This window comes from Pantoea sp. Fr+CA_20, from assembly GCF_024520835.1.
GTDB classification, from domain to species: domain Bacteria; phylum Pseudomonadota; class Gammaproteobacteria; order Enterobacterales; family Enterobacteriaceae; genus Pantoea; species Pantoea allii.
On the sequence record NZ_JALNPN010000028.1, the window covers coordinates 1 to 43,680 of the forward strand.

At 52.4% G+C, this 43,680-nt stretch carries 38 protein-coding genes and 1 tRNA gene; 17 read left to right on the forward strand and 22 right to left on the reverse strand.

Annotation, left to right across the window (positions count from 1 at the left end; all coding sequences use genetic code 11):
• Window positions 1-422 precede the first annotated feature (422 nt).
• From NR177_RS21840 to msrP, 14 genes are all read right to left on the reverse strand, one after another.
• The gene (locus tag NR177_RS21840) at window positions 423-1,181 is read right to left on the reverse strand and encodes an amino acid ABC transporter ATP-binding protein (RefSeq protein WP_063877447.1); all 759 of its coding nucleotides are present in this window, start codon (window positions 1,179-1,181) and stop codon (window positions 423-425) included.
• 7 nt (window positions 1,182-1,188) lie between these two features.
• Window positions 1,189-2,289 carry an amino acid ABC transporter permease gene (locus NR177_RS21845; RefSeq protein WP_109716809.1) on the reverse strand — a complete coding sequence of 367 codons (1,101 nt, stop codon included), beginning with the start codon at window positions 2,287-2,289 and terminating at the stop codon, window positions 1,189-1,191.
• Between the two features lie 15 nt (window positions 2,290-2,304).
• A complete protein-coding gene (locus tag NR177_RS21850; RefSeq protein WP_063877445.1) occupies window positions 2,305-3,483 on the reverse strand; it encodes an amino acid ABC transporter permease in 1,179 nt (392 codons plus the stop codon).
• A gap of 69 nt (window positions 3,484-3,552) precedes the next feature.
• On the reverse strand, window positions 3,553-4,578 hold the full coding sequence (locus tag NR177_RS21855) for an amino acid ABC transporter substrate-binding protein (RefSeq protein WP_063877444.1): 1,026 nt from the start codon (window positions 4,576-4,578) through the stop codon (window positions 3,553-3,555).
• Window positions 4,579-5,122: 544 nt separating this feature from the next.
• Complete coding sequence (gene fis / locus NR177_RS21860; protein WP_003855228.1) at window positions 5,123-5,419, reverse strand: DNA-binding transcriptional regulator Fis; 297 nt, start codon at window positions 5,417-5,419, stop codon at window positions 5,123-5,125.
• Between the two features lie 23 nt (window positions 5,420-5,442).
• Window positions 5,443-6,408, reverse strand: a complete 966-nt coding sequence (gene dusB / locus NR177_RS21865; protein WP_063877443.1) for a tRNA dihydrouridine synthase DusB — start codon at window positions 6,406-6,408, stop codon at window positions 5,443-5,445.
• 411 nt (window positions 6,409-6,819) lie between these two features.
• Window positions 6,820-7,704, reverse strand: a complete 885-nt coding sequence (gene prmA, locus NR177_RS21870; RefSeq protein WP_256853620.1) for a 50S ribosomal protein L11 methyltransferase — start codon at window positions 7,702-7,704, stop codon at window positions 6,820-6,822.
• 15 nt (window positions 7,705-7,719) lie between these two features.
• Complete coding sequence (panF, locus tag NR177_RS21875; RefSeq protein ID WP_063877441.1) at window positions 7,720-9,165, reverse strand: sodium/pantothenate symporter; 1,446 nt, start codon at window positions 9,163-9,165, stop codon at window positions 7,720-7,722.
• Window positions 9,155-9,397, reverse strand: a complete 243-nt coding sequence (locus NR177_RS21880; RefSeq protein ID WP_063877440.1) for a YhdT family protein — start codon at window positions 9,395-9,397, stop codon at window positions 9,155-9,157. The genes panF and NR177_RS21880 overlap by 11 nt, the downstream gene beginning before the upstream one ends.
• Window positions 9,398-9,469: 72 nt before the next feature.
• A complete protein-coding gene (gene accC, locus NR177_RS21885) occupies window positions 9,470-10,819 on the reverse strand; it encodes an acetyl-CoA carboxylase biotin carboxylase subunit (RefSeq protein WP_096011268.1) in 1,350 nt (449 codons plus the stop codon).
• A gap of 11 nt (window positions 10,820-10,830) precedes the next feature.
• Window positions 10,831-11,295, reverse strand: a complete 465-nt coding sequence (gene accB, locus NR177_RS21890; protein ID WP_096011267.1) for an acetyl-CoA carboxylase biotin carboxyl carrier protein — start codon at window positions 11,293-11,295, stop codon at window positions 10,831-10,833.
• Window positions 11,296-11,320: 25 nt separating this feature from the next.
• Entirely contained in the window at window positions 11,321-11,773 is a 453-nt protein-coding gene (aroQ, locus tag NR177_RS21895; protein WP_145394820.1) for a type II 3-dehydroquinate dehydratase, read from the reverse strand.
• A gap of 221 nt (window positions 11,774-11,994) precedes the next feature.
• A complete protein-coding gene (gene msrQ / locus NR177_RS21900) occupies window positions 11,995-12,597 on the reverse strand; it encodes a protein-methionine-sulfoxide reductase heme-binding subunit MsrQ (protein ID WP_063877437.1) in 603 nt (200 codons plus the stop codon).
• Window positions 12,598-13,602, reverse strand: a complete 1,005-nt coding sequence (gene msrP / locus NR177_RS21905; RefSeq protein WP_096011265.1) for a protein-methionine-sulfoxide reductase catalytic subunit MsrP — start codon at window positions 13,600-13,602, stop codon at window positions 12,598-12,600.
• 284 nt (window positions 13,603-13,886) lie between these two features.
• On the opposite strand from msrP, the gene csrD reads away from it, so the two are divergent.
• The 8 genes from csrD (at window position 13,887) to tldD (ending at window position 26,379) form a co-directional block, all read left to right on the forward strand.
• A complete protein-coding gene (gene csrD / locus NR177_RS21910; protein WP_256853621.1) occupies window positions 13,887-15,836 on the forward strand; it encodes an RNase E specificity factor CsrD in 1,950 nt (649 codons plus the stop codon).
• Between the two features lie 309 nt (window positions 15,837-16,145).
• Window positions 16,146-17,189: a rod shape-determining protein MreB gene (gene mreB, locus NR177_RS21915; RefSeq protein ID WP_003855260.1), complete on the forward strand. Its 1,044-nt coding sequence runs from the start codon at window positions 16,146-16,148 to the stop codon at window positions 17,187-17,189.
• Window positions 17,190-17,336: 147 nt separating this feature from the next.
• Complete coding sequence (gene mreC / locus NR177_RS21920) at window positions 17,337-18,359, forward strand: rod shape-determining protein MreC (RefSeq protein ID WP_063877434.1); 1,023 nt, start codon at window positions 17,337-17,339, stop codon at window positions 18,357-18,359.
• A complete protein-coding gene (gene mreD, locus NR177_RS21925) occupies window positions 18,356-18,844 on the forward strand; it encodes a rod shape-determining protein MreD (protein ID WP_006120976.1) in 489 nt (162 codons plus the stop codon). The genes mreC and mreD overlap by 4 nt, the downstream gene beginning before the upstream one ends.
• An 8-nt stretch (window positions 18,845-18,852) precedes the next feature.
• Complete coding sequence (locus NR177_RS21930; RefSeq protein ID WP_218996228.1) at window positions 18,853-19,434, forward strand: nucleoside triphosphate pyrophosphatase; 582 nt, start codon at window positions 18,853-18,855, stop codon at window positions 19,432-19,434.
• Window position 19,435: 1 nt separating this feature from the next.
• Window positions 19,436-20,905, forward strand: a complete 1,470-nt coding sequence (rng, locus tag NR177_RS21935; RefSeq protein ID WP_063877432.1) for a ribonuclease G — start codon at window positions 19,436-19,438, stop codon at window positions 20,903-20,905.
• A gap of 132 nt (window positions 20,906-21,037) precedes the next feature.
• The gene (yhdP, locus tag NR177_RS21940; RefSeq protein WP_256853622.1) at window positions 21,038-24,868 is read left to right on the forward strand and encodes an AsmA2 domain-containing protein YhdP; all 3,831 of its coding nucleotides are present in this window, start codon (window positions 21,038-21,040) and stop codon (window positions 24,866-24,868) included.
• Between the two features lie 65 nt (window positions 24,869-24,933).
• On the forward strand, window positions 24,934-26,379 hold the full coding sequence (gene tldD, locus NR177_RS21945; protein WP_096011260.1) for a metalloprotease TldD: 1,446 nt from the start codon (window positions 24,934-24,936) through the stop codon (window positions 26,377-26,379).
• Window positions 26,380-26,411: 32 nt separating this feature from the next.
• Here tldD and aaeR read toward each other — a convergent pair whose 3' ends face one another.
• The gene (gene aaeR / locus NR177_RS21950) at window positions 26,412-27,329 is read right to left on the reverse strand and encodes an HTH-type transcriptional activator AaeR (protein ID WP_063877429.1); all 918 of its coding nucleotides are present in this window, start codon (window positions 27,327-27,329) and stop codon (window positions 26,412-26,414) included.
• Window positions 27,330-27,559: 230 nt separating this feature from the next.
• Here aaeR and aaeX point away from each other — a divergent pair, with 230 nt between their 5' ends.
• The 6 genes from aaeX to NR177_RS21980 all read left to right on the forward strand — a co-directional run bounded on the left by aaeX (window position 27,560) and on the right by NR177_RS21980 (window position 33,702).
• Window positions 27,560-27,763 carry a p-hydroxybenzoic acid efflux pump operon protein AaeX gene (aaeX, locus tag NR177_RS21955; RefSeq protein WP_006120970.1) on the forward strand — a complete coding sequence of 68 codons (204 nt, stop codon included), beginning with the start codon at window positions 27,560-27,562 and terminating at the stop codon, window positions 27,761-27,763.
• A gap of 7 nt (window positions 27,764-27,770) precedes the next feature.
• Complete coding sequence (gene aaeA / locus NR177_RS21960) at window positions 27,771-28,703, forward strand: p-hydroxybenzoic acid efflux pump subunit AaeA (RefSeq protein WP_145394823.1); 933 nt, start codon at window positions 27,771-27,773, stop codon at window positions 28,701-28,703.
• Between the two features lie 9 nt (window positions 28,704-28,712).
• Window positions 28,713-30,665 (forward strand): p-hydroxybenzoic acid efflux pump subunit AaeB, encoded by a 1,953-nt coding sequence (gene aaeB, locus NR177_RS21965; protein WP_256853623.1) that lies wholly within the window; start codon window positions 28,713-28,715, stop codon window positions 30,663-30,665.
• Window positions 30,666-30,777: 112 nt separating this feature from the next.
• Complete coding sequence (locus NR177_RS21970) at window positions 30,778-32,232, forward strand: NAD-dependent succinate-semialdehyde dehydrogenase (protein ID WP_063877427.1); 1,455 nt, start codon at window positions 30,778-30,780, stop codon at window positions 32,230-32,232.
• Between the two features lie 55 nt (window positions 32,233-32,287).
• Entirely contained in the window at window positions 32,288-32,557 is a 270-nt protein-coding gene (locus tag NR177_RS21975) for a barstar family protein (RefSeq protein WP_096011258.1), read from the forward strand.
• A gap of 188 nt (window positions 32,558-32,745) precedes the next feature.
• Window positions 32,746-33,702: an Rpn family recombination-promoting nuclease/putative transposase gene (locus NR177_RS21980; RefSeq protein ID WP_256853624.1), complete on the forward strand. Its 957-nt coding sequence runs from the start codon at window positions 32,746-32,748 to the stop codon at window positions 33,700-33,702.
• A gap of 245 nt (window positions 33,703-33,947) precedes the next feature.
• On the opposite strand, the gene yhcN (NR177_RS21985) is transcribed toward NR177_RS21980, so the two are convergent.
• The 4 genes from yhcN (NR177_RS21985) to argR all read right to left on the reverse strand — a co-directional run bounded on the left by yhcN (NR177_RS21985) (window position 33,948) and on the right by argR (window position 35,880).
• The gene (gene yhcN, locus NR177_RS21985; RefSeq protein ID WP_063877424.1) at window positions 33,948-34,211 is read right to left on the reverse strand and encodes a peroxide/acid stress response protein YhcN; all 264 of its coding nucleotides are present in this window, start codon (window positions 34,209-34,211) and stop codon (window positions 33,948-33,950) included.
• Window positions 34,212-34,304: 93 nt separating this feature from the next.
• Entirely contained in the window at window positions 34,305-34,577 is a 273-nt protein-coding gene (locus NR177_RS21990) for a YdgH/BhsA/McbA-like domain containing protein (RefSeq protein WP_256853625.1), read from the reverse strand.
• A gap of 75 nt (window positions 34,578-34,652) precedes the next feature.
• Window positions 34,653-34,916 (reverse strand): peroxide/acid stress response protein YhcN, encoded by a 264-nt coding sequence (gene yhcN, locus NR177_RS21995; protein ID WP_063877422.1) that lies wholly within the window; start codon window positions 34,914-34,916, stop codon window positions 34,653-34,655.
• Between the two features lie 493 nt (window positions 34,917-35,409).
• A complete protein-coding gene (argR, locus tag NR177_RS22000) occupies window positions 35,410-35,880 on the reverse strand; it encodes a transcriptional regulator ArgR (RefSeq protein ID WP_013027416.1) in 471 nt (156 codons plus the stop codon).
• Between the two features lie 552 nt (window positions 35,881-36,432).
• Between argR and mdh the strand changes: the two genes are divergently transcribed.
• Complete coding sequence (gene mdh, locus NR177_RS22005) at window positions 36,433-37,371, forward strand: malate dehydrogenase (RefSeq protein WP_145394825.1); 939 nt, start codon at window positions 36,433-36,435, stop codon at window positions 37,369-37,371.
• Window positions 37,372-37,421: 50 nt separating this feature from the next.
• On the opposite strand, the gene mscM is transcribed toward mdh, so the two are convergent.
• From mscM to rsgA, 3 genes are all read right to left on the reverse strand, one after another.
• On the reverse strand, window positions 37,422-40,757 hold the full coding sequence (mscM, locus tag NR177_RS22010) for a miniconductance mechanosensitive channel MscM (protein WP_256853626.1): 3,336 nt from the start codon (window positions 40,755-40,757) through the stop codon (window positions 37,422-37,424).
• A 5-nt stretch (window positions 40,758-40,762) separates the two neighbouring features.
• Window positions 40,763-41,659, reverse strand: coding sequence for an archaetidylserine decarboxylase (gene asd, locus NR177_RS22015; protein WP_256853627.1), 897 nt, complete (start codon window positions 41,657-41,659; stop codon window positions 40,763-40,765).
• 92 nt (window positions 41,660-41,751) lie between these two features.
• Window positions 41,752-42,801 carry a small ribosomal subunit biogenesis GTPase RsgA gene (gene rsgA / locus NR177_RS22020; protein ID WP_063877419.1) on the reverse strand — a complete coding sequence of 350 codons (1,050 nt, stop codon included), beginning with the start codon at window positions 42,799-42,801 and terminating at the stop codon, window positions 41,752-41,754.
• A gap of 100 nt (window positions 42,802-42,901) precedes the next feature.
• Between rsgA and orn the strand changes: the two genes are divergently transcribed.
• Both orn and NR177_RS22030 read left to right on the forward strand, forming a co-directional pair.
• Window positions 42,902-43,450: an oligoribonuclease gene (gene orn / locus NR177_RS22025; RefSeq protein WP_063881043.1), complete on the forward strand. Its 549-nt coding sequence runs from the start codon at window positions 42,902-42,904 to the stop codon at window positions 43,448-43,450.
• Between the two features lie 153 nt (window positions 43,451-43,603).
• Window positions 43,604-43,679 (forward strand) — tRNA-Gly (locus tag NR177_RS22030).
• Window position 43,680: the final 1 nt, after the last annotated feature.

Sequence of the window (43,680 nt, forward strand, 5' to 3'; positions counted from 1 at the left end):
AGAAGTGAAACGCCGTAGCGCCGATGGTAGTGTGGGGTCTCCCCATGCGAGAGTAGGGAACTGCCAGGCATCAAACAGAAAAGCCCTGAACGAAAGTTCAGGGCTTTTTTACGTCTGTTATTCGGTAAAAAGTCTCTGTTAAACGTATATGGGTCACCACAAACACTGTTGATGCACTTAAAACAGCCGGGTGGCTCTCTCCTGACCTGTAAAAGGGCCAATAAAAGCTATGTAACCGGCCAGAAGAAGGACTGCTGGCGCAATGAAGTACGATTGCGGACAGGCAACTCTGGCAGTTGAAGCGTTGTGTAATCAGCGTTAGCGAAGTGAGAATATACGGGGAATCGACGCGCTGTATGCAGTTGTCAGGCGCGGCAGAACAGCACCTCCGTATGACGGAGGTGCTGAGAGATGAAGCAGGGTCAGTGAATAACCTGAGACAGGAAAGCGCGGGTGCGCTCTGACCGGGGATTCGCAAAAAACTCCTGCGGCGGCGCAACTTCTACGATCTCACCGCGATCCATAAAGATCACTCTGTCGGCCACCGTACGCGCAAAGCCCATTTCATGCGTCACACATAACATCGTCATACCGTCTTCTGCCAGCCCAATCATCGTATCGAGTACTTCTTTCACCATCTCTGGATCCAGGGCAGATGTCGGCTCGTCAAACAACATGATCTTGGGTTTCATACATAACGAACGTGCGATAGCGACACGCTGCTGCTGTCCCCCAGACAGTTGACCTGGGAACTTATGCGCATGCTCTTCAATACGCACCCGCTTCAGGTAATGCATAGCAAGCTCTTCAGCCTCTTTTTTGGCAATCTTACGAACCCACATCGGTGCCAGCGTACAGTTTTGTAAAACGGTAAGATGAGGGAAAAGATTGAAGTGTTGAAACACCATACCGACCTCAGTACGAACTCGCTCGATATTGCGCACATCCTCATTCAAATGAATACCATCTACAACAATACGGCCCTTCTGATGCTCTTCAAGATGATTGATGCAGCGAATCGTGGTGGATTTACCTGAACCAGAGGGACCACACAACACGATACGTTCACGAGGTTTCACCTGCAGATTAATATCTTTCAGCACGTGAAATTGCCCGTACCACTTGTTCACATTTTCAAGCGAAATCATCGCATTGGTTGAATCAGTTATTATTTGTGTCATAGAAACCTCAGTGCGATTTGCGCCCGGTGTGAAAACGTTTTTCCAGATACTGGCTGTAACGCGACATGCTAAAACAGAAAATCCAGTAGACCAGCGCGGCAAAGACATAGCCTTCAGTAGACATGCCTAACCAGGCGGGATCGACGGTAGCCTGTTGCACGCTACTAAACAGATCGAACAAACCAATAATGATCACCAGGCTGGTATCTTTGAATAACGCAATAATGGTATTCACCAGTCCCGGAATAGTCAGCTTTAATGCCTGCGGCAGGATGACCAGCATCTGGGTCTTCCAGTATCCCAACGCCAATGATTCAGCGGCTTCAAACTGCCCTTTTGGTAACGCCTGTAACCCACCACGTACTACTTCGGCCACATAGGCCGACTGGAACAAAATGACGCCAACCAATGCGCGCACCAGTTTGTCGATGGTCGTCCCTTCTGCCATAAACAGCGGCAACATAACCGATGACATAAACAGCACCGTTATCAGCGGCACGCCACGCCAGAACTCAATAAAAATCACTGATAGCGTTCGTACTACCGGCATCCGGGAGCGTCGCCCCAGCGCCAGCAAAATACCCAGAGGTAATGCCCCCGCGATACCAACAGACGCGATGATTAACGTCAGCGTGAGCCCACCCCATTGACGGGTTTCGACCCGGTCGAGTCCTAAGAAGCCGCCATACAACAGAAACCAGACAACGAGGGGATAACATACTGCCCAGGCGGCAATATAGCGCCCACGGTAAGGCAGACGTTTAACAAACATCGGAACGAGAGACGCGAGCCCAATGATCAGCGCCAGATTGATGCGCCAGCGCAGTTCATGAGGATAGAGCCCATACATAAACTGACCGAAGCGGGCATGAATGAAGACCCAACATGCGCCCTCTTTGGTGCAGTCAGCCCGTGTTGTGCCAAACCAGTTCGCATCAAAGATCAGCCAGTTCAGAGCAGGTGGAATCACATGCCAGATAAGCCAGATACAGAACAGGGTCAATAAGGTATTAAACCAACCTGAAAACAGGTTCTTGCGTGCCCATCGCCATGCCCGATTCAACGGCGAGGAGGCTATCAGCGGTGTTTCATGTGCAGTAACAGACATAATTATCCCGTTCTCTTAACGCTCAACCAGCGCGATTTTGCGGTTGTAGAAGTTCATCAACATTGAAATCAGCAGGCTGATAATCAGGTAAACGCTCATGGTGATAGCAATGGTCTCAATGGCTTGTCCGGTCTGATTAAGGACCGTGCCGGCAAACAACGACACCATATCGGGATAACCAATTGCAGCAGCCAGTGAAGAGTTCTTCACAATATTCAGATACTGGCTGGTAAGGGGCGGAATAATTACACGCATGGCCTGCGGGATAATGACCTGACGCAGCGTAACGGGATTCGGCAGCCCCAGCGAGCGGGCCGCTTCATGCTGCCCATAGGGCACGGCCTGGATACCTGAGCGAATCACTTCCGCAATAAAAGAGGAGGTATAGATCGACAGCGCCAACGTAAGGGCGGCCAGTTCAGGAATCATGACAAAGCCGCCCCTGAAGTTGAAACCGCGTAACTCAGGTATATCCCAGTGCATCGCTGCGCCAAAGCCCAGATGTGCAATAAAAGGGAACACCAATAACATCGCAATGGCGGCAGGCCAGGTGCGACGTAATTGACCGGTTTTAAGCTGATGCTGACGATTAAAACGGAACAGGCCGTAAATCGCTACAACAGCCAGTGCAAGGGCAATAACAAAAGGCCAGCTGCCCGGCGCATAGGTCGGCCAGGGTACGTAAAGACCGCGGTTACTGACAAAGGCGAGATCAAAAGCGTTAAGCGCCTGACGTGGACCGGGCAGATTACGTAATACCGCAAAGTACCAAAAGAAAATCTGCAGCAAAGGGGGAATATTGCGGAAGGTTTCAATGTAGATATTGGCGATTTTACGCAGTAACCAGTTATCGGAAAGACGCGCCAGACCAATAAAAAAACCCAGTATTGAAGCAAAAACAATACAGAGTGCCGACACCAGTAACGTGTTAGTCAGGCCCACCAAAAAGACGCGTGCGTATGTGTCACCTTCAGTGTAATCAATAAGATGCTGCACAATGCCGAAACCAGCATTGCGTTCCAGAAAACCAAAGCCGGAAGTAATACCGCGATTAGCGAGATTGATAACGGTGTTGTGGATGAGATAGCCCACCACAGCAAGTACGGTAATGATCGCAACTATCTGGTAAAGCCAGGCTCGAACCGTGGGATTACCGAACGAAAAATCCCTTTTCACGGTTGGGCGTTGTGACATGTTTAAACCTCAGTAACGAAAGCTTTGCTGGGGCACCGTAGAAAACGGTGCCCGACGGGTGAGGCGTGATTAACGTACCGGTGGTGCGTACTGAATGCCGCCTTTGTTCCAGAGCGCATTCTGACCACGGGCAATTTTCAGCGGGCTGTCTTTACCGACGTTACGATCAAAACTTTCCTGATAGTTACCAACCTGTTTAATGATGTTGTAAGCCCATTTGTTATCCAGCTTCAAATCTTTGCCAAAGTCGCCTTCAGCGCCCAGCAGGTGCGCCATATCAGGTGTGGTAGGTTTAGCCGTCATCTCATCAACGTTTTTAGAGCTGATGCCCATCTCTTCTGCGTTCAGCATGGCGAAAAGCGACCATTTAACGATGGTGAACCAGTCATCATCACCGCGACGCACAACCGGGCCCAGTGGCTCTTTAGAGATCACTTCAGGTAAGACGATGAAGTCATCTGGTTTACCTAATTTAATGCGCAGAGCGTACAGCTGAGACTGGTCAGATGCCAGGGTATCGCAGCGGCCACTATCCAGTGCTTTGGCGGATTCATCCGAGCGGTCAAAGGTGACCGGCGTGTACTGCATTTTGTTGGCTTTGAAGAAGTCAGCCACATTCAGCTCGGTATCAGTACCAGCCTGGATACAGACGGTCGCACCATCCAGCTCTTTCGCACTCTTCAGGCCGGCTTTCTTATGGGTCAGGAAGCCAATGCCATCGTAGTAGTTAACGCCGGTAAACATGAAGCCCATGCCGCCGTCACGTGATGAAGTCCAGGTGGTGTTACGAGAAAGAATATCGACTTCCCCTGACTGCAAAGCGGTAAAACGTTCTTTTGCGGTCAGCGGGGTATATTTCACTTTTGTTGCGTCACCAAACACGGCGGCGGCGGCTGCACGACAGATATCCACATCAAGGCCGGTAAATTTGCCGCTGGCATCTGCATAAGAGAAACCCGGCAGGCCATCGCTGATACCACATTGAACGAACCCTTTCTTTTTAATCGCATCAAGTGTGGTACCTGCATGAGCCTGCTGTGCAACGGCAAGCAGAGAAGCCGCAGCAACCAGAGTAGAGAGCATCATCTTTTTCATAAAGCATCCTGTGTGGCATGTCGTGTTGTGTTGTTATGTATTGCGCACTTTGATGTGCGTTCCTGTCTGTGGCGATCGGCCATCCACGACTTTGCAAAGCCAGTGCCAGGTTTGCATAATCCTGAAGTCACCTGAAAGATCGGGTAATAATCTGAATCATCTGGAGGGCTGCAATAATATGACGCACCAAAAGGAAGCATTTCGAGTCGAAGGGATCACATTTAGTGCAAATTGTTTCACTATTTAGCAACATTGTGAGCTGCATGGCAGGTGGTGGCTGTAAGCGATTGAGGTGTTGCGTAAAATGTTAATCAGGCTCACAAAAGGCTGTTATGACAGGGTTGAAAGGCAGGCGATCAGAAAATGATGAGCGTGTAGCGGGAGACAGTTTAAAAAGGACGGCCTGTAAAAATCACGCTGGCGACTGCAACTACAGTTACCATATTTGACGCAACTGTTTCACAGGATTTAAAACAATTTGCGCGTTAGCGCACAAATAAAAACGCCAGCCCTGAGGCTGGCGAGATTAACGGTCTGAACTGAATCAGTTCATGCCGTATTTTTTCAGTTTCTTACGCAGCGTACCGCGGTTGATACCCATCATCAGGGCAGCACGGGTCTGGTTGCCACGGGTATACTGCATCACCATGTCCAACAGAGGCTGCTCGACTTCAGCCAAAACCAGCTCATACAGGTCACTCACATCCTGACCATTCAGTTGAGCAAAATAGTTCTTCAGTGCCTGTTTAACCGAATCACGCAAAGGTTTTTGAGTTACCTGATCCTGTGAGTTAACGGTAGAAACGGTCAGTACGTCAGAATTTACGCGTTGTTCGAACATAGTTCTTTCAGCTCTTTATTTCGTTACGCAAGATTTTCGAAGTATGCCTCCAACGCCTCCAGCTGTTCGCTGGCATCCTCAATGGCGTTGAATGTGCGCCGAAACTGGTCATTTGGGGCATGTTCCTGGAGATACCAGGAGACGTGCTTTCGCGCTATACGGTATCCCTTGCCTGAACCGTAAAAGTCGTGCAGCTCACGTATATGCGAAACAAGCAAACGCTTGACCTCTGCCAGTGGCAGCGGGGCAAGCAGCTCCCCAGTGTCCAGATAATGCTGGATTTCCCGGAAGATCCACGGTCTTCCCTGAGCAGCGCGTCCTATCATCAGAGCATCGGCTCCGGTGTAGTCGAGCACTGCTCTGGCTTTATGCGGGTCAGTTATGTCTCCATTCGCGATAATCGGAATAGAAACACTCTGCTTAACTGTCCGAATACTGTCGTATTCAGCGTCTCCGTTGAACAGGCAGGCACGAGTGCGGCCATGTATCGTCAAAGCCTGAATGCCACAGCGTTCAGCCAATTGGGCAATCGCGACACAGTTTCTGTTTTCTGGATCCCATCCGGTACGAATTTTTAAAGTTACCGGAACATCAACGGCATTCACCACGGCAGAGAGAATAGACTCCACTACTGTGGGATACTGCAATAAGGCGGAACCCGCCATTTTGCGGTTCACCTTTTTTGCCGGGCAACCCATATTAATATCAATAACCTGTGCACCAGCATCGACATTAATACGCGCAGCCTGGGCCATCTCACTGGGATCGCACCCTGCAATCTGGACGGCACGAATGCCGGGTTCATCACTGTGCACCATGCGTAAACGAGATTTGTCACTGGCCCAGACTTCGGGATTCGATGACAACATCTCAGAAACCGCCATTCCTGCACCCATCTCGTGACAAAGCGTTCTGAAAGGCCTGTCAGTAATACCGGCCATCGGCGCTGCAATCAGTCGATTTCTCAGTTGGAGGTTTCCAATGCGCATGAAGTCGTAATGCCATACTGTATCTGCAAGGCGGCGTATATTACGCATTTTTTTAGGAAGATGAAAGGCCAAACTTTGAACAATTCACAAGAAAACGGCTTTCGCCCTCATCTTATCGCGGACATATGAATTAATTTATCTATAAATCAGTAGCTTAAACATTTGTGTTTATTTTGTGAACAAAGGTTTTTCCGACGAAGATTCGGCATTTGCCAGATAAAAAACGTCACATACCGTGATTAACGATACAAGCAACGGCTTAAGCGACGGCAAAAGCTGTGCTGCTGAGTGTTACAGCCTTCGGTGCTGTCGGTAACGGCTGTAAGCGAAACGCGGAACCGACGGCACAGACATTCAGGCAGTCCTGTCGAACTGGCAGGACTGCTTCTGTGACGGGCAACGTCTTAAAGACTAGGCGGTTTTGACGCCCGTAATACGACACCACTCTTCCTTGACCGCAACAGGATCGAGTGCAAAGTGCGCCACGTAGGCTTCACAGACGCTCTCGGCCTGGCTCTCCAGCACGCCGGATAGACCAAGATGCCCGCCCGATTTAGGCAGCACGCTGATAAGCGGTGCCAACTCACGTAGCGGCCCGGCAAGGATATTGGCCACCACAACATCGGCCTGAAGGTTTTCCGGCTGCTGGTGTGGCAGGAACAGCGTTAAACGATCGGCAACGCCATTACGCTCTGCATTGTCACGGCTGGCCTGGATCGCCTGAGGATCGATATCAATACCGATCGCCTGCGCCGCGCCGAGCTTAAGCGCCGCGATCGCAAGTATTCCTGAACCGCAGCCAAAATCGATCACGGTTTTACCGGCCAGATCCAGACCATCGAGCCAGGTCAGGCAAAGCGAGGTGGTAGGGTGAGTACCGGTACCGAAAGCAAGTCCGGGATCGAGCATTACATTGACGGCATCCGGATCGGGCACATCGCGCCAGCTCGGGCAGATCCACAGGCGCTCACCAAAACGCATAGGATGGAAGTTTGCCATCCACTCACGTTCCCAGTCTTTGTCCTCGATCTGTTCGATCTTGTGACGGAAATTCTCACCAAGAAGAGGATACTGAGAAAGTTCAGCAATTACGCCCTCCATGTCGCTTTCCGCGTCGAATAACCCGATAACGTCGGTATCGCCCCACAGGCGCGTTTCGCCCGGCATAGGTTCATAGACCGGTGTATCGTGCGTATCCTGGAAGGTGACAGATACGGCACCTGTTTCCATTAACGCATCGCTTAGTTCTTCAGCGTTTGCGCCAGAACTGTTAATTTTGATTTGAATCCACGGCATAACGTCTCTCTTAATTCAGTGTTGTGGTGCGCTGACCGCATGCGGTAAACGCCCAAACAGGTTGCCGACCAGGAACGCCAGCAGACTTAACAATAATGAAGGCACAATGGGATGAAAACCCCACAGTTGCAGACCCAGGGTCGCCAGAACGGCATAGCAGCCTCCGCCCACCACCATGCCGCTGAGCGCACCGACCGCATTGGCGCGCGCCCAATATAAACCCAGAACCAGTGGCCAGAGGAAAACCGCTTCCAGACCGCCAAAAGCCAGCAGGTTGAGCCAGATAATCATGTCTGGCGGATGCCAGGCGACGAAAAGCAGTATGATCCCGAGCAAAAAGGTCACCGTTCCCGATAAAATCCGCAGGCGTGGCTCATTATCACTTTGCTGCGGGGCGATGCGCAGATACAGGTCTTTGACCAGCGTAGCGGAGGCCTGCAACAGCTGGGCGTTGATGGTGGACATAATCGCCGCCATCGGTGCCGCTAAAAACAGCCCTGCAGCCAGAGGCGGTAACACGGTGATCATCAGTGTGGGGATAACGCTGTCCGGCACGGTCAGATTCGGTAATATCGCCCGACCGAGTGCGCCAGCCAGGTGCATCCCCAGCATCAGGAGCACAACGACAATGGTGCCAAGAATAATGGCCCGATGCAGCGCTTTACTGTCCTTATAAGAGATACAGCGCACCGCCGTATGGGGCAGGCCGATGACGCCAAAGCAGACCAGCACAATAAACGAGCTCAGGAAGGTCGGCGTAATAATATCGCCCGGGCCCTCAGGAGACAGCAGTTTGGGGTCGATCGCGTGCAGCTTGTCTACGGCCGAATGAATACCGCCAGCGTGATGAATGACGGCAAACAGCAGTAAGAAGGTGCCTATCAGCATCACAATGCCCTGCATCGCATCATTGAGGACACTGGCACGGAAGCCGCCAAAGGCGGTATAGAGTGCGATAGTGCCACCAAAAATAAGCAGTCCGGTGTCGTAAGGGATGCCGGCAGCGGTTTCCAGCAGACGTGCGCCACCAATAAACTGCACGGCCATCGCGCCCACAAAGGCAATCAGTAGGCTCAGGCTGGCTAACCAGACCAGCAGCGTGCTGCCATAGCGTGCATAGAGCATATCGTTGAGTGTTACCGCATTGTGCTTGCGTGCCAGAATGGCAAACTTTTTACCCAGTACGCCCAACGACAGCCAGACCGCGGGAACCTGCACCATTGCCAGCAACACCCAGCCCAAACCGTATTTATAGGCCGCACCCGGGCCGCCTATAAACGAGCTGGCGCTGATATAGGTGGTCGTGATGGTCATTGCCAGGACAAATCCGCCCATTGAGCGGCTGCCCAGGAAATACTCGGTCAGAAAGTTGCCTTTGCGTTGTTTACGCATCGCAAATACGGACAAGCCAGCAATGACGGCCAAATAAGCCAGTAGCGGAAGAATGATTTCAGTGTTCATTGTCATCCTCCAGCGACATATTCCGGAAGACCTTACGCACCATCATCCAGCATAAAAAAATGAACAGCAGAGGAGCAAAAATACAGGAGAGCTCAAACCAGCGCGGCAAGCCGGTTATGCCCATCGCATTTCCCCCTAACCAGGCCGAACCGCCCCAGACGGCTAACCATGCCAGTGTCAGATAGAGTGACCAGCGAGCTTCTTTGTGAGCCTGTAAATAACGCGCGTCCATAGTGTGACCTTAACGCCTGCGGGAAAAGAAAAAGGCCGGAATATCCGGCCTCAAACTGACTCAGCGTTGCGATTACTTCTCGTGCAGGCCGAGCTTTTTCTCCAGATAGTGGATATTGGTTCCACCCTGCTGGAAGTTTTCATCGGACATGATTCGCATCTGCAGTTCGATGTTGGTTTTAATCCCGTCGATAATCAGCTCCGCCAGGGCATTTTTCATACGTGCAATGGCGATATCACGGGTTTCACCGTAGGTGATTAACTTGCCGATCATGGAGTCATAATAAGGCGGCACGCTGTAGCCGGCATAAATATGGGACTCCCAACGTACGCCAAAACCACCCGGCGCATGAAAGCGGGTAATCTTACCAGGACTTGGCAGGAAGCTCACCGGATCTTCTGCGTTGATACGGCACTCGACCGCATGACCACGAATGACCACGTCTTCCTGTTTAATCGACAGCGGTTGACCCGCAGCAATGCGCAACTGCTCTTTGATCAGGTCAACGCCCGTGATCATCTCGGTAACCGGATGCTCAACCTGAATACGGGTGTTCATTTCAATGAAATAGAACTCGCCGTTTTCGTACAGGAACTCAAAGGTACCTGCACCGCGATAGCCGATATCAATACAGGCGCGGGTACAACGCTCACCGATAAATCCACGTAATTCTGGCGTGATGCCCGGTGCTGGCGCTTCTTCCACCACTTTCTGGTGACGACGCTGCATTGAACAGTCACGTTCGCCCAGATAGATGGCATTGCCCTGACCGTCTGCCAGTACCTGAATCTCAATGTGGCGAGGATTCTCCAGATACTTTTCCATGTAAACCATGTCGTTGTTGAAAGCCGCTTTGGCTTCCGCTTTCGTCATGTTGATGGACTGTTCCAGATCTTTATCGCTGCGCACAACGCGCATGCCGCGACCGCCGCCGCCGCCAGAGGCTTTGATGATGACCGGATAGCCGATGCGCTTGGCGAAAGCACGGTTCTTTTCCATGTCATCGGTCAGTGAGCCATCGGAGCCGGGAACGGTAGGCACACCGGCTTTCTTCATCGCCGTAATCGCAGACACTTTATCGCCCATCAGGCGAATGGTGTCGGCTTTTGGACCAACAAAGATAAAGCCAGAGCGTTCAACCTGCTCGGCGAAATCGGCATTCTCAGAAAGGAAGCCGTAACCGGGGTGAATCGCCACCGCGCCGGTGATCTCGGCGGCAGAAATCAGCGCCGGGATATTAAGGTAACTTTTGACCGACTGCGCCGGGCCGATGCAAACCGTTTCGTCTGCCAGCAGCACGTGCTTAAGGTCACGATCCGCGCTTGAGTGAACCGCAACAGTCTTAATGCCCAGTTCTTTACAGGCACGCAGAATGCGCAGCGCAATCTCACCGCGGTTAGCAATAACAATTTTATCCAGCATGGTTCGCCCCGTTATTCGATGACAACAAGTGGCTCGTCAAATTCTACCGGCTGACCACTTTCCACCAGAATGGCTTTAACTACGCCAGATTTATCGGCTTCAATCTGGTTCATCATTTTCATGGCTTCAACAATGCACAGCGTGTCACCTGCATTGACTTTCTGGCCCACTTCCACAAATGCTTTCGCATCCGGGCTTGGTGTGCGATAGAAGGTCCCTACCATAGGTGAACGTACGATGTGGCCACTGATTTCAGCAGGCGCGGCTTCTGCGACGGCGGCAACAGGTGCGACGGCGTTCGCCAGAGCAGGCTGCTGAGCGATGGGCGCAGCATAAGCCTGTTGCATCATCGGATAACCAGTATTTGCAGGTGCACGACTGATACGAACAGACTCTTCGCCTTCGGAGATCTCCAGCTCAGAAATGCCAGATTCTTCAACCAGTTCGATCAGTTTTTTAATTTTACGAATATCCATGAATGGGGTTCCGTACTCAGTTTGATTAATTAGTATGAGACAGGCGCTTCACTGCCGTTTGTAATGCCCACGAGTAACCGTCAGCGCCAAGCCCACAAATGACGCCAGCAGAGACATCAGAAAAATAGGAGTGATGGCGAAAAGGCTCGCGGCTGTGCACATTTGACAGGTGAACTTCAATAAATGGAATGTTCACCGCTAACAGAGCATCACGCATTGCTACGCTGGTATGCGTAAACGCGGCAGGATTGATAATGATATAATCCACATTGCCTTTTGCCTCATGAATGCGATCAATGAGCTGATACTCAGCATTGGATTGCAAATGGCTTAACCTTACATTCAACTGGTCTGCCTGATGGCTCAGACTGGAAACAATCTGAGCCAGGGTAACATCCCCGTATTTATCAGGCTCACGCGTCCCTAACAGGTTAAGGTTGGGACCGTTCAAAAGCAGAATATGTAATTTATCGGCCATCTTGCTGCCATCTCCCGCAATCATTGAGGCATCGCGTAAAATACCTTGCCGCTTTCCATTTGTCACCCGTCACAGTGAAAAAGAAGCGTCACATCGCAATAAAGCCGGGCATTATATCCGTTTCGTGGCATTTCGCAGCAAAATACTGGTCTTATCTGCGAAGTTGATCGGATGCGGCTCGCAGGCCGCATTTTTCGCAGACGATCGGCAATAAGAAGAGACTAGCGCGGCCACCATTTAATGAACTTTTTATAGCGCCAGGCTAACAATATCAGGGCTAAAAGCGCATAAATGATCGGTTGGGGAGACAGGATTTTTACCGACCACATATAGTGAATCGGCGCCAAAATAGCGACCAGATAGATAAAGTTATGCAAGGTTTGCCAGCGCCTGCCCAGTTTGCGCTGCATGCGTTGAAAAGAGGTGATCGCCAGCGCCAGCAGAATAAACCAGCAAATAATGCCCAGTGTCAGATAAGGACGTGAAATCAATTCGCTTCCGAGCAGGCCGAGGTTATTCACGCCCAGCTCCAACAGGTAGTAACTGGTTAGATGCAGGCTGGCCCAGAAAAAAGTCCAGATACCCAACAGGCGACGGGTCCGAATGAGCAGCGGTTGCCTGGCCACGCGTGTTAACGGCGAGACAAGCAAGGTTGCTAACAGCAGTTTCAGCGCCATACGGCCGGTAAAATGCTGGATATCTTTGGCAGGATCGGCGCTGAGTCCTCCCTGCATCGCGGCCATAATCAAGTAAACCAGCGGTAAGAAAGCCGCCAGATGCAGTAGCACTTTAAGCCAGCCGATCTGCTTTATTGACAGGCGCACTCAATAATTCTCCCGCAAATCCATACCACGATAGAGTGACGCAACCTGATCGGCATAACCGTTGAACAGTAATGTGGGCTGACGATCAACATTAAAAGCACTACCCGGACCAATAAAACGTTCGGTGGCCTGCGACCAGCGAGGATGATTCACATGCGGGTTCACGTTGGCATAGAAGCCGTACTCATTATCCGCAATCTGGTTCCATGTGGTAGGCGGCTGGTCGTGCGTCAGCGTAATTTTCACAATAGACTTAATGCCCTTAAAGCCATATTTCCAGGGTACGGTAAGCCGAATTGGCGCACCGTTCTGTGGCGGTAGGGCTTTACCGTAAACGCCCGTCGTCAGAATGGTCAGGGGATGCATGGCTTCATCCAGCCGTAAGCCTTCTACATAAGGATAATTTAGCCCACCCCCGATAAAGCGGTCCTTTTGACCCGGCATCTGATCGGGGGCATAAAGTGTCTGAAAAGCAACAAAGCGCGCTTTGCTGGTGGGTTCCGCCAGCTTCAGGAGTTTATTGAGTTCAAAACCTATCCACGGCACCACCATCGACCAGGCTTCAACGCAACGCATCCGGTAGATACGTTGCTCCATGGCAAAGCGTTTAAAAATATCATCCATGTCTAACGTCACGGGCTTTGCCACTTCGCCTTCTATCGTCAGCTTCCAGGGATCGGTTTTTAACGTTCCCGCGTTCGCTGCCGGATCGGCTTTATCCAGGCCAAATTCGTAGAAATTGTTATAGCCGGAAACCTTATCCGCAGGCGTTAACGGCAGGTTGGCCTGATATTGTGCGGGCTTGGTAAAGTCCAGCGCCCGACCCGCCGGCGCGGGCGGGCGGTCATTACCTTTGAACCAACTCAGAATATCGGCGTTGGCCATGCCCGGGACGCTGATTGCAGCAGCCCCCAGTCCCAGGGTCTGAAGCACCCGACGACGATTCATATTAAAGATGCTTTCTGGCGTTACATCTGCTTCGGTCAGGCGTTTTGTCGGCTTCATCGTCTCTTCTCCAGCTCGATTTTCACAATCAGCATGATGACTATTGCTTAAGCTGGCGAATTTTGCTGCAAAAATGTGAAATTTCCTGGCTGAAGCTTCCAATGAGAATGCGCTGAAAAAAGGATAATTAAGCGCTCTGCGCCTTTCTCAACGTTATACTGCGGCTTCGCGTATGACCTCGCTGTTGCCGGAAACAATTTGTGTTATTTTGCTCAAAATTCTTCCGGCTAACGTGCAGAGAGGCGGCGTGATCCGGCGGCAACCGTAGTGAAACAGGCACAGGGATGCGATTAACTACCAAACTTTCTGCATTTATTACATTTATTAGCGTACTGGCAATGGTTTTAATGCTGGTGGGCTGTGCTTTTAGTGTTTTCTGGCTCACCCATCAGCGTGTAGAAAATCGGGTACAGGTTTTGGCAACCGAAGTGGATAAAGTCCTGCTGAAACAGCCTCCCGAAGCGCTGGAAGCCTGGCTTACGCCGGTATTACCCGTGATTAACGCCGAACAGCTGTCCTTATATAATGGTCGGCAGACTGTTTTCACGCTTTCCCGCCATGAAAACCAAATGCTGCAGCATCAAAAAAATCGCTATATCCATTTTGACATTGCGCTGATGCACCAGCCGGGTATGCGATTGCAACTGACGATACTCGATCCCGCACAAACCTGGCTGCACTCTATTCCCGCGACGTATACGCTTGCCGCGCTGCTGTTGGTCGTACTGATCGTGGCCGTTATGCTGTCCATTACTCATCGTTGGCTGGTACGTCAATGGCGTGGGATGGAGCAACTGGAAAGCCGCTCAGCATTAATACTTGGTGGAGAACGTCGGCATTGTCGGCAAAAGCATGCTGATGAGTGGCCGCCCAGAGCCAGCCGGGCGATCGACCTGTTACTGTCCGATTTACAGGAAGCGGGCGAGCAGCGCGTCCGCATCGATACGCTGATTCGAACCTTTGCGGCTCAGGATGGCCGGACGGGGCTGAATAACCGCCTTTTCTTCGATAGTCAGCTGGCAACGCTGCTTGAGGATCAGGAAGATGTCGGGACGCATGGCGTGGTCATGATGATACGTTTTCCTGAGCTCGACACCCACGATGATTCACTGGGGCCAGTGCTGGTCGAAGAGTACCTGTTTAACGTCGTCAACATGTTGTCCACGTTTGTCATGCGTTATCCTGGCGCACTTCTGGCGCGCTATTTTCGCAGTGATTTCGCGGTATTACTGCCGCATCGTAGCCTGAAAGAGGCAAACAGTATCGCTGATCACCTCATCAACGCGGTTGACGCGTTGCCGCCTATGCGCAAGGTTAACCGCGACGATTTTATTCACATCGGCATCAGTGCCTGGCACAGCGGACAGACGGTGCCGCAGGTCATGGAAAATGTCGAAATGGCCACGCGCCGCGCGACGTTGTCAGGCGGCAATAACTGGTCTAATGGCGCAGGAAACCCTCTGGATGCAGGACGCGGCAGCGTTCGTTGGCGGACTTTGCTGGAAAATACCTTAAGTCGCGGCGGACCACGTTTATATCAGAAGCCTGCGGTGGACAAAGAGGGTAAGGTGCGACATCGCGTACTGCTCACGCGCATTTATGATGGGGACAAAGAGGTACTGTCGGCTGAATATATGCCATTTGTGCAGCAGCTCGGCATGGCCGAAAGCTGGGACCGCCAGATGGTATTACGCGTTGCCGCCTTATCTGAACTGTGGCCAGAAGAGACACTGGTCATCCCCATCAATATCGACTCGCTGCTGAAACGTCCGTTTATTGTCTGGTTGTACAATATGTTGCTGCAGTGCCCAAAATCTCAAAGAAAGCGATTTTTATTTGAACTTGCGGAAGGGGATGTCTGTCAACACATCAGCGATTTGATTCCGATCTTCCACTCATTGCAGGCATTCGGCTGTCGTATCGCGGTTAATCAGGCCGGTCTGACGGTGGTCAGCAGTGCTTACATCCGGCAGTTACCGGTTGAATTAATCAAGCTGGATGCAGGACTGGTGCGCAACATTGAGCGGCGTACGGAAAATCAGCTGTTTGTGCGAAGCTTGCTGGACGTCTGTAAGCCCACCGGGACGCAGCTGTATGCCGCGGGCGTGCGCACCAATGCAGAGTGGCAAACCCTGGTAGGATTAGGAGTAGAAGGTGGACAGGGTGACTTTTTTTCACCTTCACAGCCGGTTAACAGTAACGTAAAAAAGTACTCCCAGCGTTACCGTTTTTAACCGTTTGACCGGTTTCACGTTCTTCGCCTCAGCTTTTGATGAATATGGAACGATAAACGTGCAGAATACGTCGCCTGAAATGTTAGATTTTATGTCGGAGTAAAGTTAAGAAAATTCTTTAACATGCTGCTCTGATGCCGTGATATCGCTGTTCCGCTCGTATGCGTAACAGGCTTAAATGATGTAAAACGAATGCCGTCTATTTTTTCACCGAAGCAGAACGTTTTTGCGCCTTGTGGCAGCTTCGTGTGGTTGGTAAAGTAAGCGGATTTTATTTTCCGCCTCCAGCTTGCAGGATTATCCTTTAGTATGTTTAAAAAATTTCGTGGCATGTTTTCAAATGACTTGTCCATTGACCTGGGTACCGCGAACACCCTGATTTATGTAAAAGGACAAGGCATCGTGCTGAACGAGCCTTCCGTGGTTGCTATCCGCCAGGATCGTGCAGGTTCACCGAAAAGCGTGGCGGCTGTGGGTCATGACGCCAAACAGATGCTTGGCCGTACGCCAGGCAATATCGCAGCTATTCGTCCAATGAAAGACGGCGTTATTGCCGATTTCTTTGTGACGGAAAAAATGTTGCAGCACTTCATCAAACAGGTTCACAGCAACAGCTTCATGCGCCCAAGTCCGCGCGTGCTGGTCTGCGTGCCTGTAGGCGCAACCCAGGTTGAACGCCGCGCGATTCGTGAATCGGCCCAAGGCGCGGGCGCACGTGAAGTTTTCCTGATTGAAGAGCCAATGGCGGCCGCGATTGGTGCAGGTTTACCGGTTTCTGAAGCCACCGGCTCAATGGTCGTGGATATCGGTGGTGGTACCACTGAAGTTGCCGTGATTTCCCTGAATGGCGTTGTGTACTCTTCATCCGTTCGTATCGGCGGTGACCGTTTTGACGAAGCCATTATTAATTATGTGCGCCGTAACTACGGTTCATTGATTGGTGAAGCGACAGCAGAACGTATCAAGCATGAAATCGGCTCGGCTTATCCGGGTGATGAAGTGCGTGAAATTGAAGTGCGTGGTCGTAACCTGGCGGAAGGTGTGCCACGCGGCTTTACACTCAACTCCAATGAAATTCTCGAAGCCCTGCAAGAGCCACTGACCGGTATCGTAAGTGCGGTAATGGTTGCGCTGGAACAGTGCCCACCGGAACTGGCGTCTGATATTTCTGAGCGCGGCATGGTCCTGACCGGTGGCGGCGCATTACTGCGTAACCTGGATCGCCTGCTGATGGAAGAAACGGGTATTCCTGTTGTCGTCGCTGAAGATCCACTGACCTGCGTTGCGCGCGGTGGCGGAAAAGCGTTGGAAATGATCGACATGCATGGCGGCGATTTATTCAGCGAAGAATAATTGCCTCAACCGGCTGGAATCGTTGTAACAGTGCGCAGGGAGTAGCGTGTAAACCGGCGCTGCACGCATCGGTATGATGTGACCAGCCCAGGAAAGTGCGGCTCGCCCGTACTTTCTTACCTTGTAGTCGAGGAACACGCAGATTATATGAAGCCGATTTTTAGCAGAGGGCCTTCTCTGCAATTGCGTCTATTTTTGGCGGTGATTGTGGCGATTGCCATTATCATCGCTGATAGTCGCGTGAGTTCATTTACTCAAATACGCAACTATCTGGACACGTCGGTCAGTCCGTTTTACTTCCTGGCCAATGGGCCGCGCCAGCTTCTTGATGGCGTGTCAGACACGCTGGCTTCTCGCCAGCAGCTCGAACTGGAAAATAAAGCGTTACGTCGAGAGCTTTTTCTGAAGAACAGCGACCTGCTTATGCTGGGGCAATACAAGCAGGAGAACGCGCGCCTGCGCGAGCTGCTGGGTTCCCCGCTGCGTCAGGACGAGCACAAGATGGTGACTCAGGTTATCTCCACCGGTACCGATCCCTACACCGATCAAGTGGTTATCGATAAAGGCAGTGCTAACGGTGTTTACGAAGGCCAGCCGGTTATCAGTGATAAAGGTGTCGTGGGTCAGGTCATCGCCGTCGGCCAGTTTACCAGTCGTGTACTGCTGATTTGTGACGCATCACATGCGCTGCCTATCCAGGTACTGCGTAATGATATTCGTGTGATCGCGGCAGGCAACGGGTGTACGGAAGATCTGCAACTGGAGCATTTGCCAGGCAATACCGATATTCGTGTCGGTGACGTACTGGTGACGTCGGGCTTAGGTGGGCGTTTCCCTGAGGGCTATCCGGTAGGAGTGGTTTCATCGGTTAAGGTCGATACGCAACGCGCGTACACGGTCATCCAGGCACATCCAACCGCAGGTCTGCAACGTCTGCGTTACCTGTTGCTACTGTGGGGCGCGGATCACAACGGTGATATGCCGATGGCACCTGACGAAGTCCACCGGGTCGCTAATGAACGCCTGATGCAGATGATGCCGCAGGTTCTGCCTCCCGCGGGTGAAATGGGCCCGCCTGCACCTGCTACCCAGACCACCACGCCTGCTTCTGGCAGTAGCGAAAGCAACCCACAAGGTTCCGCTTCCCGCTCACGCGGAGGCCAGAATTGAGTCGATATCGCAGCCAGGGACGATGGGTTATCTGGCTGTCCTTTCTTATGGCCTTTATTCTGCAAATCATGCCATGGCCGGAACAAATCTATATGTTCCGGCCTTCATGGTTATTGCTGATCCTGGTCTACTGGGTACTGGCGCTTCCGCACCGTGTTAATGTGGGAAGTGGGTTTCTGCTGGGTGCGATTATGGATTTAATCGCGGGTTCCACGCTTGGCGTTCGCGCGTTGGCGCTTAGCATCATCGCCTATCTGGTGGCGTTTAAATTCCAGTTATTCCGTAACTTAGCGTTGTGGCAGCAGGCGTTAATGGTTATGGTGCTGTCATTAGCAATGGATGTGATCGTCTTCTGGGCGGAGTTTCTGGTGATCAACGTCTCATTCCGCCCTGAAATTTTCTGGAGCAGTGTTGTCGACGGGATTCTCTGGCCGTGGCTATTCTTATTAATGAGAAAGATCCGCCGTCAGTTCGCTGTTCAATAAGGAAATTTATGGTAACCCTTTATCTGGCATCCGCGTCTCCCCGTCGACGCGAACTGCTGACTCAACTTGGTCTGAACTTTGAGCGCATCATCACTGACGTTGAAGAACAACGTCAGCCGCATGAATCGGCCGAGGTGTATGTCCGTCGCCTGGCGCATGACAAAGCAAAAGCCGGTACGCTGATTGCCCCGCATGACCTGCCTGTATTGGGCGCGGATACCATCGTCGTGCTCAACGGTGAGGTGCTGGAAAAACCGCGCGATGCCGACCATGCCAGCGCGATGCTCAGTAAACTCTCAGGAAAAACCCATCAGGTCATGACGGCGATTGCTCTGGCTGACCGTCAGCAGGTACTGGACTGTCTGGTGGTCACCGAGGTGACTTTTCGTAACTTAACCCTGAGCGACATTACCGATTACATCGCGACAGGTGAACCTATGGATAAAGCCGGCGCTTACGGTATTCAGGGGAAGGGCGGAAACTTTGTGCGTAAAATCAATGGAAGTTATCACGCGGTGGTCGGATTGCCCTTGGTTGAGACAGCAGAGCTGATCGACCATTTTCAGTCACTGCGTGCCGTAAGGGGTTAACATGACGGCTGAGCTACTGGTTAACGTTACGCCTGCTGAAACGCGAGTCGCCTATATTGATGGCGGAATCCTGCAGGAAATCCATATCGAGCGTGAAGCCCGACGCGGCATTGTCGGCAATATTTACAAAGGACGCGTCAGCCGGGTGCTGCCTGGCATGCAGGCGGCATTTGTGGATATCGGACTGGATAAGGCCGCGTTCCTGCACGCTTCTGACATCATGCCGCACACCGAATGTGTTGCGGGCGATGAAAAGAAAAATTTTGTCGTACGGGATATCGCAGAACTGGTTCGCCAGGGACAGGATCTGGTGGTTCAGGTGGTGAAAGATCCGCTGGGCACCAAAGGCGCGCGACTGACAACGGATATCACATTGCCTTCGCGCTACCTGGTGTTCATGCCTGGGGCAGCGCATGTTGGCGTTTCTCAACGTATCGCCAGTGAAAAAGAGCGAGAGCGGCTGAAAGCCGTGGTAGCCGATTACTGTGACGATTTGGGCGGCTTTATTATCCGCACCGCAGCCGAAGGCATTGGTGAAGAAGAACTGGCACAGGATGCGGCCTTTCTGAAGCGCCTGTGGACCAAAGTCAGCGAACGAAAAAAACGTAATCAAACGCGTTGTCTGCTTTATGGTGAACTGGCGCTGGCACAACGTATTCTGCGTGATTTTGCTGGCGCAGCGCTGGACCGCATTCGTGTCGATTCGCGCCTCACCTGCGATTTGCTCAACGAGTTCACCAGTGAATACATTCCCGAGATGTCCAGCAAGCTTGAGCTTTACAACGGTAAGCAGCCTATCTTCGATCTGTTTGATGTTGAAAATGAGATTCAGCGCTCGCTGGAACGAAAAGTTGAACTCAAATCTGGCGGATACTTAATCATCGATCAAACTGAAGCGATGACGACGATAGACATCAATACGGGGGCATTTGTCGGGCACCGAAACCTTGATGAGACTATCTTTAATACCAATGTGGAAGCCACTCAGGCGATTGCACGTCAGCTAAGGCTCCGTAATCTGGGGGGCATCATTATCATCGACTTTATCGATATGAGTAATGAGGACCACCGCCGTCGCGTGCTGCATTCGCTGGAAACGGCACTGAATAAAGATCGGGTTAAGACCGGTATCAGCGGCTTTTCAGCGTTAGGGCTGGTGGAAATGACCCGCAAGCGCACGCGCGAAAGTATTGAGCACGTGCTGTGTGAGGACTGTCCGGTCTGTAAAGGGCGCGGCACGCTGAAAACAGTTGAAACGGTGTGCTACGAAATCATGCGCGAAATTGTCCGCGTGCATCATGCTTATGACTCGGATCGATTCCTGGTGTACGTTTCGCCAACTGTCGGTGAGGCCTTGAAAACAGATGAGTCCCATGCGCTGGCTGAAGTCGAACTTTTCGTGGGTAAACAGGTGAAGGTGCACGTAGAAGCGCTTTACACTCAGGAACAGTTTGACGTGGTGATGATGTAATACTGGCTGGTCAGGCTCACCATGCCTGACTGCACATTTTGGGGTAAAATGTGAACCCATACCGCTATGTCATAAGACGCCGGGTATGAGCAGCAACCATCCGTCGTTAACGGTAGACAAGGAGAGGTGTGAGTGAGGCAGTTGCCAAGAATTATGTTACTGCTGCTCGCGACAGTCATTGTGATTGTGGCGCTGCTTGTCAGCGCGCTGCGTCTGGCGATGCCGCATCTTGACGCCTATCGTAGTCAGGTTCTTCAGTTCGTCTCCGACACCAGCGGTGTCAAGGTTAACGCCAGCCAACTCCGAGGAAAGTGGGAGAATTTCGGCCCCACGCTACAAATCCGCGACTTAAATGTCGATATGAAGGAGACCGGCTCGCTCTCCATCGCACGTATCACCGTTGCGCTGGATGTCTGGCAGTCACTGCTCCACTGGCGCTGGCAGTTCCGCGATCTGACCTTCTGGCAATTACATCTCGACAGCACTCAGCCTCTGCTGACCAGTGACAGCGACAAGCACAGCTTTAAGCTCACTCAGGTCAACGATCTGTTTTTGCGTCAGTTCGATCACTTTACTCTGCGTGACAGCACCATTCGCTTTATCACCCCATCCGGTCAGCATGCTGAACTGGCGATTCCTAACCTCACCTGGTTGAACGAAAACACCCGACATCGAGCAGAAGGTGAAGTCAGCTTGTCGAGCTTTACTGGACAACACGGCGTAGTGCAGGTTCGTCTTGATCTGAAAGACAGTAATGGCTTACTCAACGATGGTCGTATCTGGATGCAGGCCGATGATGTTGATATGCGTCCATGGCTGGGCCGCTGGGTGCGGGATAACACCCGGCTTGACAGTGCCCGGTTCAGCCTGGCGGCCTGGGTTAATCTGCGTGATGGCGACGTCTATGCCGGCGATCTGCTGTTAAGTAAGGGCGGCGCAAGCTGGCAGGGCGAGAGCGGTCCCCACACGCTGAACGTTGATAACCTCACTGCCCATCTGTCGCGTTACAAAAATGGCTGGGTGGTCAATGTGCCGCAAACCAGGCTCAGCACAGACGGTAATGCCTGGCCTGCCGGTCATTTCTCACTCCTCTGGCAACCTCAGGACACGCAGATGCTGGGCAGCAACAGCGAGCCTGAGATTCGTGTACGTGCGACACAGCTGGCGCTGGACCACATCGCACCGTTGGTGCCGCTGTTTGCGCCCTTATCACCGGCATTGTTTGATAACTGGCGCGCATTACGACCGCGCGGCACCATTGACGGGCTGGCGCTGGATATTCCTGTCGATCAGCCTGAGCAGACGCGCTTTCAGGTTAAGTGGCGCGATTTCAGCTGGCAGTTCTGGAAACTGGTTCCCGGCATCAGCCATTTAAATGGCGAAGCGACAGGCAGCCTGAATAATGGGCAGGCCACGATTGCGATGGGCCAGGCCACGGTGCCCTATGGTGATATGTTCCAGGCACCGCTGGAGATCAAGCAGGTGACCGGCAGTATGAGTTGGTTGCGTGACCCGCACGGCCTGACCCTGGCAGGTCATAATCTTGATATCCAGGCGCGTTCACTTTGGGCACATGGCGACTTCCGTTATCAGCAGAACACCGATACGCAGCCTCAACTTGATATCCTGGCCGGTATTAACGTCAGCGATGCGGGCGATGCCTGGCGCTATTTCCCCACACCGCTGATGGGGCATTCGCTCACGCGCTACCTGAGCGGTGCGGTTAAAGGCGGCAAGGTAGAGAATGCCACGCTGCTGTTCAACGGCAACCCGGCGCTTTTTCCTTTTCAGCATAACGACGGCATGTTTCAGGTCTGGGTGCCTTTACGCCACGCAACCTATGGTTTCCAGCCCGGCTGGCCGGATATCAGCAACCTCGATATCGATCTTAACTTCCTGAATGATGGCCTGTGGATGCATGCGCCCCTGGCTAAACTGGGTGAAGTGGAGGCGCGTAATGTCAGCGCCACCATTCCTGATTACATGAAGGAAAAGCTGATTATCAACGGCGATATCAGCGGTGATGGTCAGCAAATTGGCGACTACTTCCAGCACACGCCACTCAAGTCCTCTCTGGGGGCGGCCCTTGAACAGTTACAGATTAAAGGTCTGACCAAAGGCCACCTTAAGCTTGATATTCCTCTGAATGGCAAAGACGTTCACGCCAGTGGTGATGTGGTGATGAATAACAATAGCCTGCATATCAAGCCGCTGAATACCACCATGACCCATCTGACCGGGCAGTTCCGTTATAACAACGGCAATCTTGAAAGCGATCAGATGCAGGCGGACTGGTTTGGTCAGCCCCTTAATGTCAGCTTTAGCACAAAAGAAAATCCTGATGATTTTGGCATTAACGTTAAGTTACTGGCTGACTGGCAACTGGCAAAAATCACCGGTATTCCGCCCCAGGTGGGCAGCCAACTGGCTGGGCATCTTCCCTGGCAGGGCGAGGTTAACGTCGCCTTACCGCATAAGGGCGGTGCGCATTACGACATCGCGCTGAAAGGTGACGGGAAGGAAGTAAGTAGTCGCTTACCTTCGCCACTGGATAAAAAAGCGGGCGAAAGCCTGCCTGTGGCCATCAACGCTAAAGGCGATTTAACGCACTTTGATCTCAGCGGTAGCGTAGATGAACGGCACAAATTTAACAGCCGCTGGCTGCTGGAGCCGGCCCTGCGCGTTGACCGTGGTATCTGGCTCAACGATACAAAGACAATACCGACGCTGCCAGATCATTCAGGCATGGTACTCAACTTACCTGCGCTGGATGGTGAGGCGTGGGCGGCACTGATGACGGCTGGCGAAGGTGGTACGACCCGTTCAACCGGTGAGCATCAGGTGGGCGGTGCAACGCTTCCGGGCAATATTATCCTGCGTAGCCCTTCTGTGAGTCTGGCAGGCCAGCGCTGGCATAACGTTGATACCTCATTAACCCAGGACATGGGTGGAAAAAACCGGATTAACGTCAATGCTGACGAGCTAAGAGGGCAGTTAATCACCTCACCTTCAGCGCCGTGGCAAATAGCCCTGGATTACCTTTATTACAATCCAGACTGGGAGAGCACTGGCGATAAGAAAAGTGCGTCCGCCTCACCTCTGGGGCAAAAAAGCGATCAGATCGACTTTAGCCAGTGGCCTGCTTTACAACTGCAATGCGCTGAATGCTGGCTGATGGGGCAGAAGTATGGACGGGTCACGGCCCGGCTTCAGCCTAAAGGAAGTACGTTAGCACTTACTAACGGTTTAGTGGATACCGGCAGCTCGCGGCTGAACATTCAGGGCGAATGGGTTAACCGTCCAGGCGACCAGCGCACCTCTTTAAAAGGCACGCTGCAGGGCAGCAACATCAATAACGCGACCAACTGGTTTGGCGTGAATACGCCGCTGCGAGATGCGCCCTTCAAGATTGATTATGACCTGCACTGGCGCTCGGCACCGTGGCAGCCCGCGGCAGAAACGCTGAGCGGCACGCTGAAAACGCACTTTGGTAAAGGACAAATAAGCGATGTGGATACCGGCGCCGCGGGACAGATTCTGCGCCTGCTGAGCTTCGATGCCCTGTTACGCAAACTGCGTTTTGATTTCAGCGATACCTTTAACAAGGGGTTCTATTTCGACTCCATCAACGGTACCGCCTGGATTGAAAATGGCGTCGTGAGAACTGACAACCTGTTGGTTGACGGCCTGGAAGCGGATATCGCCATGCAGGGCAATATGGACCTGGTGAAACGCCGCATTGATATGGAAGCGATAGTCACGCCAGAAATTTCTGCGTCAGTGGGCGTGGCGGCTGCTTTTGCCATTAATCCGGTGGTGGGGGCGGCGGTATTTGCCGCCAGCAAGGTGCTGGGACCGCTCTGGAGTAAAATTTCAGTCCTGCGTTATCACATCAGCGGACCGCTGGATAAGCCTGAAATAGATGAAGTAATGCGTAAGCCACGCGAAACCTATAACAAGTGATATTTGACGGCGTAACATAATTGCCGCAGGCTATGATTATCCGAGCACATATTAAGTGAGAAACGATGACTCTGAATCTGGTAAGTGAGCAGTTGCTAACTGCTAACAACATTAATCAGCAGGACCTTTTTTCCCTGTTAGGGCAGCTTTCAGAACGTCGTCTGGACTATGCCGATCTTTACTTCCAGTCCAGCTTCCATGAATCCTGGGTTCTGGAAGATAAAATCATTAAAGACGGGTCCTATCATATCGATCAGGGCGTGGGCGTGCGTGCCGTCAGCGGTGAGAAAACGGGTTTTGCGTATGCCGACCAAATCACGCTGAATGCCTTACGCTTATCCTCCGAAGCGGCACGAAGCATCGTGCGTGAACAGGGCAACGGCAAGGCCCAGACGCTGTCTGCCGTGGTTAACCGTTCTCTTTATGCGCCAGTCGATCCGCTCGGCAGCCTGAGTCGTGAGGACAAAATTGCGTTGCTACATCGTGTTGACCAGGTTGCACGTGCTGCCGATCCCCGCGTTCAGGAAGTGAATGCCAGCCTGACCGGCGTATATGAGCAGGTGCTGGTAGCCGCAACCGACGGTACTTTAGCTGCCGATGTGCGTCCGCTGGTTCGTCTGTCCATCAGTGTCCAGGTTGAAGACCAGGGCAAGCGTGAGCGCGGTTCAAGCGGCGGCGGCGCGCGTACCGGCTATGCATTTTTCCTGGCCGATGAGAATGGCGACGTGCGGGCCGATGCCTGGGCACGTGAGGCCGTACGCATGGCGCTGGTCAATCTGTCTGCTGTGGCTGCGCCGGCAGGCGCCTTGCCGGTTGTGCTGGGCGCAGGCTGGCCGGGCGTACTGTTGCACGAAGCCGTAGGTCACGGTCTGGAAGGTGACTTTAATCGCCGTGGCACGTCAGTGTTTAGCGGCAAGATGGGCCAACTGGTTGCCTCGGATCTGTGTACCGTGGTTGATGACGGGACCATTGAGGGATTACGTGGGTCGCTGGCTATCGACGATGAAGGCGTTCCTGGACAGTACAATGTGCTGATCGAAAATGGCGTATTGAAAGGCTATATGCAGGATAAGCTGAATGCACGACTGATGGGGGTAAATCCTACCGGTAACGGTCGTCGCGAATCCTATGCGCACCTGCCGATGCCGCGCATGACGAACACCTATATGCTGGCCGGTAAATCCACGCCACAGGATATTATCGAAAGCGTGGAGTACGGTTTGTATGCGCCTAACTTTGGCGGCGGTCAGGTCGATATCACCTCTGGTAAGTTTGTGTTCTCTACGTCAGAAGCTTATCTGATTGAGAAAGGCAAAGTGACTAAACCAGTGAAAGGGGCGACCTTGATCGGCTCCGGTATCGAAGCGATGCAGCAAATCTCTATGGTCGGTAACGATCTGGCGCTGGATAAAGGCGTTGGCGTGTGTGGTAAAGAGGGACAGAGCCTGCCGGTTGGCGTGGGCCAGCCTACGCTGAAGCTGGATAAGCTCACTATCGGTGGCACCGCCTGACAGAGACAGAAAACCCGCCAGCTGGCGGGTTTTTAGCTTTTACGGTGCTGTTTGTACTGCTCGGCAACCTGCTCAAAATAGTGGGTCAAATAGTCGATACAGACCTGTACTTTCAGCGGCAGTTTGTCTTTTTCGGTATAGAGCGCATAAACCGGCCGCGGATCGGATTGGTACTGCGGGAACAAAATATCAATCTCGCCTTTCTTGATTTCATCCGCCACCCACATCATCGGTACATAGGCGATGCCATTGCCGGCCTTAAGCCAGCGGATCAGCGTCTGAGAATCATTGGTAACGAAACGTCCCTGTGGCGACAGACGGGTGACGATGCCTTCGGGGGCAATCAGCTCAAAATTGTTATCAGGTCTGACGCTGTATTCCAGCCAGGCAAATTTCGCGATATCGCCAGGTTTTTCCGGCGTCCCGTGCTGCGTCAGATAGTGTTTAGCGGCACAGACCACCATCGGCATCGCCCCAAGTCGGCGCGAGAACAGGCTGGAATCCTTTAATGCTCCCACCCGGATCACCACGTCCAGCCCGTCCGCAATCAAATCTGGCGCGGGAATGCCGGTCACCAGGTTGACACTCAATCCGGGATAATCACGCAGCATATCGCTGGTCATACCGGCCAGCACGTTCTGCGCCATGGTGGAAGAGCTGCCAATACGTAATATACCGATCGGCGTGTTATTAAAGGCATACAGCTGTTCATGAACCTGGTTAGCCTCTGCCAGCATGCGGCGGCAGCCCTGATAATAGATTTTACCGGCCTCAGTAAGTCCTATGCTGCGTGTACTGCGGTTAAGTAACTTAACCTGGAGCGCATCCTCGAGTTTGGCGACGATCTGGCTGATCGATGACACGCTAAGATGAAGCTGCCGTGCGGCCGCGGTGAAAGAACCCAGTTCTACCACCTTCGCGAATATCGACATACCTTTAAGTCGTTCCATTGTTTACTCTGGCTAAAAAGTGATTTAGATCACATTCAGTAGAAAACGTATAGTTAAGCGCGTTACTATAAGCCTACCGGGGTATGACCTGGCGACGCTTCATTACCTGAAAACACCCGATGATACGCTATTATTAAGCCAGCCGTAGTTCAGATGTGGCTTATGGCGCACTGGCGTTTGCGTCCTTCAGGCGGTGAATTATCCCGGCCGTATCGAACTAAGGATTTTTAATGAGTGTACTTCCGGTATTTGTCATGTTTGGGCTCTCTTTTCCGCCCATCTTCATCGAACTCATTGTTTCACTCATGCTGTTCTGGTTGGTGAAACGCGTGCTGACGCCCAGCGGTATCTACGATCTTGTCTGGCACCCGGCACTCTTCAATACAGCCCTTTACTGCTGTGTATTTTATCTGGTATCCCGTTTATTTGTTTGAGGTTTACGTGAACACGCTTATAAGAAAAATCGCGCGTTACGCCATCACCCTTTTGCTGGTCATCATCGCTGTCATTATCATATTCCGTGCCTGGGTGTTCTACACCGAATCGCCCTGGACGCGCGATGCACGATTTGCGGCCGATGTCGTTGCGATTTCACCTGATGTCACCGGGTTGATTACCGAAGTCCCCGTTCGCGATAACCAACTGGTAAAAAAAGGCGACACGCTGTTTGTGGTCGATCGCCCACGCTATCAAAAAGCCTTAGATGAAGCACAGGCCGACGTGGAATATTACCAGGCGCTGGTTAATGAAAAACGCCGAGAGGCGGGACGTCGAAACCGACTCGGCACGTCTGCGATGTCACGTGAAGCAATTGAACAATCCAACAACGATTTGCAAACCAGCGAACACCAACTGGCAAAATCTATCGCTACCCGCGATCTGGCGAAGATCGACCTGGAGCGCACCACCATCAAGGCCCCGGCAGATGGATGGGTAACTAACCTGAATGTCTACCAGGGCGAATTTATTACGCGTGGCTCAGTTGCCGTCGCGCTGGTACAGCAGCGCTCATTTTACGTGCTGGCCTATCTGGAAGAGACCAAACTGCACGGCGTACAACCCGGCTTCCGGGCAGAAATTACCCCGCTGGGCAGCAACGTGACGTTGCGCGGTACGGTTGACAGCATCGCGGCAGGCGTGACCAACAGCAGTAGCAGCGTTGACAGTAAAGGAATGGCAACGGTGCAGTCGAATCTGGAGTGGGTGCGCCTGGCGCAGCGCGTGCCGGTACGCATCCGTCTCGATCAGGAGCCGGGCAATCTTTATCCCGCCGGGACGACGGCCACCGTGGTCATCACCGGTGCAAATGATCGTCAGCATACTGAGACCTCGCCCATCATGTCCTTCCTTAACCGTCTGCGTGAGTTTGGTTAAGAGGGCGATATGATTGAGTTCCTGCGTTTCCCGATAAAGCTGACCTTTGCGCTGGTTGCCGCGCTGATGATCGGCTTTCATCTTAACCTTGAAACCCCCCGCTGGGCGGTCATGACTGCGGGGATTGTGGCGGGCGGAACGGCGTTTGCGGCAGGCGGCGATCCCTATTCGGGTGCATTACGCTATCGCGGTATTCTTCGTATCATCGGGACGTTTATCGGTTGTATCGCCGCGCTGGTCATCATGATTGCGACCGTACGCGCGCCGGTCGTTATGCTGCTGCTATGTTGTATCTGGGCGGGTTTGTGCGTATGGCTGTCTTCACTGATTAAGGTAGAGAATTCCTATGCGCTCGGGCTGGCAGGCTACACCGCATTAATCATTGTCGTCACGGCAAATGCCAATAGTGGACTGACGCTGGTTCCGCAATATGCCGTGGAACGCTGTAGCGAAATCATATTGGGGATTCTGTGCGCCATTCTGGCCGATATGATTTTCTCGCCACGTTCGATTAAGAAAGTGATTGATGCCGAAGTCGAGTCTCTGCTGGTGGCGCATTACAGGTTGCTACAACTGTGTGTCGCGCATGAGGACAAAGAAGAAGTCGATAAAGCCTGGGGTGCGTTGGTGCGGCGTACCACGGCGCTCAGTAGCATGCGCAGTCAGTTAATGATGGAGTCTTCGCGCTGGCAGAATACCAGCCGCCGGCTGCAAATGCTGAATACTCTCTCACTGACGCTGATTACTCAGGCCGCTGAAACGTTCTTAATCCAAAACTCACGGCCTGACTACATTCCTACCCAGTATCGCGTGCTGACCGGAAAAGAAGCCGCCACGGCAGAAGCTGTACACAAGCGTATGAAAACGCTGCGACGGTTAATCGCCGCCGGCAGTAAAACGGCACCGGAGACGCTGGAAAGCTGGGTTGAGGCCGCAACGGAATATCAGCTGCTGATTAACGGCATCAAAAGCAATGGCCGTATTACCGACCTGGAAGAGCGTATTCTTCAGCGCGAGGTGGTGATCCAGGCGCGTTCTGCGGAAACCCATCATGCGATGATTAACGGTATTCGCACCTTCGTGGCCACCGCCCTCGGTTCGTTGTTCTGGCTGTATACTGGCTGGACCTCAGGAAGCGGCTGCATGGTCATGCTGGGTGTGATTACGGCACTGGCGATGCGGATGCCCAATCCGCTGATGATGGCCAAAGACTTTGTTTACGGTATGACGGTGGCTGTGCCGCTGGGGGCGCTCTATTTTATGTATATTTTGCCCAATACCCAACAAAGCGCCACGCTGCTGTGCATTGCCATTGGCCTGTTAGGGTTTATTTCAGGCATGTTAATTCAGCGCCGACAGATCGGAACACTCGGTGCCATGGTCGGCACAATTAACGTCCTGGTGCTGGATAATCCGATGCAGTTCAACTTCACCGTGTTCATCGACAGTGCACTGGGACAGTGGATAGGCAGTTTTGTTGCGTTGATGGTCATCCTGTTAATTCGGGATAAATCCAAAGCGCGCACGGGACGTAAACTGCTTAACCGCTTCATGTATGCGGCGGTTTCGGCGATGACGACAAACCAGGCTCGCCGCCGTGAAAATCATCTTCCGGCGCTCTATCAGCAGCTCTTTTTGCTGCTTAACCTGTTCCCTGGGGATATTGATAAATATCGCATTGCGCTGACCTTAATTATTGGTCATCAACGCCTGCGCGCTGCAGATGTGCCGATTAACGCCGATTTATCCGCCTATCACCGCCAGTTACGGCACACTGCCGATCGGGTTATCTCGGTGCGCAGTGATGAAAAGCGACGTTATTATTTTGAACGGTTACTCAAAGAGTTGGATGTCTATCAGCATAAGCTGGCGCACTATGACGCGCCGGACAGCGTGACCGAGCCGGTGAAGCGGCTGGCTGAGATGCTGACAAAATATCAAAACACGCTCGTCCAAATCTGAATTATGGCTGCCACAGGTGCTGGCGGCCATGATGCTGCTCCCTGTTACCTGACCTGTCATTTTTGCCATCTATACTTTCCTGACAGAAGACAAAACTGACAGGAGCAACCCAATGCATTCTCCACTGCAAGACAGCGAACTGTTCCAGACGGGCTATCTGGTAAACGGTCAGTGGCTGCAAACGGCGTCCACCTTTGACGTGACCAATCCTGCCACCGGTGAGCGCGTGGCTCAGGTAGCCAAAGCGGGTAAAACCGAAACGGAAGCAGCGATTAAGGCGGCACAAGAGGCCTTTCCAGCATGGCGTGCACAGACCGCGAAGGCGCGTTCAGAACTGCTTTACCGCTGGTACAGGTTGATCATTGAAAATAAACGCTGGCTGGCTGAGCTGATGACAACGGAGCAAGGTAAGCCGCTCAAGGAAGCAGAGGGCGAAGTGGAATACGCCGCGAGCTTTATTCAGTGGTTTGCCGAGCAGGCTAAACGCGCCAATGGTGAAATCATCCCGCCCGCCAAAGCGGGGTCGCGTATTCTGGCAACCCGTGAGCCGGTCGGCGTAGTCGCCGCTATCACGCCATGGAATTTCCCGATGGCGATGCTGACACGTAAGTTAGGCCCCGCGCTGGCAGCAGGATGCACAGGCATTATTAAACCTGCGAATAACACGCCGCTTTCCGCATTTGCCTTACTGGCGCTGGCAAAAAAAGCCGGTATCCCTGATGGCGTGCTTAATGGGGTGGCTGGCGACACACATGCCATTAGCGATGCCATTATGGCCAGCAAGGCCGTCCGTAAAATTTCCTTTACCGGTTCAACGGCGGTAGGGAAAACGCTCATGCGTAACGCTGCAGAGACGATGAAAAAAGTCTCGATGGAGCTGGGCGGCAACGCACCCTATATCGTGTTTGAGGATGCGGATATTGATGCGGCCGTGCAGGGCGCCATTGCTAACAAATTCCGTAATGCCGGTCAGGTTTGCGTCAGCGTTAACCGTTTTTTCATCCACAGTGCGGTCTACGAACGGTTTACCACTCAGCTTGCAGCAGAAGTGGACAAGCTCAAGGTCGGAAACGGGATGGAGGACGGCGTGATTGTCGGTCCGTTGATTGAAACCTCAGCACTGGAAAAAGTTGAAGAGCATGTCAAGGATGCGGTAGCTCAGGGCGGCAAGGTACTGGCTGGCGGTAAGCGACATGCGTTGGGAGGAAACTTCTGGCAACCCACCGTCATCGGCGATGCACATGAAGGGATGAAGCTGGCCCAGGAAGAAACGTTTGGCCCAGTGGCAGCCTGCTTCCGCTTTGATGATGAAGAAGAGGTGATCCGTCGCGCCAACCAGACTGAATATGGCCTGGCGGCCTATTTTTACACGCAAAACCTGCAGCGTGTATTCCGGGTATCTTCGGCGCTGGAGAGCGGAATGATTGGCATTAATGAATGTGCTGTCTCGACAGAGCTGGCACCCTTTGGCGGCGTGAAAGAATCGGGCCTGGGACGTGAAGGATCGGTGCTGGGGATGGATGAGTACCTGGAGGTCAAAGCGCTGCACCTCGGCGGTTTAAGCTAGATGAATATCCGGGCGGCCTCAGGTCGCCCAGAGCCGGATAACGGGAGTCGTCAGTATGAGAGTCGAGCGTTTTGATTTTAATGAGATTGTCGATCAGGCCCATTTCTTACGCCAGTTCTGCGATCGCTTCGCCCTGAAAGCGCGGTTTATCTGCGATCTCGATGGGCTCTGGGACGTCATTGTCAGCCAGGGGCTACCCATGCCGTTAAAAATTGAATTTGTGAATCTTGGCCAGGGGCAAAAACGCCGCTATGGCGCTTTAATTCTGTTGTTCGACGAGGCAGAAGAAGAGCTGGAAGGACAGCTCCAGTTTAACGTCGTATAACCTATCGCTCGATAGCATGCCACCACGTTAAGACATCCTCAGCGTTCGGTGGGTTAACCGGTCGCCGGAAGTGTGCAGCTACGGCAGAAAATCGATATTTCTCGACAGCCCTCGCAACCTCTTGTTTGGTTTCTCTTCAACTTTTTAGAGCGTGATAACCTGCGCCCGTTATGGTCTGGTCAGGTTAAATGAAAAGAAAAAAAAGCCCACTCACGCCCCACGATGCGACATTCCGGCAGTTTCTGTCTCAGCCCGCCATCGCGCGTGATTTTATGGAACTGCATCTTCCAGCGGAGTTTCTCGCTATTTGCGATCTGAGCACACTGAAGCTGGAGTCAGGATCTTTTGTTGAAGAGGATCTACGTCAGTATTTTAGTGATGTGCTTTACAGCTTAAAAACCACGGGCCGCGATGAGGGATATATCCATGTGCTGATTGAACATCAGTCTTCTCCGGACAGGCATATGGCATTCAGGATGATGCGCTATGCGATAGCGGCCATGCAGCGCCACCTTGATGCGGGATATAAAACGATCCCACTCGTGATACCGGTTTTATTCTACAGTGGTAAACGTAGTCCTTACCCTTTCAGTACCCGATGGCTGGACGAATTCACAACGCCTGCGCTCGCCGCTAAGCTGTACGGTAGCGCCTTCCCGCTGGTGGATGTTACCGTCATACCGGATGATGATATTGTCGGTCATCGCAGCATGGCTGCGCTGACATTACTGCAGAAGCATATCCATCAACGCGATCTGGCTGAGCTGATTGATAAACTAGCCCCTGTTTTACTCACCGGATATCTTTCTTCATCACAGGTTATATCGTTGGTACACTATATCGTGCAGGCGGGTGAAGCGTCTGATGCCGACGCTTTTTTACGTAATTTGGCACAGCGAGTGCCGCAACACGGGGACGCACTAATGACCATTGCCCAGCAACTTGAGCAGAAAGGCATTGAGAAAGGCCTCGAGCAAGGTATTCAGCTCGGTGAACAACGTGGTCTTGAGAAAGGACGCAGTGAGGGTGAACGTGCCGCCGCACTTAAAATCGCTCACACCATGCTGAAAAGTGGACTCGATCGCAGCACCGTCATCACAATGACAGGGCTGTCCGACGAGGATCTGACACAGCTTTCTCACTAACGTTTCTCTCTGTTAGCCGCTGGCGTGCTGATCGTATCGGCGGTCATGAACGGCTTTCCGCCACCGCCTCGCGATATCTGCCTACTGACATCCCTGAACACCGCGATAACCCCCTTTTATGCTGCCAGAACGGCTTCGGGTTCCCGGCATGGATCGTGACAAATGCCGGACTTTCTCTGTTTGACGGACATAAAAAAAGCCCCGGCGAGCGGGGCTAAAGGGTTCGTCATACTTAAGACGAGGAACTATTTATACAGCTGCGCGGTGATGTGATAGCTGTCACCGGTGTTCGCTTCGATAATTTTATAAGCGCTGGCACCTTGTTCATCTGCCTTCTGAGACAGCTGTGAACGGTAGTCGACAGGGGCACCTGCAACGCCACTGATGCTTACGGTTCCCACAGGTTGCAAGTTCTGCGTTTGGTCTGCTGTCACGAGTTGCGCTGCGGAAGCGCCAAAAGTCATTACGGAGAGCAGACTAACAGTTGCGATGGTTGCTTTGATTTTCATGATTTTTCCTCATTTATATCAACAACCTGCGGAATGAATAACATAGAGCGGGTCGTCGATCTTGTCAGGGGCGGCCGCCTGGCCGCGGATAGCTTATTTGTACAGTTCAGCGGTGACGTGGAAGGTATCGTCACGGTTGTTCTCAATGACGCGGTAGTGGCCTGCACCTTGTGCATCGGCTTTCTGCGACAGTACCTGGCGAATATTGGTCTGGTCGCCGTTGATACCACTCACGCTAATTGTTTGATTCAGCGGCTGCAGATTCATATCCTGCGCCTGTTGATTCGTTACCAGGCTGGCGGCGTTAGCACCAAAAGAGAGCAGTGAAGCCAGGCTCAGCGCGGCAATTGTTAATTGGGTTTTCATGATTCATTCTCCGGTAATAATGTTTAACCAGCGAACGCGTGGATAGCAGCTGGTTACCTGTCAGTACCAACGATTTTATTTGTACAGCTCAGCGGTCGCGTGATAGTTGCCATCGTTGTAGGCCTCAATAACACGGAAGGCTTTTGCACCTTGCTGATCGGCTTTATCGCTCAGTTGCTGTCTGATATCGGATGGCGCACCGGCCACACCACTGACACTGACTGTGCCGACAGATTGCAGATTCTGTGCTTGCGAAGCAGAGATATAATCTGCTGCTGAAGCGCCGAATGACAGGGCAGATAAAATGCTTAAGGCAGCGATGGTAGTTTTAATTTTCATAAAAGATGTCCTCGTCGTGGTTGTTCTTCTTTTTTATTAGTGTGATTCACATCACGAAAGTAAGTATAGGACTAATAACGGCAGAAATTAATACCTGCCTAATAATGTTTTGTTGACTCAATTTAACCTTATGGGATTTTTTTATAACCAAAAGTTATTAAAATTGTTGAAAAACCTATCTCAGGCAGGTAATTACGCATAAAAACAGTAAGATGCGTGACTTTAACTTTTAGTGCGAAAAATCATGGTCGATCTGGCTGCTTAACTATTTTTGCCTGGGTGATAGCGCCACTATTTGAATGTAAAGCAGTGTAAAATAGCGCGTAATGGTAAGTAGCATAAAAGGTATGACCAATATTTCTTGTTCTGAAAGCATCACAGCTTAATGTTAAATCATTGAAAAATAATGTATTTGGCGAGCGATGGTCTGGAGAAGGGATGAAAGAGAAAGGGCAGGGTAAACCGGCAGTGTGCTGCCGGTCAGGCGTAACGACTACAACTCTTGTTCAAACAGCACAAGGATCGCGTCGTGAAGTTGTTTGACGGTAAAGGCGCGGGCTGGGGTAATAAAGATAGTGTCATCACCAGCAATGGTGCCAAGGATACCTTCGGACTTACCCAGAGAATCCAGCAGGCGAGCAATCAACTGTGCGGCACCAGGACTGGTATGGATCACCACCAGCGCGTCATTGTAGTCAATGTCCAGAACCAGATTCTTCAGAGGGCTGGTCGTGGTAGGCACCCCGAGTTCGGCGGGTAAACAGTACACCATTTCCATTTTGGCATTGCGGGTGCGCACCGCGCCAAACTTTGTCAGCATCCGAGAAACTTTTGACTGGTTGATGTTCTCAAAGCCGTCTTCCTGCAGCGCCTGAACAATTTCGCCCTGAGAACTGAATTTTTCTTCTTTTAATAAAGCCTTGAAGGCTTTGATCAGATCGTCTTGTTTCGATGGGTTTCGCATAAGTTACCAGTAAACGTAAGAAAAACCGCGGTTCGGGCCGCAGTAAAGTCATTATTATGCATATAAATGAATTTTTATGCAATCGGTTGTTAATTGTACGAAGCGGTATCCATCGCGGGCGGCGATAATAGCAAAGAATTTACTCAGACCAAAACCCAGCTCACAGCCTGAAAAGGCAAAGGTTGCAAAGGTGTTATATTATTGATGAGGTAAGAAAATAAAAATGTACACTGCCGTTCTCTGTCTGCCGACGTCAAGATTGTCGGTCTCAGGTTATATCGATCACACTTTGGAGGGTTACCGGGTGGAAAGGCTGCATTTGTGAATGTCACTTACCCAGGGTAATGCTGACGGGACGAACAGGTCTGCCATCTGACTGCAATCCGGCGTGAGGAAGATAGTGGTATGATTACGTGCGTTTTTAATCCGGAGATTAAGTGCGTAAGCACGTAAAATAGTCGCGGATGCGCGTCATCGCCTGAGCAGTTGATTTAGGTCTGACACAGATGGAATTTCTGCTTTTCTCTGCCCCATCTTAATAAGGAGTTATGAATGAAAGTTGCCGTACTCGGTGCCGCTGGTGGCATAGGCCAGGCGCTAGCACTTCTACTCAAAACCCAGCTTCCCGCAGGTTCAGAACTTTCTCTCTACGACATTGCTCCCGTTACACCGGGCGTTGCGGTCGATCTTAGCCACATTCCTACCGCGGTTAAGGTCAAGGGTTTCAGTGGAGAAGATGCCACCCCCGCTTTAAAAGGTGCTGATGTCGTGCTTATCTCCGCCGGGGTTGCACGCAAACCCGGTATGGATCGCGCCGATCTGTTTAACGTCAATGCTGGCATTGTGCGCAATCTCATTGAGCAGGTTGCCACTACGGCACCTAAAGCGTTGATTGGGGTGATCACCAACCCTGTTAACACCACAGTGGCGATTGCGGCTGAGGTGCTGAAGAAACACGGTGTTTATGACAAGAATCGTCTGTTTGGCGTAACGACGCTGGACATTATTCGCGCCAACACCTTTGTGGCTGAACTCAAAGGTAAAAAACCTGGCGAAGTAGAAGTCCCGGTGATCGGCGGGCACTCTGGTGTCACTATTCTGCCGTTACTGTCTCAGGTTCCTGGCGTGACCTTCAGCGAGCAGGAAGTCGCAGATCTCACCAAACGTATCCAGAATGCCGGTACAGAAGTGGTGGAAGCGAAGGCCGGCGGGGGTTCAGCAACGTTATCTATGGGGCAGGCCGCCGCACGTTTTGGTCTGTCACTGGTCCGTGCTTTAAACGGCGAAGCGAATGTTGTGGAGTGTGCCTACGTTGAAGGCGAGGGTGAGCATGCCCGTTTCTTCTCACAACCGCTGCTGTTGGGTAAGAACGGTATCGCGGAGCATAAAGCTGTCGGTGCGCTGAGTCCGTTTGAGCAGCAGGCGCTGGAAGGCATGTTGGAAACCCTGAAAAAAGATATCGCCCAGGGCGAAGCGTTTGTGAAGCAATAATATCACCGCCCGAACAGGAAAACGCCCGGTCTGACCGGGCGTTTTTTATTTTACAGGCCGCCTGATTTAAAGGTCCGCGTTGTTGGCGCCCCCGTCCCGGCAGCGCTTTTTCTGCTTAAGGTTTCGACACGCATCTGGAACGGTGGGAACGGCATTTCAATGCCATGTTCGGCAAAGCCATGCAGGATAAGCTGATGTAATTCATGGCGAAGCGGCATGCGATGGCCCATCTCGGCCGCATGCACACGCAGTTCAAACAACTGTATGCCCTGTTGCAAATCCACCAGGAAGACTTCCGGCGGTGGTGTATCCAGGACATAGCTGCACCGTTCAGCCGCCAGTTTCAGCAAGGTAGTCACCTCCTCGCTGCTTACCTGCGCAGGCGCAGGGATGGTCAGCACCACGCGGGTGACGGAGTCTGACAGCGACCAGTTAACGAACTGTTCTGTGATAAAGGCCTTATTGGGCACAATAATCTCTTTGCGATCCCAGTCGGTAATTGTGGTGGCGCGGGTGTTAATGCGCGTAATACTGCCAGTCAGATCGCGAATAGTGACGGTATCGCCGATACGAATGGGTTTTTCAAACAGGATAATCAGACCGGAGATAAAATTCGCAAAAATCTCCTGCAGGCCAAATCCCAGGCCAACACCCAGGCCGGTCACCAGCCATTGTAGCTTCGACCATTCAATCCCAATCAATGAGAAGCCCAGCAAGCCACCAATCAGCAACAACAGATATTTAGTCAGTGTGGTGATGGCATAACCTGTGCCTGGCGACAAATCAAGATGCTGCAACAGCGCCAGCTCAAGCAGGGCGGGCATATTACGCACCAACTGCGTAGTAATCACGAACACCAGAATGGCGATCAGGACGGCACCCAACGTAATAGGTTGAATGCTCTCCACGCCCTGTACGGAGGTGTTCACATCCCATAAGCGGATATTCTCAAGGAAACCAAACGCAGAATGGATTTCTGACCACAGGACAATAAATGAGACCAGTGCAATCAGCGTCAGAATCGAACGCACCAGACGCAGTGACTGGGCGCTGATTGCATCTAAATCGATCACAGGCTCTTCAATTTCAATGACGTCAGTGTTTTGCGCCTGATCTTTTTCTTCTTCATTACGTGCGCGGTTGGCCAGCATGTCGGCCCGACGCTGACGTGCGCGATCGAAACCCAACCTGCGCCGTTGAATCAGCATCCAGCGGCGGATGATATGGTAAATAACCAGCAGGAAAAACCAGATTGCCACGGAGGTTTCCAGACGCGCCAGCAGCGCCTGAGCCGTTTCAAGATAGCCAATCATTGAGGCCAGCGCCGCCAGCAACGGAATGGCGATCATGATATTCCACAGCAGGCGGTTAATCATATTTTCGCCGTTACCTTCTTTATCAAGGTAAAGCGGAATACCCGCTCGCTTCAGGCTCACCGTGACAATACTCAGGGCACCGCAGATTAAAATAAAACACAGCCGGCCAAGCGTTGCTGAAAACAGGCGATCGTCAAGGTTGTCAAAGGTTATCAGCAGCATGATCAAGGGCACGATCAGGCCAATACTCAATGAGTAGTAGCGCATCGCGCGTGCCACGCGCACCTGCGGCCAGCGGAAGTGCACGATAAACAGGCCGTTAGAACGGGCAAACTGGGCGCTGACCATGAATATCCACAGCAGAGGCAGGGTAGCTGTGATGCCATCGCCAATGGCCACAGCGACAGGATAGGGCCAGGCATTTTGCAGGCCGTATCCCAGGGTTGCCCAAAGCACGGGAAGCGGAAGCGCCACCAGAATCGACCAGAACACGGTTCGGATGGTCAGGCGGAAGCGATCCTGAGTGACCTTGCCGACCTTGCTGGCTGAGCGCTCAAGAAAAGCATTGAAGTGACGACGTGTGCTAAGGCTAAAACCGACCAGCAGCACTGCACCCAGAATGGGTAAGACGGTACTGCGACTGGTAAACATCATCGCCAGGGCTTTGCCAAGCTGCCCCAGCGTATCCAGGGTCAGCAAATGGGACAGGCCTTTCGCCACGTCCAGAGGATAGCTTAATGAAATAGGGCTAACATCAGCCGTCCAGAACAGATAGCGATGTGTGGCATCTTTAACTTCGGTTAACGCATCCTGAAGCTGAGTATTGGCAACCTTGAGTTTGGTGATTTCCAGAATCAGCGTATCGCAGCCAGAAATCAGGGAATTCAGCAGTTCTCGTTGCGTTTTTAACTGTGCATCCAGAATACGCTTTTGGTCACTGGTAAAAGGTTGCCCGTCTGCCTGATGGGCTTTACGCAGTGCGTTCTGACGTTCAAGCAGATCTTCATAATGCAGGCGCTGGACGCGCAGCTGTGCCATTTCATTGTCGATCTGCTGCGACTTCGGCATATCAGGTAAACGCGCAACCTGCGCGCGAAGCGCATCACCGAGTAAGTTAGAGGCGCCCAGCCACTGAGACTGCTCCCGTAACGTCGCCAGCGCCTGACGTACCTGGATAATTTGATTCGTCGCGAGGCGCTGTTGCGACGCGACCAGATCCATGCGCTGCGCCTGCTGGTTCAGCGCACCAGATAAATCGCGGTTAACACGAAACTGCTCGCTAATCGCGGGCGGTAAATCGCCGCTGTTTTCCGCCAGCTGTTCCGTCCGTGCCAGCGCGGTTTCCGCCTCGCGCTGACGTTGCTCGTTCAACTGATTACGCAAAGCCTGCAGATAATTATCGAGCTGGGTCACTTTGCGCTGATGCACTTCGGCGCGCATGCGAGCCAGCTCCTGACGATTATTCGCTGACAGCTGCGCCAGCTCATACTCATCCACTTTGGCTTTGTTCGCGGCATTTTCTGCCTGGCGTGCCACTAGCTGGGCCTGACCGGCCGGTGTGGCAGCGCTGCCCGCGCTTTGTAAGCGCCGCTCACTCTCGGTTAACGCACGGCGCGCTTCTGTTTGCTGCTGCGGCAGCTGTGACAAGGAGTCACTGATCTCCCTGGCGCGATCCTGCTCCTGCTGCGCCTGGCGTCCTTCTTCGATCAACTGACTGCTGATTTGCAGGATCTCTTGTTCCAGCTCCGCGCTGCTCATGGTGCTGCGCACGCTCTTAGCGTTGTCGTTAAGCGTGGCGATCTGCTGCCTCAGCTCACGGGCAAGGCGCGGGAAGTCATCTATAACCTGCTGGTACTGTTGCGCGCGTTCGATAGCATCATCGCGTTCAGAAAGTGAGGCCAGGGCGGCCTCCAGCGACTGGATTTGCTCGGTTTGCGAGGCGGAATTTTTCGCTGCTTTGACCTCTTCCAACTGCTGTTTGAGTTGGCTGGCATCAGGCAGAGTGGCGGCTAGCGTGGCGGTGCTGAGCCAGAGGCTCAGCAGCAGACAAAAGATCGAACGCACGAACATAGGTTCTACTCGACAGCGTCAGGCGCGGTAGTCGTCAGTGGAAGGGCGATCGCCATAGGCTGGCCCAACCGAACTTTAGTTTCGGCCTCAAGGCTTTCTGCCAGTTTGATCCTGCCAGGCGCAAACAGATTGATAACGGTTGAACCCAGTTTGAAGCGGCCCATTTCCTGACCTTTAAGTAATACGACGGCACCGTCATGATCGGCTGCCGGGTAATGCCAGCGTTTGATAATCCCTTCGCGTGGCGGCGTCACTGTGCCCGCCCAAACCGTTTCAATGCTGCCGACAATGGTGGCACCCACCAGAATTTGCACCATAGGTCCCATATCGGTCTCAAAGTAACAAATTACGCGCTCGTTACGGGCAAAGAGATTAGGGATATTGCGTGCGGTCAGTGGATTAACGGAGTAAAGATCGCCGGGCACGTAGATCATTTCCCGCAGGATACCGTTACATGGCATGTGTACGCGGTGATAATCGCGCGGTGCCAGATAGGTGGTAGCGAATGCGCCATCACGAAACTGGGCGGCCATTTGCTCATTACCGGCCAGCAGGGCATCAATCGTGTAATAGTGGCCTTTCGCCTGGAAAATCTGGTCGCCTTCAATACGTCCGAGCTGGCTTATTGCGCCATCAGCAGGCAGAACAATCAGGCTGGCATCGGTATCGATCGGGCGTGCATCGTCTTTCAACGGGCGCACAAAAAAATCGTTAAAGGTGCGGTAACTGGCCGTATCAGGTTTACGCGCTTCCGCCATATCCACTTTGTAGTACCAGACAAAACCATCAATGACCAGTTTTGTCAGCCAGCCGCCGCGACGGCTTGCTCCCCAACCTGCAAGTTCAGTCAGCCATTTTTTTGGGAGAATGTGATTCAAGCCGAGTTTAAAACGATCAAACACCCTAGCCTCCTGGCTATCTTTCATAACATTGACAAAAAGGGAGCGGATTGTAACAGCGCCCCAGTCAGATGGCGAATACGTCGTTACGGGCCTTAATCTTCACTCTCAGCGAAGTTTTTCCGGCTTTTCATTTGTGCCATGCTTTCCAGAATACGGTGGTAGTTATAGAAGCGGGATTGATCGATTTTTCCGTTTTCAACGGCTTCACGAATCGCACAGCCCGGATCGGTGTCATGTTTGCAGTCACGAAACTTACAATCACCTAAGAATGCACGGAATTCGACAAATCCACGCGTGATTTGTTCCGGCTCAAGATGCCACAAACCAAACTCACGTACGCCGGGAGAATCAATAACGTCCCCGCCTTCTGGAAAATGATAAAGCCGGGATGCGGTGGTCGTGTGTTGACCCAGCCCGGATACGTCAGAAACGTCGTTAGTCAGAATGGCCGTCTCTTTCTGTTGGTCGAAGCCGAGCAGGGCATTCAGCAGACTGGATTTGCCTACGCCAGACTGACCCGCAAAGATGCTTATCCGGTCAGTCAACGCATTCTGCAGCGCATTCAGGCCATCTTTCGCATGGCTGGAAACCATCAAGACGCGATAACCAATCTTGCGGTAAATCTCCATCTGCTCATCAACCAATGCACGCGCGTTGTCATCCAGCAGATCGATTTTGTTCAGCACCAGCAGGGGCTCAATATCCAGCGTTTCGCTGGCCACCAGGTAGCGATCGATAATGTTCAATGACAGCTCTGGCAGAATGGCTGACACGATAATAATTTGATCGATGTTCGCGGCAATGGGTTTCACGCCGTCATAGAAGTCGGGACGCGTCAGAACGCTGGTACGCTCATGCACAGCCTCAACAATACCTTTGCCGCCGTTTAACGCGGGACGCCACACCACGCGATCGCCTGTGACCAGTGAGCGGATCGTGCGGCGAATATTACAACGGTGCGTCAGGCCTGCACTGTCCTCGACATCGGCATGCATGCCAAATCGGCTGACCACCACGCCTTCTGCGTCCTGCCCGAACATATTATCGTCCGCTTCCGGGCGCATTTTGCGCTGGTTTAAACGGCGATCGTGGTTCGCGCTGACGCGACGTTGTTGACCTTTCGACAGTTTATTTTTACTCACTCACCCTCACTGGTTTAGCTGGATTTCGCCCTGGGGGGCAAAACGTCTATGATACACCTTATTCACGATGAATGACGACTCAGCAACCACAGGTAACAGCATGGCAACTGGAAACGAAAATAATCTAATTTGGATTGACCTTGAAATGACCGGACTCGATCCGGAACGCGATCGCATTATTGAGATTGCCACTATCGTTACCGACGCCGACCTTAACATTCTGGCAGAAGGTCCGGTCATGGCGGTTCATCAGTCAGATGCGCAGCTGGGCTTGATGGACGAATGGAACGTCCGTACACATACTCATAGCGGTTTAGTGGAACGTGTGAAGGCCAGCAAGATTGACGATCGCGCAGCAGAAAAGGCGACCATCGAATTCCTGCAGCAGTGGGTGCCAGCCAATACGTCCCCGATTTGCGGCAACAGCATTGGGCAGGATCGCCGTTTCCTGTTTAAGTACATGCCGGAGCTGGAAGCCTATTTCCATTACCGTTATCTGGATGTCAGCACGCTGAAAGAACTGGCTCGTCGCTGGAAGCCAGACATTCTTCCGGGTTTCAAAAAGAGCGGATCGCACCAGGCTTTAGATGATATTCGCGAGTCTGTTGCCGAGCTGGCGTACTACCGCCAACACTTTTTGCAGCTTTAAACCGCAAAGGGTGCGCAGGAAATCGCCAGGTTGCTGCAATTATCAGCAAACGCATCAAAAGCGCAAAATTTTGCTGTAAGCATCTTGCAGCAGCAGCGATTTCTCGTATAATGCGCACCCCGTACCGGTGAAGAATTTATTACGGTACAAGGCGCGGGAATAGCTCAGTTGGTAGAGCACGACCTTGCCAAGGTCGGGGTCGCGAGTTCGAGTCTCGTTTCCCGCTCCAA

What these genes read in the sequence shown, in the direction of transcription:
- csrD (WP_256853621.1), top strand. Translation starts at nt 13,887, where the DNA reads ATGCGATTAACTACCAAACTTTCTGCATTTATTACATTTATTAGCGTA.
- mscM (WP_256853626.1), bottom strand. Translation starts at nt 40,757, where the DNA reads ATGTTCGTGCGTTCGATCTTTTGTCTGCTGCTGAGCCTCTGGCTCAGC.
- accC (WP_096011268.1), bottom strand. Translation starts at nt 10,819, where the DNA reads ATGCTGGATAAAATTGTTATTGCTAACCGCGGTGAGATTGCGCTGCGC.
- tldD (WP_096011260.1), top strand. Translation starts at nt 24,934, where the DNA reads ATGACTCTGAATCTGGTAAGTGAGCAGTTGCTAACTGCTAACAACATT.
- NR177_RS21845 (WP_109716809.1), bottom strand. Translation starts at nt 2,289, where the DNA reads ATGTCTGTTACTGCACATGAAACACCGCTGATAGCCTCCTCGCCGTTG.
- NR177_RS21855 (WP_063877444.1), bottom strand. Translation starts at nt 4,578, where the DNA reads ATGAAAAAGATGATGCTCTCTACTCTGGTTGCTGCGGCTTCTCTGCTT.
- aroQ (WP_145394820.1), bottom strand. Translation starts at nt 11,773, where the DNA reads ATGGCCGATAAATTACATATTCTGCTTTTGAACGGTCCCAACCTTAAC.
- rng (WP_063877432.1), top strand. Translation starts at nt 19,436, where the DNA reads ATGACGGCTGAGCTACTGGTTAACGTTACGCCTGCTGAAACGCGAGTC.
- panF (WP_063877441.1), bottom strand. Translation starts at nt 9,165, where the DNA reads ATGAACACTGAAATCATTCTTCCGCTACTGGCTTATTTGGCCGTCATT.
- mreB (WP_003855260.1), top strand. Translation starts at nt 16,146, where the DNA reads ATGTTTAAAAAATTTCGTGGCATGTTTTCAAATGACTTGTCCATTGAC.
- mdh (WP_145394825.1), top strand. Translation starts at nt 36,433, where the DNA reads ATGAAAGTTGCCGTACTCGGTGCCGCTGGTGGCATAGGCCAGGCGCTA.
- fis (WP_003855228.1), bottom strand. Translation starts at nt 5,419, where the DNA reads ATGTTCGAACAACGCGTAAATTCTGACGTACTGACCGTTTCTACCGTT.
- NR177_RS21880 (WP_063877440.1), bottom strand. Translation starts at nt 9,397, where the DNA reads ATGGACGCGCGTTATTTACAGGCTCACAAAGAAGCTCGCTGGTCACTC.
- yhcN (WP_063877424.1), bottom strand. Translation starts at nt 34,211, where the DNA reads ATGAAAATCAAAGCAACCATCGCAACTGTTAGTCTGCTCTCCGTAATG.
- NR177_RS21980 (WP_256853624.1), top strand. Translation starts at nt 32,746, where the DNA reads ATGAAAAGAAAAAAAAGCCCACTCACGCCCCACGATGCGACATTCCGG.
- aaeR (WP_063877429.1), bottom strand. Translation starts at nt 27,329, where the DNA reads ATGGAACGACTTAAAGGTATGTCGATATTCGCGAAGGTGGTAGAACTG.
- NR177_RS21850 (WP_063877445.1), bottom strand. Translation starts at nt 3,483, where the DNA reads ATGTCACAACGCCCAACCGTGAAAAGGGATTTTTCGTTCGGTAATCCC.
- NR177_RS21930 (WP_218996228.1), top strand. Translation starts at nt 18,853, where the DNA reads ATGGTAACCCTTTATCTGGCATCCGCGTCTCCCCGTCGACGCGAACTG.
- argR (WP_013027416.1), bottom strand. Translation starts at nt 35,880, where the DNA reads ATGCGAAACCCATCGAAACAAGACGATCTGATCAAAGCCTTCAAGGCT.
- aaeB (WP_256853623.1), top strand. Translation starts at nt 28,713, where the DNA reads ATGATTGAGTTCCTGCGTTTCCCGATAAAGCTGACCTTTGCGCTGGTT.
- NR177_RS21990 (WP_256853625.1), bottom strand. Translation starts at nt 34,577, where the DNA reads ATGAAAACCCAATTAACAATTGCCGCGCTGAGCCTGGCTTCACTGCTC.
- prmA (WP_256853620.1), bottom strand. Translation starts at nt 7,704, where the DNA reads ATGCCGTGGATTCAAATCAAAATTAACAGTTCTGGCGCAAACGCTGAA.
- aaeX (WP_006120970.1), top strand. Translation starts at nt 27,560, where the DNA reads ATGAGTGTACTTCCGGTATTTGTCATGTTTGGGCTCTCTTTTCCGCCC.
- msrP (WP_096011265.1), bottom strand. Translation starts at nt 13,602, where the DNA reads ATGAAGCCGACAAAACGCCTGACCGAAGCAGATGTAACGCCAGAAAGC.
- NR177_RS21975 (WP_096011258.1), top strand. Translation starts at nt 32,288, where the DNA reads ATGAGAGTCGAGCGTTTTGATTTTAATGAGATTGTCGATCAGGCCCAT.
- NR177_RS21840 (WP_063877447.1), bottom strand. Translation starts at nt 1,181, where the DNA reads ATGACACAAATAATAACTGATTCAACCAATGCGATGATTTCGCTTGAA.
- mreC (WP_063877434.1), top strand. Translation starts at nt 17,337, where the DNA reads ATGAAGCCGATTTTTAGCAGAGGGCCTTCTCTGCAATTGCGTCTATTT.
- dusB (WP_063877443.1), bottom strand. Translation starts at nt 6,408, where the DNA reads ATGCGCATTGGAAACCTCCAACTGAGAAATCGACTGATTGCAGCGCCG.
- NR177_RS21970 (WP_063877427.1), top strand. Translation starts at nt 30,778, where the DNA reads ATGCATTCTCCACTGCAAGACAGCGAACTGTTCCAGACGGGCTATCTG.
- orn (WP_063881043.1), top strand. Translation starts at nt 42,902, where the DNA reads ATGGCAACTGGAAACGAAAATAATCTAATTTGGATTGACCTTGAAATG.
- yhcN (WP_063877422.1), bottom strand. Translation starts at nt 34,916, where the DNA reads ATGAAAATTAAAACTACCATCGCTGCCTTAAGCATTTTATCTGCCCTG.
- accB (WP_096011267.1), bottom strand. Translation starts at nt 11,295, where the DNA reads ATGGATATTCGTAAAATTAAAAAACTGATCGAACTGGTTGAAGAATCT.